The 47,940-nt window shown below is 71.9% G+C and carries 42 protein-coding genes (1 of these 42 only partly in view); 24 read left to right on the top strand and 18 right to left on the bottom strand.

What is annotated here, in order from left to right:
• The 4 genes from ACWEGE_RS36680 to ACWEGE_RS36695 form a co-directional block, all read right to left on the bottom strand.
• Window positions 1–744, bottom strand: the 5' portion of a protein-coding gene (locus ACWEGE_RS36680) for a PucR family transcriptional regulator (protein ID WP_449665078.1). The gene continues 453 nt to the left of window position 1, outside the view; only the first 744 of its 1,197 coding nucleotides appear in the window; its start codon is at window positions 742–744; the stop codon falls past the left edge of the window.
• Between the two features lie 26 nt (window positions 745–770).
• A complete protein-coding gene (locus ACWEGE_RS36685; protein WP_449665079.1) occupies window positions 771–2,126 on the bottom strand; it encodes a helix-turn-helix domain-containing protein in 1,356 nt (451 codons plus the stop codon).
• Window positions 2,127–2,342: 216 nt separating this feature from the next.
• On the bottom strand, window positions 2,343–3,254 hold the full coding sequence (locus ACWEGE_RS36690) for an alpha/beta fold hydrolase (protein WP_449665080.1): 912 nt from the start codon (window positions 3,252–3,254) through the stop codon (window positions 2,343–2,345).
• Between the two features lie 875 nt (window positions 3,255–4,129).
• Window positions 4,130–5,329, bottom strand: coding sequence for a PucR family transcriptional regulator (locus ACWEGE_RS36695; RefSeq protein WP_449665081.1), 1,200 nt, complete (start codon window positions 5,327–5,329; stop codon window positions 4,130–4,132).
• 180 nt (window positions 5,330–5,509) lie between these two features.
• Here ACWEGE_RS36695 and ACWEGE_RS36700 point away from each other — a divergent pair, with 180 nt between their 5' ends.
• Entirely contained in the window at window positions 5,510–6,706 is a 1,197-nt protein-coding gene (locus ACWEGE_RS36700; protein WP_449665082.1) for a helix-turn-helix domain-containing protein, read from the top strand.
• 284 nt (window positions 6,707–6,990) lie between these two features.
• On the top strand, window positions 6,991–7,701 hold the full coding sequence (locus ACWEGE_RS36705) for a GNAT family N-acetyltransferase (RefSeq protein WP_449665083.1): 711 nt from the start codon (window positions 6,991–6,993) through the stop codon (window positions 7,699–7,701).
• On the opposite strand, the gene ACWEGE_RS36710 is transcribed toward ACWEGE_RS36705, so the two are convergent.
• Window positions 7,591–8,121 carry a GtrA family protein gene (locus ACWEGE_RS36710; RefSeq protein ID WP_449665084.1) on the bottom strand — a complete coding sequence of 177 codons (531 nt, stop codon included), beginning with the start codon at window positions 8,119–8,121 and terminating at the stop codon, window positions 7,591–7,593. The two genes, ACWEGE_RS36705 and ACWEGE_RS36710, sit on opposite strands and share 111 nt — an antisense overlap.
• A gap of 39 nt (window positions 8,122–8,160) precedes the next feature.
• Between ACWEGE_RS36710 and ACWEGE_RS36715 the strand changes: the two genes are divergently transcribed.
• On the top strand, window positions 8,161–8,781 hold the full coding sequence (locus tag ACWEGE_RS36715; protein WP_449665085.1) for a hypothetical protein: 621 nt from the start codon (window positions 8,161–8,163) through the stop codon (window positions 8,779–8,781).
• Here ACWEGE_RS36715 and ACWEGE_RS36720 read toward each other — a convergent pair whose 3' ends face one another.
• Window positions 8,782–9,960: a lipase family protein gene (locus tag ACWEGE_RS36720; RefSeq protein ID WP_449665086.1), complete on the bottom strand. Its 1,179-nt coding sequence runs from the start codon at window positions 9,958–9,960 to the stop codon at window positions 8,782–8,784. It abuts the gene before it with no gap.
• Window positions 9,957–10,520 (bottom strand): hypothetical protein, encoded by a 564-nt coding sequence (locus ACWEGE_RS36725; protein WP_449665087.1) that lies wholly within the window; start codon window positions 10,518–10,520, stop codon window positions 9,957–9,959. Before ACWEGE_RS36725 ends, ACWEGE_RS36720 begins: the two co-directional genes overlap by 4 nt.
• Window positions 10,521–10,838: 318 nt before the next feature.
• On the opposite strand from ACWEGE_RS36725, the gene ACWEGE_RS36730 reads away from it, so the two are divergent.
• The 3 genes from ACWEGE_RS36730 (at window position 10,839) to ACWEGE_RS36740 (ending at window position 14,573) form a co-directional block, all read left to right on the top strand.
• Window positions 10,839–12,068, top strand: coding sequence for a DUF6801 domain-containing protein (locus ACWEGE_RS36730; protein WP_449665088.1), 1,230 nt, complete (start codon window positions 10,839–10,841; stop codon window positions 12,066–12,068).
• A gap of 86 nt (window positions 12,069–12,154) precedes the next feature.
• Window positions 12,155–13,201, top strand: a complete 1,047-nt coding sequence (locus ACWEGE_RS36735; protein ID WP_449665089.1) for a DUF6801 domain-containing protein — start codon at window positions 12,155–12,157, stop codon at window positions 13,199–13,201.
• Window positions 13,202–13,235: 34 nt separating this feature from the next.
• The gene (locus tag ACWEGE_RS36740) at window positions 13,236–14,573 is read left to right on the top strand and encodes a DUF2252 family protein (RefSeq protein ID WP_449665090.1); all 1,338 of its coding nucleotides are present in this window, start codon (window positions 13,236–13,238) and stop codon (window positions 14,571–14,573) included.
• A 4-nt stretch (window positions 14,574–14,577) separates the two neighbouring features.
• Here ACWEGE_RS36740 and ACWEGE_RS36745 read toward each other — a convergent pair whose 3' ends face one another.
• Complete coding sequence (locus tag ACWEGE_RS36745) at window positions 14,578–14,934, bottom strand: hypothetical protein (protein ID WP_449665091.1); 357 nt, start codon at window positions 14,932–14,934, stop codon at window positions 14,578–14,580.
• Window positions 14,935–15,131: 197 nt separating this feature from the next.
• On the opposite strand from ACWEGE_RS36745, the gene ACWEGE_RS36750 reads away from it, so the two are divergent.
• Genes ACWEGE_RS36750 through ACWEGE_RS36770 form a run of 5 tightly spaced genes read left to right on the top strand, consistent with a single transcriptional unit; the run spans window position 15,132 to window position 19,175 of the window.
• Window positions 15,132–16,349, top strand: coding sequence for a PP2C family protein-serine/threonine phosphatase (locus tag ACWEGE_RS36750; protein WP_449665092.1), 1,218 nt, complete (start codon window positions 15,132–15,134; stop codon window positions 16,347–16,349).
• Window positions 16,339–17,946, top strand: a complete 1,608-nt coding sequence (locus tag ACWEGE_RS36755; RefSeq protein ID WP_449665093.1) for a sensor histidine kinase — start codon at window positions 16,339–16,341, stop codon at window positions 17,944–17,946. The genes ACWEGE_RS36750 and ACWEGE_RS36755 overlap by 11 nt, the downstream gene beginning before the upstream one ends.
• The gene (locus ACWEGE_RS36760; protein ID WP_449665094.1) at window positions 17,943–18,383 is read left to right on the top strand and encodes a response regulator; all 441 of its coding nucleotides are present in this window, start codon (window positions 17,943–17,945) and stop codon (window positions 18,381–18,383) included. The genes ACWEGE_RS36755 and ACWEGE_RS36760 overlap by 4 nt, the downstream gene beginning before the upstream one ends.
• A gap of 34 nt (window positions 18,384–18,417) precedes the next feature.
• Window positions 18,418–18,774: an STAS domain-containing protein gene (locus ACWEGE_RS36765; protein ID WP_449665095.1), complete on the top strand. Its 357-nt coding sequence runs from the start codon at window positions 18,418–18,420 to the stop codon at window positions 18,772–18,774.
• Window positions 18,771–19,175, top strand: coding sequence for an ATP-binding protein (locus ACWEGE_RS36770; RefSeq protein ID WP_449665096.1), 405 nt, complete (start codon window positions 18,771–18,773; stop codon window positions 19,173–19,175). Before ACWEGE_RS36765 ends, ACWEGE_RS36770 begins: the two co-directional genes overlap by 4 nt.
• Window positions 19,176–19,213: 38 nt before the next feature.
• Here the strand turns inward: ACWEGE_RS36770 and ACWEGE_RS36775 are convergent, their stop codons facing one another.
• The 5 genes from ACWEGE_RS36775 to ACWEGE_RS36795 form a co-directional block, all read right to left on the bottom strand.
• Complete coding sequence (locus ACWEGE_RS36775) at window positions 19,214–20,833, bottom strand: phospholipase C (RefSeq protein ID WP_449665097.1); 1,620 nt, start codon at window positions 20,831–20,833, stop codon at window positions 19,214–19,216.
• A gap of 23 nt (window positions 20,834–20,856) precedes the next feature.
• Window positions 20,857–22,053, bottom strand: a complete 1,197-nt coding sequence (locus ACWEGE_RS36780; protein ID WP_449665098.1) for a Dyp-type peroxidase — start codon at window positions 22,051–22,053, stop codon at window positions 20,857–20,859.
• Window positions 22,050–23,207: an EfeM/EfeO family lipoprotein gene (locus ACWEGE_RS36785; protein WP_449665119.1), complete on the bottom strand. Its 1,158-nt coding sequence runs from the start codon at window positions 23,205–23,207 to the stop codon at window positions 22,050–22,052. Before ACWEGE_RS36785 ends, ACWEGE_RS36780 begins: the two co-directional genes overlap by 4 nt.
• Before the next feature lie 211 nt (window positions 23,208–23,418).
• A complete protein-coding gene (locus ACWEGE_RS36790) occupies window positions 23,419–24,195 on the bottom strand; it encodes an ArsR/SmtB family transcription factor (RefSeq protein ID WP_449665099.1) in 777 nt (258 codons plus the stop codon).
• 77 nt (window positions 24,196–24,272) lie between these two features.
• On the bottom strand, window positions 24,273–24,518 hold the full coding sequence (locus ACWEGE_RS36795; protein WP_449665100.1) for a hypothetical protein: 246 nt from the start codon (window positions 24,516–24,518) through the stop codon (window positions 24,273–24,275).
• Here ACWEGE_RS36795 and ACWEGE_RS36800 point away from each other — a divergent pair.
• The 3 genes from ACWEGE_RS36800 (at window position 24,508) to ACWEGE_RS36810 (ending at window position 27,962) form a co-directional block, all read left to right on the top strand.
• A complete protein-coding gene (locus ACWEGE_RS36800; RefSeq protein WP_449665101.1) occupies window positions 24,508–24,897 on the top strand; it encodes a hypothetical protein in 390 nt (129 codons plus the stop codon). The two genes, ACWEGE_RS36795 and ACWEGE_RS36800, sit on opposite strands and share 11 nt — an antisense overlap.
• Window positions 24,898–25,242: 345 nt before the next feature.
• The gene (locus ACWEGE_RS36805) at window positions 25,243–26,028 is read left to right on the top strand and encodes a hypothetical protein (RefSeq protein ID WP_449665102.1); all 786 of its coding nucleotides are present in this window, start codon (window positions 25,243–25,245) and stop codon (window positions 26,026–26,028) included.
• Window positions 26,025–27,962 (top strand): serine/threonine-protein kinase, encoded by a 1,938-nt coding sequence (locus tag ACWEGE_RS36810; protein WP_449665103.1) that lies wholly within the window; start codon window positions 26,025–26,027, stop codon window positions 27,960–27,962. The genes ACWEGE_RS36805 and ACWEGE_RS36810 overlap by 4 nt, the downstream gene beginning before the upstream one ends.
• Here ACWEGE_RS36810 and ACWEGE_RS36815 read toward each other — a convergent pair.
• Window positions 27,940–28,362, bottom strand: coding sequence for a hypothetical protein (locus ACWEGE_RS36815; RefSeq protein WP_449665104.1), 423 nt, complete (start codon window positions 28,360–28,362; stop codon window positions 27,940–27,942). The two genes, ACWEGE_RS36810 and ACWEGE_RS36815, sit on opposite strands and share 23 nt — an antisense overlap.
• 271 nt (window positions 28,363–28,633) lie before the next feature.
• On the opposite strand from ACWEGE_RS36815, the gene ACWEGE_RS36820 reads away from it, so the two are divergent.
• From ACWEGE_RS36820 to ACWEGE_RS36835, 4 genes are all read left to right on the top strand, one after another.
• Window positions 28,634–29,179 carry an AAA family ATPase gene (locus tag ACWEGE_RS36820; protein ID WP_449665105.1) on the top strand — a complete coding sequence of 182 codons (546 nt, stop codon included), beginning with the start codon at window positions 28,634–28,636 and terminating at the stop codon, window positions 29,177–29,179.
• A gap of 679 nt (window positions 29,180–29,858) precedes the next feature.
• Window positions 29,859–31,622, top strand: a complete 1,764-nt coding sequence (locus tag ACWEGE_RS36825) for a chitinase (protein WP_449665106.1) — start codon at window positions 29,859–29,861, stop codon at window positions 31,620–31,622.
• 44 nt (window positions 31,623–31,666) lie between these two features.
• Complete coding sequence (locus ACWEGE_RS36830; protein ID WP_449665107.1) at window positions 31,667–32,422, top strand: IclR family transcriptional regulator; 756 nt, start codon at window positions 31,667–31,669, stop codon at window positions 32,420–32,422.
• A 72-nt stretch (window positions 32,423–32,494) separates the two neighbouring features.
• The gene (locus tag ACWEGE_RS36835; RefSeq protein ID WP_449665108.1) at window positions 32,495–33,649 is read left to right on the top strand and encodes a 4-hydroxybenzoate 3-monooxygenase; all 1,155 of its coding nucleotides are present in this window, start codon (window positions 32,495–32,497) and stop codon (window positions 33,647–33,649) included.
• A 4-nt stretch (window positions 33,650–33,653) separates the two neighbouring features.
• Here the strand turns inward: ACWEGE_RS36835 and ACWEGE_RS36840 are convergent, their stop codons facing one another.
• On the bottom strand, window positions 33,654–35,417 hold the full coding sequence (locus ACWEGE_RS36840) for a sensor histidine kinase (protein WP_449665109.1): 1,764 nt from the start codon (window positions 35,415–35,417) through the stop codon (window positions 33,654–33,656).
• Window positions 35,407–36,102, bottom strand: a complete 696-nt coding sequence (locus tag ACWEGE_RS36845; protein WP_449665110.1) for a response regulator transcription factor — start codon at window positions 36,100–36,102, stop codon at window positions 35,407–35,409. Before ACWEGE_RS36845 ends, ACWEGE_RS36840 begins: the two co-directional genes overlap by 11 nt.
• 155 nt (window positions 36,103–36,257) lie before the next feature.
• On the opposite strand from ACWEGE_RS36845, the gene ACWEGE_RS36850 reads away from it, so the two are divergent.
• Window positions 36,258–39,395, top strand: coding sequence for a GH92 family glycosyl hydrolase (locus tag ACWEGE_RS36850; RefSeq protein ID WP_449665111.1), 3,138 nt, complete (start codon window positions 36,258–36,260; stop codon window positions 39,393–39,395).
• 118 nt (window positions 39,396–39,513) lie between these two features.
• Here the strand turns inward: ACWEGE_RS36850 and ACWEGE_RS36855 are convergent, their stop codons facing one another.
• Window positions 39,514–42,102: a glycoside hydrolase family 3 protein gene (locus ACWEGE_RS36855; RefSeq protein WP_449665112.1), complete on the bottom strand. Its 2,589-nt coding sequence runs from the start codon at window positions 42,100–42,102 to the stop codon at window positions 39,514–39,516.
• 262 nt (window positions 42,103–42,364) lie between these two features.
• Window positions 42,365–42,841, bottom strand: a complete 477-nt coding sequence (locus tag ACWEGE_RS36860; RefSeq protein WP_449665120.1) for an Lrp/AsnC family transcriptional regulator — start codon at window positions 42,839–42,841, stop codon at window positions 42,365–42,367.
• Window positions 42,842–42,975: 134 nt separating this feature from the next.
• On the opposite strand from ACWEGE_RS36860, the gene pdhA reads away from it, so the two are divergent.
• Genes pdhA through ACWEGE_RS36885 form a run of 5 tightly spaced genes read left to right on the top strand, consistent with a single transcriptional unit; the run spans window position 42,976 to window position 47,799 of the window.
• Complete coding sequence (gene pdhA / locus ACWEGE_RS36865) at window positions 42,976–44,052, top strand: pyruvate dehydrogenase (acetyl-transferring) E1 component subunit alpha (protein WP_449665113.1); 1,077 nt, start codon at window positions 42,976–42,978, stop codon at window positions 44,050–44,052.
• Window positions 44,052–45,047 (top strand): alpha-ketoacid dehydrogenase subunit beta, encoded by a 996-nt coding sequence (locus ACWEGE_RS36870; RefSeq protein ID WP_449665114.1) that lies wholly within the window; start codon window positions 44,052–44,054, stop codon window positions 45,045–45,047. Before pdhA ends, ACWEGE_RS36870 begins: the two co-directional genes overlap by 1 nt.
• On the top strand, window positions 45,040–46,215 hold the full coding sequence (locus ACWEGE_RS36875) for a dihydrolipoamide acetyltransferase family protein (RefSeq protein WP_449665115.1): 1,176 nt from the start codon (window positions 45,040–45,042) through the stop codon (window positions 46,213–46,215). The genes ACWEGE_RS36870 and ACWEGE_RS36875 overlap by 8 nt, the downstream gene beginning before the upstream one ends.
• A 55-nt stretch (window positions 46,216–46,270) precedes the next feature.
• Window positions 46,271–46,819 (top strand): hypothetical protein, encoded by a 549-nt coding sequence (locus tag ACWEGE_RS36880; protein WP_449665116.1) that lies wholly within the window; start codon window positions 46,271–46,273, stop codon window positions 46,817–46,819.
• Window positions 46,795–47,799: a hypothetical protein gene (locus tag ACWEGE_RS36885; protein ID WP_449665117.1), complete on the top strand. Its 1,005-nt coding sequence runs from the start codon at window positions 46,795–46,797 to the stop codon at window positions 47,797–47,799. Before ACWEGE_RS36880 ends, ACWEGE_RS36885 begins: the two co-directional genes overlap by 25 nt.
• The last annotated feature ends 141 nt before the right edge of the window (window positions 47,800–47,940 follow it).

The raw sequence follows: 47,940 nt of genomic DNA on the forward strand, positions 1-47,940 counted from the left end.
GTCCGCCGGGGCGGGCAGCAGCAGCCGCGGGGTGCCGTCCTCGAGGTCCTCCAGCGCGTCCAGCCCCGTGACGTCGGCCGGGCCGTCGAGCGCCACCGCGACGAGCCGGTGCGGCAACGGCCACTCCGCCGCCGTCGCGGCTTCCTGCACCGTCCGTGACGGCGACGGCGGGTCCGCCAGCAGCAGGTCCAGCAGCCGGCGCCGGCGTCGTTCGAGCGCGCCCGCCGCTCGCGCCTGGGCCGCCGCGTGCCCTTCGATCGACAGCGCGGACAGCTCGTCGATGTAGGCGAAGATGGCCTCGGCCAGCAGGCACAGCGTCGCCGACGGCACGCCGGCCCGCGTCCCCACCTCGGCCATCCGCCGCCAGGTCACCCGCGCGCCCACCCGGTACGCGGCCTGCAGGACGTCGAGGTTGCGGCCCTGCGCGAGCTCGTGCACGCCGAGCCCGACGAACACCTTGCGCCGCTCCTCCGGCAGCGGCCCGGACGCCGCGATGCGGTCGATGAACTGCAGGATCGCCGCCTGGACGCCGGTCCGCAGCGCCTTCCCGAACGCGCCGTCGAGCGGCCGTGCGTAGTCGGGGATGGTCCGCTGGATCTCGCGCAGCACCTCGTCGGCGACGTCCAGCAGCCGCGGCCGGAACACCGCGGCCAGCTCGCGGGGGAGCATGGCCCACAGCTGCCCCGGCCGTCCGTCGCCGCTCAGCATCGGCCCGAAGGCCGTCTCGACGGGCGATCCCGTCATTGACCCACCTCGTCGTCGAAGGGGATTCAGGAACCGAGAAGTGCCTCCGCCCGCAGCGCGATCTCCATGTCGAGCCGGTCGTCGGCGTTGTTGAGCCGGTCGCCGAACAAATCGATGAGCTGGTGCATCCGGTACCGGACGGTCTGCGGGTGCACCTTCAGCTTCTTCGCGATTTCGGGGGCGCTGCCGCGGGACTGCAGCCAGATCAGTAACGTCTCGCCGAGCCGTGCCCGCTGCTTCGGCGTGAGGTCCTTGAACGGCTGCAGGCTGCGCGCGCACAGCTCGCGGACGAGGAACTCGTCGGCGAGCAGCCACAGCGTGGACAGGTGGTCGGTGCAGCGCGTCACCGGCGCGTCCGGCAGCACGCCGCGCTGGAGCAGCTTCAGCGTGCGGCGGGCCCAGAGCAGCGAGCGCGGCGCGTCGGTGAGCCGCACGGCCGGTCCGATCACCGCGCGCCAGCCCGGCAGCCGCCCGGCGAGGTTGGCCAGGTGCTTCTCCGGGTCGCCGGTGACCAGGCACGGCTCGCTGCCCTCGAGGTCGACGAGGACGTCGGAGTGCAGGTCCGGCGCCGCGAGACTGTGCTGGTCGGCGCGGGGTTCGAGGGCGACGACGGTGACTTCGGCGGGCAGCGGCCACTGCGCCGTGGCGGCCTGCGCGGTGATGGTCTGCGGCGCGGACGGCGGGTCGGCGAGCAGCAGCTCCAGCAGCCGTCTGCGGCGGCGGGCGCGGGTGCCGGCCGCGCGTGTCTGCGCTGCCGTGTAGCCCTCGATCGAGAGCGCGGAGATCTCGTCGACGTAGGCGAAGATGGCCTCGGCGCTGGTGCACAGCGTGTCCGCGGAGACGCCGGTGGCCTGCCCGAACTCGCTGATGTGCCGCCACGCGACCCGCCCGCCGACCCGGTACGCCGTCTGCAGGCAGTCGAGGCTGCGGCCCTCGTTGAACTCGATCTTGCCGAGGTTGCGGAACACGGTCGTCCACGTCTCGAGCGGCACGGCACCGGGGGTGCCGACACTGTCGAGGCACTGGATGATCGACTGCCGGACACCCTGCGTGATGATGTGCCCGAACGCGCCTTCCAGCGGCTGGCGGTACTCGGGCACCGCCCGCTGGACCTCCTGCAGGATGGCCCTGGCGAGCGGGTCGACCCGCGGCTTGAAGCGGATCGCCAGCTCGCGGGGCAGGGACGCCCACAGCCCGATCGCGCCGGAAGCCCGGCCGGGCCGGGGATCCACCGGGGTGCGCGGGGCGGGCGGGTAGGCGGGCCGGGGCCGGTCGGCCGACACGGACTGCTGCCGGTAGGCCGGTCCGGGAGTGCGCTCGCCCGGGTTCGGCCGTCCGGCCCGCAGGACGGGTACGGGAACTCCAGTGTCCACGTCGGTCATGTGTTTTATCCTTGCTGGCAACAAAATCGGCCTCGTCGGCGGAGGCGCCGATCCGGTTTTTGTGGCTCAGGCAACATAATTTCGGGCGAACGGCACTGTCAACGGGTTGTCCGCTGACTTTGCGGTAACCCGTCCGGACTACACCCGAACGGGTGGAAGGTCGCGAGAGGACGTGACACTTCCGGCGCGCTCGGGTGGTGTGCGCGTGACAACTTTTCAGCGGGCGAGATCGTCGGTTGTCAGCCGCGTGACGATGTCGTCGAGGTTCAGCCGCGCCGGCGCGGTGTTCGAGAGGAACTCGTTCAGCAGCGCGTAGAACCGGTCCGGGGCCGCCACGTGCGGAAAGTGTTTCACGTTTTCCAGAACGGTCAAGTGGCTGCCCGGCAGCAGTGCGGCCGTCCGCTCTCCGTGCGCCACCGGGATGAGCGGGTCGCGCGCGCCCCAGACCAGCAGTACCGGTACCGCTTCGGCCAGGTAGAGCTTGTCGACGGCGCTCGCGCGCTGGCCGCGCAGGTCGATGAGGCTGCGGGCGATGCACAGGAACGCCCGGCGCCGCGCGGGATCGGCCAGCGAGGCGAAATGCCTGACCAGTTCCCGTGTTTCAGTTTTCAACGACCCACCGAGCCGGCGGCCGACCCGGGCCGCGGCGCGCGCGATCGCGAGCGTCACCCGGTTGACGGCGAGGGCCAAGGCGGCCGGCGCGCCCGGCAGCGCGGCCGCCCGCAGCACCGGGCTCACCTCCGGCCCGAGACCGGCGCTGGCCACCAGCACGAGGCGGTCGCACATTTCCGGGAACTGGTAGGCGAACTGCAGCGCGATGCCCCCGCCGAGCGAGTGCCCGACGACGGTCGCGTGCCGCACACCGGACACCGCGAGGACGTCCCGCACGGTGCTCGCCATCGCGCCGAGGCCGTAGTCGGCACGGGGAGCCTCGGATTCGCCGTGGCCGGGCAGGTCGAGCGCCAGCACGCGACGGCCTTCGCAGCGCGCCAGCACCGGCGCCCAGGTTTCGGCGCTGCCGGCGATCCCGTGCAGCAGCACGACCGCTTCGTCGCCGACGCTCGTGGGCGGCAGGTGCTCGTGCAGCCGGATGCGGCGGCCGTGCAGGGTGAGGGTCTTGACGGTCATCGGCGCCCTTTCTCGCGAAGGGGAAATTAGGGCATCCGGCTGCCGCCGTGGATGTGGTGAACGCCACCGGTGGAGAATCACGGACCGGCGTGACAAAACCGATTGCGAAAAGGCGGCGGCGCGTGCGGGTTTTCGCGGCGTCACCGGGAATGCGTATCGACATTCCTGCGGTATCCGGTAATCCTCGGAGGCATGGTCGCAATGACGCACCGGACGCGCTGATGTCCTGCCGCGCGAGTTTCCATTTCGTTCACCAGGGGCTGCCGCGGAGGTGGCCGGGCCGCCGCCCGTGGCGCCGGGTGCTGCCACTGCCGGTGCGCACGCTGGACCGGCTGGTGAGCACGGCGGGGCACGGGCCTCACCGCTGCGGCTCTCCCGGCGCGTTGAAGGCCCCCGCCGCTTGGGGGACCCCCGGTTTCAACGTTACTCGCGGCCACTGACAATTCCGGTCCCGCGGCCGGGCAGGGCCCCGGGTTGTCCACAACGCGCGCCACGCGCCCGAGTTGTCCCCAGGCGCCCCACGGCGGCCTTGGTTGCGTCTGGCGCACCGAGGGCGGCCTTGGTTGCGTCCGGCGGACCGAAGGCCGCCTTGGTTGTAGCTGCCGCACCGAAGGCCGCCTCGGGTGTGCCTCCCGCACCGAGGCCACCTTGGTTGCGTCTGGCGTACCGAAGGCTGCCTTGGGTGTGCCTCCCGCACCGAAGGTCACCCTGGTTGCGGCTGCCGCACCCGAAGGTCACCCTGGTTGCGGCTGCCGCACCGAAGGCCCCCTCGGGTGTGCCTCCCGCACCGAAGGTCACCCTGCTTGCGTTGAACGAGCACTGCGGCGCAAAGCGCCTCCGTCGCGGAGACGTGGAGCACCAAAGGCGCTCGAGGCTCACCCCTCCGGCGGCCGGTGCGCGCGCATCAGCCGCTGCGCCCGCAACGCCAGCTGCATGCCCAGCCGGTCGTCGGCGTCCTTCAACCGGTCCCCGAACAGCTCCTCCAGCTGGCGCAAGCGATTGCGGACCGTCTGCGGGTGCACCCCCAGCCGCTGCGCGATCTCCGGCGCGCCCCCGCGCGTCTCCAGCCAGGCCAGCAGCGTCTCGCTCAGCCTGTCCCGCTGCTTCTCGCTCAGCGACGCGAACGGGTCCAGGCTCTGCCGGGCCAGCTCGGCCGCCAGGAAGTCCTCCGCGAGCAGCCAGAGCGTCGCCAGGTGGTCGCGGCACCAGATGAGCGGGCCCGGCACGTCCGGGCCGGACAGCAGCAACGCCCGCCGTGCCGTGCGCAGCGCCGCCGGGGCGTCGGCCAGGGGGACCGTCGGGGAGACCGCCGCGCGCCAGCCGTCGAGCTTGGCCGCCAGCGGGGCCAGGTCGGTGTCCGGGTCGCGGGTCAGCAGGTACGGCTCGGGGCCGTCGAGGTCGGCCAGGACGCCGTCGCCGAGCAGGTCGGCGGGGAAGTCCGCCGCGTCGGGGCCGCGTTCGAGGGCCACCATCGCCGCCGTCTCCGGCAGGGGCCAGCCCGCCCCGCCCGCCAGGCCCGCGATGCTGCTCGCCGCACCCTCCGGGGCGCCGGCGATCAGCTCCAGCAGCCGCCTCCGCCGGACCGGGACGGCGCCCTCGGCCTCGGCCTGCGCCTGCTGGTAGCCCTCGATCGCGGTGGCGCACAGCTCGTCGACGTAGGCGAAGATGGCCTCCGCGGCGACCGAGATGACGGCGGGGTCGACGCCCGCCGCGACCACCGCCGGGTGCATCGCGCGCCAGGCCACCCTGGCCCCGATCGTGGCGCTGTCCTGCAGCGCGTCGAGGTTGCGGCCCTCGGCGAACTCGATCCGGCCGCGGCCGCGGTAGAACTCGATCCAGTGCTCGTGGGCCAGCGCGGGCTCGCCCATCGAGTCGACGCAGTGCTGCACCGCGTACTCGACGCTCTTCACCAGGACCTTGCCGAACACGCCCTTGAGCGGCTGGCCGTAGGCCGGCACCGTGCGCTGCACCTCCTGGATCATCGAGGCCGCCGCGTGCCCGACGTGCGGGCGCAGACCCGCGCCGAGCGCACGCGGCAGCGAAGCCAGCAAGCGAAAGCTGCGGTACTCGACCACCCATCCCCCTTCGAGTGCGTGTCCGGCGAGCGTATCCGACACGGGTGTCACTGAAAAATCAACGACCGGTTCCCGGAAAGGGTGACGCAGACTCGTCCTTTTGACACGGACGGGTGTGCGTTCTACGCTCCGTGTCAGCATTTCCGCGGAGCCAATTCCCAGTGGAGGACTGAATTCCCCATGCGTGGTTCCGCTCCCTCGGACAGTTCCGTCTGGTCCCGGCTGCCGCACGAGCTCGGTGACGCGGTGCGCCCGCGGATCCCGGAGATGGCCCGGGCCTGCGTCGACGCGATCGCCGCCGAGATTCCGGAATATTCTGGGAGATTCACCGACGGCCCCGGCCGCACGAAGGCGATCGAGCAGGTGCGGCGCGGGATCGAGCGGGACGTCGACCGCGTCGGGACGCCCGCGCTGTGGCAGGCCGACCGGCTGGCCGAGTTCCGCGGCCACGGGCGCGAAGCGTTCCACAGTGGCCTCAGCCGCGAAGCCGTGCAGGCGGCCGTGCGCGTGTCGAGCCGGGTCGCCTGGCGGTGGATCGCCGACATCGCGCGGGAGGCAGGCCTGTCCGGCGACGTCCTGTACGGCGCCGCCGAGGGGATGTTCGCCGACGTCGAGACGTCTATGGCGGCCGTCGCGGAGGGGTACAGCGCCGCGGAGGCGGCGGTGTCCGGCACCGGCGAACGGCACCGCCGCCTGCTGCGCGCGGTCCTCGGCGGCCGGACGCCGGCTGAAGTGGACGGTCTGATCGCGGCGTCGGGACTGCCCGTGCCCGAACGCGTGGCGGCGGTGGCCTTCCGTGCGCTGCCGGGCGCCCCGGAGCTGCCGCCCGGGCTGCTGCCGGAGCACGTCCCGGCCGACCCGGCCGGCGACCCGCCGGCGGCGCTGACCCCGGCCCCGGACGTGGACCTGATCGGCTTGACGGTCCTGCCCCCGGGCTGGACGGCGGCGGTCGGGCCGCTCGTTCCGCCGGCCGACGCGCCGGAGTCGTTCCGGGTCGCCCGCCGCGCGGTCGACCTGGCCGCCCGGGGGTTGCTGGACGCGCCGGGGCCGGTGATCTGGTGCCGCGACCACGTGACGACGTTGCTCCTGCTCGCGGACGAGTTCCTGGTCGGCCAGCTGGCCACGACGACGCTGGCGCCGCTGGCGGGGCTGTCCGGGCGGCGGCGGGAGCAGCTGGCGGAGACGCTGCTGGCGCTGGTCCGGACCAGGGGGAGCGCGCCGGAGCTGGGACGGCTGCTCGACCTGCACCCGCAGACGATCCGGGCCCGGTTGAAGAAGCTGGGCGAGCTGTTCGGCGAGAAGCTCGACGACCCGGCCGAGCGGCTGCGGCTGGAGCTGGCCCTGCTGGCGGAACGAGCGCTGCCGGACCGCGGCTGAGGGGGCGGCCCACGCAGCCGGCCGGTCGACTCGCGTGCCTGAATGGACGACACGCGTGTCTGGATGGTCGACTCGCGTGTCTGGATGGACGACACGCGTGTCTGGATGGTCGACTCGCGTGTCTGGATGGACGACACGCGTGCCTGGATGGACGACACGCGTGCCTGGGCGGACGACACGCGTGTCTGGAGGGTCGGGTCGTGTGGGTGGGGGTGACACGGGGAATGGGCTGGTTGGTGGATTGGCTCGTGGCGGCGGGCCGGTTGCGCTCTAGGCTGCCCGGTATGACCGGATCGCTCACCGAGCGGCTGCGGCAGGCCTCCGACAACGCCGTCGCCATGTGGAGCACGCTGGCCCGCGCCCGTGGGGACCACGTCGAAGACCACCCCGCCTTCACCGTGATCGACGGCCGCCGGTTCCGGATCATGCTGCGGACCGCCGCTCCCGGTGGTGACGCCGTTCGGGAACTGGCCGAACTCGCCCGGGCCCGCCGGGCCGAGGGGCGGACCGTCGTCGTCGAGGATCCGTTCCGGGTGGTCGACCTGAGCGCGCTCGGGATGGCCGCCGGGCAGCTGCCGGTGATGGCGCGCGAGCCCGGCCCGGTTCCCGCGCCGGACGGCGTCCAGCGGATCTGCACCCGCGCCGGGCTCGAAAGCGCCGAAGACCTCGTGGTGCACGGCTTTCCGCTCGAGGAGTACCAGCCCCTCCTCGCCGGCAGCGTCTTCCCGGCAGCGCTCCTCCACCAGGCCACCGCGTTCTTCCGCAAGGGCACCCAGGGCGCCTGCCTCACCATGGCCCACAGCGGCGTCGGCGGCGTCTACTGGGTGACCACGCTGCCCGAGCACCGCTCGAAGGGCGTCGGGCGCGCGCTGATGCACGCGGTGCTACGGCACTTCGACGACCTGCCCGTCACGCTGACCGCCTCGCGGTCCGGGCGGCCGCTCTACGAGAAGCTCGGCTTCGCCGCCCTCGGCGACGCCAACTGGTGGCGCTGACGGGAACACCCACCGCCGGTACCCGAACCAGCGGAACGCCGTGCCCGCCAGCATGCCCAGCACCATCCCGGCGACGAAGTCCGCGATTTCCTGCGTCAGGTAGCCCACGTGCGGCACCGACAGATGCAGCACGTACCGCGAGACCAGCGCCGGCACCAGGTTCGCCGCCACCGCACCCGCGTTGACGGCGAAGAACAGCGTCGCCTCGCGCACCCGCCCTAGGCCGCCCCGCCCCGCGAACGACCAGCGGCGGGACAGCAGGTAGGCGAACGCCGTGGCGGCGACCGTGGCGATCGCGAGGGCCGTCACCGGCTTCTCACGGAACACGGTGAGCTTCAGGCTGTAGTCGCCCAGTAGGGTGACCCCGTACGCGGCCAGGCCGACGACGGCGAAGCGGAGCAGCTCTCGCGGCTCAGGCATGGTTCCTCCAGGTGACGCCGGAACGGGTGGAGGTTTTCGATGGCACGCACGGGCGGTGAGGGCGAACTTCCCTCGGTCGCCGAGCTGGTGAACCTTTCGCAGACGAAGCCGCTGATGATCCGCGGCGAGCTCGACGCGAAACTCGCCGAAGAGGCAGCGGCCGCCGAACCCGAACCCGCCCACGATCCGCTGGCCATCCTCGACGCCGAGCTGGCGGCGGAGCCGGACGGCGAAGCCGAAGACGCACGTCCCCAGGAGGCCCCGCCCGCCGACGGGTCCCGCCGGGTGAAGCCGTTCCTCCTCGCCGCGGGCGCGGCCGTCGGGCTCGGGCTGGCCGCCGTCGTGCTGCTCCAGCCGCACCAGGTGGGCGGGACGGCCGTGCCGCCGCCCGGCGTGCCCGCCCCGGTCGTGCCGCCGGCGACCTCCAGCGAAGCCGTGGAGACCATGAGCGCCTCCGCCTCCGCGCCGCCGCTCACCGCCGAGGTCCGGCACACCACGGTCGAGACCACCAGCGCACCGGCCGGCGCGGGACGCAGGCCCGCCCAGGCCGAGCCGACGCCGACGCCGAGCTCGGTGTCGCCGGAGGAGCAGTGGCGCCAGTACGTCAGCTCGATGATCAGCTCGTGGCAGCAGCACCCGCACCCCGGCCGGAACCGCTGATCAGCAGCTCGCCGTCGCCGGTTTGCCGGCGATCCGGTCCTTCACGAAGGCCAGGACGTCGGCGTTGCCGGTGTAGACCAGCGTGATGTGGTCGGTGTCGTAGGTCTTCCACGTCTCCTGGACGCCGGCCGCGCAGTAGGTCTTGTGCAGGCTGTCGGCCTGCGCGAACTGCACCAGCTGGTCGCCGGTCGCGTGGTAGAGGAACACCGGTACCCGCGGTGGCGTCCCGCCGAGCTTGTTCTCGGTCAGCCGCGCCACCCACGCGGGCTTGATGTAGCCCGGGCCGGTCGTGTAGTCCGCGATCTTCTGGTTCGCGTACGTCGTGAGCAGCTCGAACGTGCACGCGCTGCGCTTCATCTCCGCCAGCTTCGCGCGCCCGTTGTCGCTGAGGAACGAGTCCAGCTGCAGCTCCGGGTACGCCTGGTCGAGGCCGAGCAGCGCGTAGGCGAACACGCCGAAGCCGAACTTGCCGTCGAGCTGCAGCGTCACCTGGACCAGGTCGGCGGGCACGCCGCCGGCCGCCACGCCGACGAGGTTCAGCTCCGGCGCGTACGACGGCTGCAGCTCGCCCGCCCACGCCGCGGCCCCGCCACCCTGGGAATACCCGCGGAACACGACCTTCGCCGACGCCGACAGCCCGGCCGCGCCGAGCCGCTGGGCCGCGCGGACCGCGTCGATCACCGCGGGGCCTTCGGACCGGCCCACGACGTAGGTCGTCGTCGGCGCCGGCTGGTACCCCTCGTAGTCCGGGACGGCGACGGCGTACCCCGCGTCCAGCAGGTCGTCGAGGCCGGGCTGCTCGTAGAAGGCGCCGATGCCGATCATCGCCGATGGCGTGCACGCGAAGGCCGGGCCGTGCGTGCCCGGCGCGAACGCGACGATCGGGGCCGTCGCGCGGTCGGCGGTCTTCGGCACCAGCACCGTGCCGGTGACGGCGTCGGGCTGCCCCAGCGCGTTCGTCGACAGGTACATGACCTGCCACGCGTCGACCGACGCCGCGCGCGGGCCGGCGTGCGACGGCCGCCAGCGGATGACGTCACCCGGCTTGCCCGCGGGCAGGGGCGACGGCGGCACGTAGAACGCGTCGTCGGGCGGGGCGGGCGCGGCGGCGGCCGCGGGCGCGAAGGCCGTGGCCAGGACCAGCGCCACCAGCGTGGCGAGCACGCGGCGGGCGGTCACGCGCCGGTCCCGTAGACGCGCTTGCAGGTCGCGGACTCGCTGAAGGCCAGTGCGAGCTCCGGGTTGGCCTTGAGGTCCTTGATCGGGCCCTCCGGATCGGCCAGCTTGCCCATCGTCGCGTCGGCGTCGGAAACGACCTGGCGCAGGCCGGCCTGGTCGGTCACCGTTGCCTGCTCCATCCGGGTCTTCGTCTCGGCCAGCTTGCTCTGCGTCTCGGTCAGGTTGCCAGTCGCTTTGTCCACAACGGACTGTCCACCCGGGACGGGCGGGACCCCGGCCGTGCGCAGGCCGCCCGCCATGTCCTCGAGCGCGGAACCGAGGCGGCCCAGGAAGTCCACCATCGCGGCCCTGGTCTTCACCGGGTCGGCGTCGTCGACGGCGGGCGGCTGCGAGAGCTTCGCCGAGCCCGCAGCCACGCCGGTGCACACCTTGTCGACCCAGGCGAGCGCCGCGGGGTCGGCGTGCCGGCCCGGGTCGGGCGGGGCGTCCGAAGCGCACGCGGCGCACGACAGAAGCGCGGCCGCCGACATCACGAGCACCGCGCTGTGCATTCTTTTCATGGGTTTCGAAGCTACGCGGCGCGCCAGCGCGCGGGCAAGAAGAGAATGGCGGGTTGGCACGTGCGTCAACATTCCGGCAGTCGGATTTGTCACGCGTGTCAGCGGTTCGGAGGCCGCGCTGTGCTGGGGAAACCTTCCCCGGCCTGCTAGGAAACCCGCCGGTCTGGCGTGCCGGTGTGACAATTTGCGGTGTCCGCGTGACCTTTTTACCGAAAGCCCTTGATCGGCGCTATTGGTGCTCGTTAGCTTACGGTCCGGTCGCGATTACTGGAAACGCGCCGCCGTTTCGTATCACCGTTGATACACGGAAGGACCATCGTGAGTCACCCAAGAGGCAAGAAGATGACGGTCGCGGCCGCCGCGGCCGCGGGTGCGGCCACGCTCGTCGCCACCGCGCTCGTCGCCGGGGCACAGGCCAGCGCCGCCGACCCGATTTCGCTGACGCTGAACTACCACTGCACCTTCCCGCTGGTGGGGTCCCAGTCGCTGAAGGTGGTGATCAACACCGACCTGCCGACCACGGTGAACACCGGGCAGCCGACCGGGGCGTTCGACATCAAGGCCGTGTCCACCATCAACGCGGACACCGTCAGCGGCCTGAGCCTGATCGGGGCCACCACCCTGGAAGGCACCGCCACCGCGAGCGCGACCGTCGCCGCGCCGAGCCTCAACCTGCCGGTCAGCGTGCCGATCACGCTGGACAAGACGAACATCCCGGCGTCCGGTGAGATGAACATCAACGCGGCGGGCAAGACGCCGTCGCTGACGTTCACCCAGGCCGGCCAGGCGAAGATCACCGTGGGCGACCTGAACCTCAAGGTCACCCCGCGCAAGGCCGACGGCTCGGTCACCGGCATCACGCCGGACGGCACGATCGACGCGCCCTGCACGCAGGACAGCGGCCAGAACAACACCCTCGCCACGATCACCATCAACGGCGGTGGCGGGACGACCACCCCGCCCACCACGACCCCGCCGGTCACCACGCCGCCGACGACCACGCCGCCGGTGACGACCCCGCCCACCACCACACCGCCGGGCGGGGGCATCAAGTACTCCTTCGGCATCACCGGGCAGACCGCGCTGAAGTCGCTCGGCAGCACCGCGCCGATCACCGGCTCGTTCGACGCCGACGTCAACCTGTCGGCCAAGACGTTCACCGGCAACCTGCTGCTGAACCCGACGCACACCGACTTCAAGCTGTTCGGCTTCCTCCAGGGCAGCTCGGACGTCAAGGTCGTGCAGAACGGCCCGCAGACCGGTGAGCTGGTGGGCACCGGCTTCAAGGCGCACATCAAGTTCGACACGTTCCTCACCACGGTCAACCTGTTCGGCATCCCGATCAGCACCGACCCGAAGTGCGGCACGGTCAGCCCCTCGACCAGCGAGATGACCACCGGACCCGACTTCGACCTGCTCAAGGGCGGCAAGCTGTCGGGCACCTACTCGCTGTCCGCGCTGCAGAACTGCGGTTCGTTCAACGACATCATCAGCGCCTTCGCCAAGAGCGACGGCAACTCGCTGAACCTGACGCTCGCCAAGAAGTGACCTGATCTGCCGGCCCCCGCTGCGCGCCGACTGCGCCGCTGCGGGGGCCGGTGCCACACCCGGAACCTTCGAGAAAGGGAGCGCCCGTGCGGATCGCCCGGTCGTTGCTCGCCGCCTGCGTGCTCGCCCTCGCCGTCGCCACGCCCGCGGCGGCGTCGACGCCGATCGACAAGGACCTGAGCTTCACCTGCCCGTTCCCGTTGATCGGGCTGCAGAAGCTGGCTGTCGAGGTCAAGGCGGCGTTCGAGGTGCCTGCCGCGCCCGGCGGCACCTTCACGACGACGGACCTCGCGGTGGCGGTGACCGTGCCGGACAAGTCCACCCGCGGTCTGGCCCTGGTCGGCGCGGCGAGCATCGAAGGGACGGCGTCCGCAGGGGTGACGCTGACCAACGGCCCGCTGACGCTGCCCTTGACGTTGCCGCTGACCGTGGCGAAGACACCGGTGCCGTCGTCGGGGCCGTTAACCACCAACGCGTCCGGCTCGGTGCCGCCGGTGCAGCTGCCGAACGCGGGCAGGACGGCGCTGACGATCGGCGGCTTCAGCGCGCGGCTCACGCCGAAGAAGGCCGACGGCTCGTTCACCGGGCTGGGCTCGTTCACCTCGGACTGCACGCTCGACCCCGGCCAGGACCCGGTGCTGCTGAGCTTCGACCTGGGGTCTTCGCACGAATACCGCGTCACCGGCTCGACGACGCTGAAGGCGCTCGGGGCGACCGCGCCGCTCACCGGGTCCTTCGCGGTCCCGGCGTTCAGCCCGGCGTTCGACGCGACACGGGCGGAGTTCAAGGTGTTCGGGTTCGTGCCCGGGACCGCCGACCTGCAGTTCAGCCCGGACGGCCCGCAGACCGGCGAGATCACCGGTGACGGCTTCGTCGCGCACGCGAAGCTGGCGCTGGCGTTGCCCCGGGTGACGTTGTTCGGACTGCCGGTGGCGGACGCCGGGTGCCGGGCGAGCGCTTCGATCCCGGTCGACCTGAAGACGGGTGCCGGGTTCGCGCTCGCGTCGGGCGGGCCGGTGAGCGGGCAGTACGCCATCCCGCCGCTGACCGGCTGCGGCACGTTCACCACGTACCTCAGCTCGCTGGTCCAAAATGACAGCAACACGTTCGCCGTCACGTTGACTGCGCGCTGACCGCCGCTCACCTCCGGCCGGTATAGGTGGAGGAATGCGCCGAACCACTGTGGGGACCCTGGTCGTTGTCACGCTGCTCGCCACCGCCGCACCCGGGGAGGCGGCCGGACTGGGCCGGGACCCGGTGGCGGTGATCTACGACCGGGACCACGCGCTGCACGTCCTCAACGCCGGCGCGACCGACGACGAGCTGACCCTGCGGACGCAGGCGCTGGCGTCGAGCGCGTGGACGTTCTTCCGCGGGACTTCGCCGCTCTATTACCGCGACCTGGGCGAACTGCCGCCCTCGCAGTACGCGGCCGCGGGCGGCGACGTCTGGCTCACCGGCGACGCGCACCTGGAGAACACCGGCGCCGACCGCGGCGCCGACGGCGAAGAGCAGTTCGCCATCACCGACACCGACGACGCCTGGCGCGGGTCGTGGACGTGGGAGCTGCGCCGCGAAGCCGTCTCGATCGTGCTCGCGGGCCGGGCCGGCGGCCGCAGCGCCGGCCAGATCGCCACCGACGTCGACACCTTCGTCGCCGAGTACGCGCAGTGGATCGCGAAGTTCCACGGGACCGGCGACGAAGCGAGCTGGCGGCTGACCTCGGGCAACACCTCCGACCTGGTCGGGGACCTGATCGACGAGGCCGCGGACGACAAGCGGGCCGACCTGCTCGCGAAGTGGACCACCGGCGGCCACTTCAAGAGCGATCCGCAGCTGCAGACGGTGTCCGCGGCGACGCGCACCCAGCTCGTCGACGCGGTCGCGGCGTACCGGACCACCGCGGGCAAGCCGCTCAAGGCCTCCGAAGCGGTCGTGAAGGACGTCCGGCGGCGGACCGGCGCGGGCACCGGCAGCCTCGGCCGCTTCCGCTGGTACGTGCTCGTCGAGGGCGACACGACCTCGGCGTCGGACGACCGGATCCTCGAGCTCAAGCAGGAGGTCGACCCGGCGCCGAAGCAGCTGGCGCCGAACGCCACGGCGCCGACCGGCGGGCAGCGTCCGGCACTGGCCCTGCGCTGGCTGGCGAACGAGTCGGACCCGCTCGCCGGCTGGGCGAGCGTCGGGAGCACGCCGGTGCTGGTGAAGGAGAAGTCCCCGTTCGCCGAGGACCTGAAGATCGGCGACCTGACGACGTCGGCGATCTGGGACGACACCGTCCGGGACGTCGGCCGCCTGCTGGCCGCCGCGCACGCCCGCGCCGACCAGGACATCCCCGGCACCGGCCTCACCTACTCGGCGGACGCGGCGATCGACGGCGCGATCACGTCGGTCGCCGGCCTGCAGGCCGAGACGCGGGCCTTCGCGACGGGCTACGCCGACCAGGTCACCCGCGACTGGCAGGCGTACGTCGCCGCGAAGAACAGCGGCCGGCCGCTGTTCTAGTACCTCAGCGGGGCCGGAACATCCGGGTGAACCCGGCTCCCGAAAGGACCAACGCGGCCAGGAACAACCCGCCGTGCAGGAAGTCGCGCGCCAGGACGTCCCCGGCGAGCTGCGCCACCAGGTCCACCACGCCGAGCCCGCCGATGACCGCCAGCGCCGGGCGGGCGCCTTTCAGACCGCGGTGGGCCGCGTGGACGAGCAGCGCGAAGAGCCCGGCGCAGACGGCGAACACGAACACGGCCACCGGCAGCGGGACGGCTCCGGTGATTTCGGTGTGGCGGCCGGTCAGGCGGCCGGCGAGCGTCCCGATGAACCAGCACGCCGTCGCACCCCACCAGGCGAGTGCCGCGGACTGGGCCATCCGCGCAGCGTATGCGCGATATGCCCGGTTCGGCCCCGGTCGGCGGCCGAACCGTTATCGACCCGGTGTCACACCGGGGTGCTATAAAACGCTACCCCGGTGGGACCGGTTTCGCGGCCGTAGGCGGCCGCGGCCGGTGCCGCTAGGGTTGATCGTCTGGATGTGCTGGCTCAAGAGCAGCCGAACGGGAGACGCCGGTGACCGCCGCGCTCGACTCATCGTGGGATCCCCGCACGCGCCTGCGGGTACTCCTGATCGAAGACGACGACGGCGACGCGCTGCTGGTCGAGGAGATGCTGGCGGACACCACCGTGCCGTACGTGCTCGAACGCGTCGAGACGCTCTCCGCCGCGCTCAGCGGCCCGCTCACCGCCGACTGCGTCGTGCTCGACCTGCAGCTGCCCGACGCCATGGGCCTGTCCGGGCTGACCAAGCTCGGGCAGCACGCGCCGGGTGTCGCGGTGGTCGTCCTGACCGGGCAGCACGACCAGGCCACCGGGGTCGCCGCGGTCGCCGCGGGCGCGCAGGACTACCTCGTCAAGGACCAGGTCGACGGCCCGCTGCTGGTGAAGGCCCTGCGCTTCGCCCGCGAGCGCAAGCGCGCCGAGCAGGTCGAGCAGCAGTTCCTCCAGCAGCAGCTGCTCGCGCGGGAGAACGCGCGCCTCGAACGCGGCCTGCTGCCCAGCCCGCTGCTGCGCGACCGCCACCTCGACCTGGCCGCCCGCTACCGGCCCGGCCGCAACGGTTCCCTGCTCGGCGGCGACTTCTACGACGCGATCGAGCTCGACGACGGCACGGTCCACATGATGATCGGCGACGTCTGCGGCCACGGCCCGGACGAGGCCGCGCTCGGTGTCGCGCTGCGGATCGCGTGGCGCTCGCTGGTGATGGCCGGCCTGCCGATGCCCGACGTGCTGAGCATGGTCGAGCGGGTGCTGGTGCACGAGCGGATCGAGCCGCTGTTCGCCACCGTCTGCATGGTCGTCGTCGCGCCGGACCGAAGATCGCTGAGGCTGTCGCTGGCCGGGCACCTGCCGCCGCTGCTGCTCACCCCCGGCGACGGGCACCTGCTCTCCGGCGAGCGCCTCGGCGTCCCGCTCGGCGTCGTCGAGGGGGCCAAGTGGGACGCGCTGGACGTGCCGCTGGAGCCGGGGTGGTCGCTGCTGCTGTACACCGACGGCGTGTTCGAGGGCCGCGTCGGCGCCGGGTCCGAACGGCTGGGCCACGAACGGATGGCCGCACTGGTGCTCGACATCCAGCGTGGCACCGGGATGCGCGGCCACGCCCTGCTCGACGAGCTGATCGCCCGCGCCGAACGGCTCAACTCCGGCCCGCTCGACGACGACGTCGCGCTCGCCCTGCTCAGCCACGACCCGGAAGCCCACGAACCGGAAGCCGAGGCCGATGAGCGTTGACGCACGCGGCTGGCCCATCCGCCGCCGCCTGGCGCTGCTGGCCGCCGTCGAAACCGTGCTGCTGGTCGCCGCGCTGATCGCGGCCGGCTTCGCGCTGCACAGCCTCACCGAGGCGCGCACCCGCCTGCTCGACGTGATCGGGCCGCAGCGACTGGCCGCCATCCAGCTGTCCACCGCGCTGCTGAACCAGGAGAGCGGGGTCCGCGGCTACCAGCTCGGCCGTCAGCCGGCGTTCCTGGTGCCCTACACCGACGGGATGCGGGCGCAGGCCGACGCGGTCTCGCAGCTGCGGCAGCTCGGCGCGACGCCGGGCACGCAGATCGGCGACGACCTCGACGCCGTGGTGCGGGCGGCCACCGCCTGGCAGGACGCGGCCGCGCCCACCATCGCCGCCGACGCGCCGCCGGTCACCGTGGACCAGGTCGAGCGCGGCCGGACGCTGTTCATCGACGTGCGCCAGGCGCTCGACGCGCAGCTCGACCACCTGGCCGCGATCCGCGACACCGGCCGCGCCGAGCTGGACGCGGCAGCGAGCTTCCTGAACGCGATGTTCGTGGTCGTCGCCGTGCTCGTCCTGGTGTTGTTCGCGATGCTGTTCCTCGGCCTCCGGCAGGTCGTCACCCGGCCGATCCTGCGGCTGGCCGGCGCGGTCCGCCGGGTCGCCGACGCCGACATCCACAGTCCCGTGCACGGGACCGGGCCACGCGAGATCGCCCAGCTCGGCGCCGACGTCGAGGCGATGCGGCAGCGCATCCTCGACGAGGTCGCCGAGCTGGAGCAGGCGCACGCCTTGCTGGACCGGCGCACGCGGGAGGCCGAGCGGTCCAACGCCATGCTCGACCGGCGCACGCGGGAGCTGGAGCGGTCCAACGCCGACCTGGAGCAGTTCGCCTACGTCGCTTCGCACGACCTGCAGGAGCCGCTGCGGAAGGTGGCCAGCTTCTGCCAGCTGCTCCAGCGGCGGTACCAGGGCCTGCTCGACGAGCGCGGCGAGCAGTACATCGAGTACGCCGTCGACGGCGCGAAGCGGATGCAGGTCCTGATCAACGACCTGCTGGCCTTCTCCCGGGTCGGCCGGAAGCCGGGCGAGCACGTCGTGGCCGACGCCGGCGCGCTGGTGGACGAGGCGATCGCGAACCTGGAGGTCGCCCTCTCGCTGAGCGGCGGCAAGGTCTCCCGCGGCGACCTGCCCGAGGTGCGCGTCGAGCCGGCGCTGATGACGGCGGTGTTCCAGAACCTCATCGGCAACGCGCTGAAGTTCAAGGGCGAAGCGCCGCCGGAGGTCAGGGTCACCGCCGAGCGCGACGGCGACGAGTGGGTGTTCTCCGTGGTGGACAACGGGATCGGCATCGACGCGGAGTACGCCGAGCGGGTGTTCGCGCTGTTCCAGCGGCTGCACACGCGCTCCGCGTACCCGGGCACCGGGATCGGCCTGGCCCTGTGCCGCCGGATCGTCGAGTACCACGGCGGCCGGATCTGGCTCGACACCGAGGCCGCGGACACCACGTTCCGCTTCACCCTGCCGGCCCGCGAGGCTCCGGCTCTCCAGGAAGTGGCTCTCCAGGACGTGACCCGCGAGGAGGAGGGGACCGCATGACGCAGGCGCCGACCCCGATCGACATCCTGCTCGTCGAAGACGACCCCGGTGACGTGCTGATGACCCGGGAAGCGTTCGCGCACCACAAGATCCGCAACCCGCTGCACGTCGCGGAGGACGGCGTCGAAGCGCTGCGGTTCCTGAAGCGCGAAGGGCCGTTCGGGGCGGCGCCGCGGCCGGGGCTGATCCTGCTCGACCTCAACCTGCCCCGCAAGGACGGCCGGGAACTGCTCGGCGAGATCAAGCAGGACCCGGGGCTGCGCACGATCCCGGTGGTCGTGCTGACCACGTCCGAGGCGGAGGAGGACATCCTGCACAGCTACGAGCTGCACGCCAACGCCTACGTCACCAAGCCGGTCGACTTCGAGAAGTTCGTCGAAGTGGTCCGGAAGATCGACGACTTCTGGGTCACGGTGGTGAAGCTCCCGCACCGGTAGCCGTTTGGCGGGGAGTCGGGCACGATGGGAGGCCGTGACCCCTTCGACGCCCGATCTGCCCGCCACCGAACTGGCGGTGACGCTCGACTGGCGGGGCCGGGCCGCGGTGCTGGCCGTGGCGGGGGAGATCGACCTGGTCAGCGCGCCGGAGTTCGGGGAAGTCGTCGACGTGGTGCTGGCCCGCGGGCCGGAGAAGCTGGTGGTCGACCTGCGCGAGGTGACGTTCTTCTGCTCGGCGGGGCTGCAGGTGCTCGCGGCGGCCCACCGCCGGGTCGCCGAGCGCGCGTTGCGCGTGGTGAGCGATTCCCCGGTGACGTCGGGCCCGCTGAAGACGACCGGGCTCGACACGTGGATCGGCGTCCACCCGACCGTCGACGAAGCACTCGCATGAAGCCGGCACCGTTCCGCTGCCACGGCGTCCCGGCGGCGCCCGGTGCCCTCCGCGGCCTGCGGCACGACCTGATGGCGTGGGTGCTGGCCGCGGGCGTCGACGAGAGCCTGGCCGGCGACATCGTGCTGGCCAGCTACGAGGCGCTGGCGAACGTGGCCGACCACGCCTACGACGACGCGGAGCCGGGCGTGGTCGACGTCGAAGCGGCGGTGCACGCCGGCCGGCTCGAGGTGGTGATCACCGACCACGGCCAGTGGCGGACCCCGGTGCCGGACACCCGCCCGGTTTCCCTGCGCGGCCGCGGTTTGCTGCTGCTGAGGGCGAGCGCCGACCGCGCGGACATCACGGCCGGGGACTCCGGCACGGTCGTGACGCTCACCTGGGACCTCGACGCGCGCTGAAGGCCACCACCGCGCCCGGTGGTGGCCTCCAGCGGCCGTTACTTGACCACGGCTCCGGTCTTCGGGTCGAGGGTGACCTTCTTGGCCTGCGGCCACCAGAAGCTGAACATCCCGTTGAGCGAGCCGGCCCGGGTGTCGAACGAAGAGTCGCCGATCCGGCCGGTGAACCAGTTGTCCTCGATGAACTTCAGCACCGACGTCTGGTCGGTCAGCGTGTGGTCGACGTGGTTGACCTTGCTGAACGGCGAAACCACCAGCAGCGGCAGGCGCGGGCCGTAGCCGCAGCGGTCGGCGTACGTGCCCACCGTCGTCGCCTTGGCCGTGCAGATGGACTGGTCCTGCGAAGCGTCGTGCGAGCCGTTGAGGATCGGGGACTTCTGGTGGTCGTACCAGCCGTCCGAGTCGTCGTAGGCCAGCACGATCGCCGTCGACTTCCAGTCCGGGGACTGCTGGATCCGGTTGATCTCGCTGACCACGAACTGCTGCTCGTCCAGCGGGTCCGAGTAGCCGGCGTGGCCGTCCTGGTACTCCGGCGCCTTCAGGAAGCTCACCGCGGGCATCGAGCCGGCCTGCAGCGAGTCGTTGAAGTCCGCGATGTCGTACTGGTGGTTCGCGCGGTCGGTCTGGCCGATCGCCTGCACCGAGGACGGCGGGAGGTGCTTCGGGTTCGCCGTCGACGGGTAGTACTGGAACGGCTCGTGGTGCGGGCTGTAGTCGACGACCGCGTTGCCGCCGACGTTCTGGTGGGTCTGGCCGCAGACCGCGTAGCCGTTGGCCGTGCCGGTCGGGCGGAAACCGCCCTGGAACCAGCCCCAGGTGACGTGGCGCTGGTTGAGCAGGTCACCGATGTTGCGGCCGTGCATGGTGGCCAGGTTGTCCTTGCTCGTGTGGTTCTTGCCCGAGCAGTCGTCCCACGCCGGGTCCGGGTCGTTGATCATCGTGCCGATGCCGTTGGCATCCGGTGACTGCACGGCGTAGGCGTCGCTGACCGGCTCGTGCGTCACCGGGTCGACCGCCTGGACGCCGTGGGTGTTGCCCGAGATCAGGTCGATCGCGCCGGGGCTGGACGGGCCGAACACCGTGTTGAACGAGTTGTCGTTCAGCGCGTAGTGCTGGGCGTAGTTCCACATGCCGGTGACGGTGTTGCCGTCGTAGTAGTCCATGACCAGGCCGGGCTCGCCGAACAGGATCGGCTGGCCGGTGCACTTGTCGGTCTCGGTCTTCTCGACGAACTTGTCCATCTTGCCGCCGTTGAAGGCGGCCTGCTCGGCGCCGTAGTTGTGGTTCTGGTCGCAGGTCATCGCCTGCTCGTGCGTGAGCCGCTTCGGGTTGTACGCGTTCGGGTTGTCGGTCAGCAGCTTGTGGTCGAGGCCGTTGACCTTCGGGGTGCCGTGCGCGGCGGTGAACGGGGTGCCGTCGGTGTTGGCCGCGTCCGGGTAGGTGCCGAAGTAGTGGTCGAACGAGATGTTCTCGCCGAAGATGACGACGACGTGCTTGATCGGCGTCGACGTCGGGATCCAGTGGGCGGGGAACAGGTTCAGCGGCTGGGCGTCCGCGGTGGTCGCCGCGGAGCCGGTGACGACGGCCAGCGTGGCCACCGAGGCGAGGGCCCCGGCGCCGAGCAGGCCGCGCCGTCGCCGTCGGATCCTTTTGTCCACAGTGGATTCCTTTCGTGGTGGGGTTAGGTGAGCAGGGAACGCCCGAAGTGGTCGTCCGGTCCGGTGACGCCCGGCAGCGCGAAGAAGTAGCCGCCGCCGAACGGGGAGATGTAGTCGGTCAGCGGTTCGTCGGCCAGCCGCGTCTGGACGGCCTCGAACTGGCGCTCCAGGTCCTGCTGGTAGCAGACGAACAGCAGGCCCATGTCGAGGTTGCCGTTGCTGTCGACGCCGCGGTCGTAGTTCACCGCGCGGCGCAGGATCCGGCTCGGGTCGGTCTCCGGCGTGCGCGGGTTCGCCTTCCGGATGTGGCTGGTCAGCGGGATGACGGTGCCGACGGGGTCGTCGGCGTACCGGGGGACGTCGGTCTCCTGCGTGCCGTCGAGCGGGGCGCCGGTGTCGCGGCGGCGGCCGAACATGTTCTCCTGTTCGGCCAGCGAAACCCGGTCCCAGAACTCCACGAGCATCCGGATCAGCCGGATCACCTGGTAGCTGCCGCCCGCGGTCCAGGCGGGCTCCCCGTCCGTCCACACCAGACTGTCCACTTCGGAGCCGGTGGGGTTGGCGGTGCCGTCCTTGAAGCCCATCAGGTTGCGGGGCGTGCCCTCCGGGCGCGGCGGGGAGGTGAAGCCGTTGAGCTTCCAGCGCAGCTGCATGCCGCCGCGGGTGGCGCGGGCGATGTCCCGCAGCGCGTGCAGGACGGTGTCGGTGTCGTTCGCGGACAGGATGAGGCTGAGGTCGCCGTGGCACTGGGCCGGGTCGAGGGCGTCGTTCGGGAACGTCGCCATCGGCTTCAGCTTGGCGGGCTTGAGCTCGGCGAGCCCGTACCGGTCGTCGAAGAGGCTCGCGCCGACGCCGAGGACGACGCCGAGGTCGCTGCCCGGCACGACCGGCCCGAGCACGCCGGAGTCGGCGGGCGGCGCGGTGATCCCGAGCGCGGCGGGCGCCCCGCCGGCGGTGAGGAACCGGGCCCGCTCGGTGACCGCGCGGAAGAGGTCGGCGAGCTCGGCCTTGGACTCGGCGACGACGTCGAAGGAGGCGACGACGGTCTGGGCCGGCGGCTTGCGGAGGATGGCGGCCTGGTGGGGACCGTGGAAGGGCACGGGCGAGGTGCCGTCGGTGACGGTCGCGGAGGAAGCCCCGAGCCCGGCCCCGGCGGCCACGGTGAGGCCGGCGCCCATCGCGGCCCGGCGCAGGAAGGAGCGGCGGGGCAGACCGGTCACGAGGTCCTCCTCGGCTCGGCGATCGCCGCGATCGGGGCCAGCAGTTCGGTCAGCTCGCTGACGTCCGCGTTGAGCTTCTGCCGCTGGTCGTGGCTCAGCTCGGCCGGGCGGAGCCACGAACCGTCCGGGCGGTGCGCCGCGTCCAAAGCGGACTGCGTGCGGTTCAGCCGGCTATCCACCTTGGACAGCTCCGGGTAGCGCGGGGTCAGCAGCGGCCGCAGCACGTCCAGGACCGCGCGGGTGCCGTCGAGGTTCGCGCGGGCCGTGGCGAGGTTCGTGCCGCTGCCGTAGTCGGTGCGGCCGGTCAGTTCGAACTGCAGCGTGTTCTCCATGATCTCGTGCGCGCGCAGCCCGAGGTCGTTCCCGTCGACCTGGCTGTCGGCGAAGGACGTCTGCAGGGCGCGGGCGTCGGTGTCGAGCCGGTCGGCGACGACGGCGAGCCCGCCGAGGTCCTCGCCGTGCCAAAGGCCCTGCTCCAGGCGGTGGAAGCCGGTGAAACCCGGGTCGGCCGGGCCGTTCGGCAGGCCGTCGGCCGTGCCGTTGAGCACGCCGTCGGAGTCGCCGAACGCGTCGTAGGCCGCGCCCAGCCGCTCGTAGGTCAGGTGGGCCGTCAGCCACGCCGCCTGGCTCGCCGCCCGGTCGCCACCGTGGACGGTGTTCTTCAGCGCGCCCGTGTTCGCGACCAGCTCGCCGAGGCCCGTCCGGACGTGCTGCTGGTAGGCCTTGAGCGGCCCGAGCAGGTCGTCGCGCGTCACCGGCGTGACGCCCGGCCCGGTCCGCTCGGCGCCGCCGGTGATCCGCACGGCGGGCCCGACGATCGCACCCGCGTCCTCGGGCAGGCAGCGGAACGCGTAACTGCCGTTGCCCAGGTTCACCTGCAACGGCCGGGTCGTCGCCGCGCCGAGGCCCTCGACCTCGCCGTAGATCACGCCGGTCGCCGGGTCGATCAGGTCGACCTCGGCCGTCACCGAACCGGTGTTGTGCAGGCGGAAGGTCTGCGGGCCCGGCTTCGGATCCGTCCAGCCGGTGCCGCACGCCGAGCGCGAGACCTCGATCTCGGGGTCGACGGCGGCCGCGCTGTCCGGCCAGAACGCCACGACGGCGCCCGCCGCGGCGGCCACGACCACGGCCCCCACGATCCAGCGGGTTCGCACTGACCCCGGCACGCACACTCTCCCGTCACTCGATCGGACCATCACCGGTCACGGATTATGCGAGCCTAACGCCCGGAAAACCGCATCGGATCCGATCGAAAGAGGGAAGTTCACCCGGACTTCAGCCTGCCGAACACAAAAGAGGGAGAATCCAGACGTATCTGGTGCGCCGGATCTGTCTTGTTCGGGGCGTTCGACCGGTTTGGCCAGGTCACGGCAGGGGCGCACCGGTCTCGAGCAGTGTCTTCAGGCTGGACAGCAGCGCGGGCCAGCCCTGGCTGCACATCTCCAGTGTCGTGCTGCCGGGGTCGAAACCGTCGTGGAGCACGGTCAGCTTCACCATTTCCCCGTGCGGCTCGATGGTGAAGGTGACTTTGCTCCGGCTTTCCCGCTGCAGTTTTTCCAGCGTTTCCGCGTCGACGCCGTTCGCGTTCGCCCAATCGGCGGTGAAAGTGTGCCAGGTGTACGACAGCCGTCGGGGGGGTTCCGATTCCAGCACGACCTGCCCGGGGTCGCCGGTTTTCGCGCCGCGCTCGGCCCACGTCATCGGCGAACCCGGTTTCCAGTCGGTTTCGAAGGAAACACCCCAGTACTGGCTCGTGAAGGTCGGTTCGGTAAGCGCTTGCCAGAGTTTCTCCGGTGTCGTGTTGATGTAGGTGGTGTACGCGAAATCGTTCATCGGTGCGGCCTCCAGTGCTCGTTTGAGATCGGCCAGCGCGCCGGCCCGCCGCCGGTCGTAGCGGGTCATCCAGCGCTCGGCGATCGCGTTGATCGGGCCCGCGTCGAGGTGGTGCAGCTTCTCCCGGCCGCGCCAGGTGGTGGTGATCAGCCCGGCCGCCTCGAGCACGGCCAGGTGCTTGCTCACCGACTGGCGGGCCATGTCCAGCCCCGCGCACAGCTCGCGCAGGGTCTGGCCGTTGCGCTCGTTGAGCACGTCCAGCAGCTGACGGCGGCTGGGGTCGGCCAGCGCCTTGAAGACCTCGTCCATCGCGCCTTCCCGTCGATATGCAGCCTCTCGGCTGCCTTTGACGATAGGCAGCCGGAAGGTTGCATGTCAACCGGGGATCACCGGAAGCGGAGCACCGTGATGCTCGCGAGGACGAAGAACACCAGGACGACCAGCGTGCCGGTCTGCCCGCCGGAGGAACGGGTCACGACCTGCTCGACGGCGCCGGTCAGCCGCACGCCGCACTCGGCGATCACGGTGTGCCGCCCGGCCTCGATGCGGGTGAACTCGACCGGCGCGGTGAAGGCGCCGGAGCCGTCGGTGTAGGCGGTGCCGACCTCGGTGCCGTCCGATGTGAGGGTCACCATCCGGCTCGGCTGGCAGCCCTTGCCGGACGCCGAGAGCGCCTCGCCGGGCTTGACGCTCGGCCGGTCGAGCACCAGTTCGCCGGGCTTCGGCGCGGTGGCCGACGTCGTCGGGCTGCCGGGCGTGTCCGGCGGGGTGGTCGTCGTGGACGGCGGTGGCGTGCTCGTGGGCGTGGTGGGCGTGGTGGGCGTGGTGGTCTTCGGGGTGGCCGGGGTCGTGGTGGTGCCCGGCCGGGTCGGCCGCGTGGTCACCGGCGGGGGCGGCGTGGTCGTCACCGGCGGCGGGGGTGTGGTGGTGGGCGTGGTGGTGGTCCCGGTGACCACGAAGGTGCCGCTGGCGGACTCGGGCTGGCTCGTGCAGGTCGCCGTGACGGTGTAGGAACCCGGCTTCGCCGAGTCGGGCACGGCGGTGGCGAACTGCCCGCTGGAGGCCGGGGCCACTTTCGAGCCGAGCGCCGTGCCCGCCCAGGAGAAATTGATGATCCGGCAGGTCGGGAAACCGTTCCAGGAAATGGTGAACGGGCTTCCTGCCGGTCCGCTCGACGGTTTCAAACCAACCGACGGTGGAACTTGTGCGTTACCCGTGCCTGCCGCGAGCAGGAGCAACGTTCCGGCCACGGCGCCGAAAAACAGCCGAACCACGAATCGCATTGGGACGTCCCTCCCCGGTGTGTGCTCGCTGTAGCATTCCAGGCCAGTCGGTAAAGCAAGTAGGGGATGCCCAATGGGACGTGTCATCGCGGCGGGGGTTGCGTTGGGTTTGTGCTTGCTGCTGGGTGCGCCGCCCGCGTCGGCGGACGCCGGCTCACTGCGGCTGCAGGTGTCGATCGACAAGCGGCCGATCGAGGACGCCACCGTCCCGATCGATCCGGCGAAGCAGGTCGAGCTCCAGGTCGTCGCGACCAACACCGGCGCCGCGCCGGTCAAGGTGCGCAGCGTGCGGCTCTCGGGCGTCGCGCTCGCGCTGACGTTCTTCGCCTACGACACGACGGCGCCCTTCGAGGTGCCGGCCCGCGGCTCGGTGTCCCGGACGTTCGTCCTCGACCTCGGTGACCTGGCCGGGCAGGCGACCGGGCTGCTGCCGTCGTCGGTCGAGCTGCTCGACGCCGGGCGCGGCACGCTCGGTGAGGCGACCACGGTCGCCGACGTCCGCGGCTCCTTCTGGTCGGTCTACGGCGTCTTCGGCCTGGCGATGCTCGTGCTGACGATCCTCGCCTGGGCCACCGCGCTGCTGGCGCTGGCCCGGCACAAGCTGGCGCCCAACCGCTGGCGCCGGGGTGTCCGGTTCCTGCCCGCCGGGTTCGGCACCGGCCTGGTCGCGGTGATCAGCCTGTCGGTGCTGCGCCTGGTCCCGCCCGAGCCGGCGGTCGAGATCCCGGTGGTGCTCGGCGCGGCGGCGATCGCGTTCGTGCTCGGCTACCTGACCCCGCACCCGGCCCCGCCTGCGGTGACCGAGAGTGACAAGACGGTGCAGCTGCCGGTCCCGTCCACGCAGGACTTCACCCGATGAGCGCACCGGCCGAGCTGGTCGCCGCCCTGCCGCAGTACGACATCGGGGAGTCGATCGGCGAGGGCGGCATGGGGGTCGTGTTCGCCGGCGTGCACCGGACGCTGGGCCGCAGCGTCGCGATCAAGCAGCTGCCGTGGGACGTGCTCAACCACGCGGCGAGCAGCGAGCTCTTCGACCGCGAGGCGCGGGTGCTGGCCAGCCTCGACCACCCGCACATCGTGCCGGTGTACGACTACGTGCGCACCGGCCGCGAGCACCTCCTGGTGATGGAACGGCTGGACGGCGGCACGGTGCACAGCCGCTTCCACGGCGGCGGCGTCAGCGGCGAGCAGGCGTGCGCGATCGGGCTGGCGATGCTGGCCGGGCTGCACGCGGCGCACCGGGCGGGGGTGCTGCACCTCGACGTCAAGCCGCGGAACCTGCTGTTCAGCACGCAGGGCGTGGTGAAGGTGGCGGACTTCGGCATCGCCAGGGTGATCAGCGAAGGGGCCACGCTGGTCACGCACGGTGGCGAGATCCTGGGAACACCGGCGTACATCGCTCCTGAGCAGGCCATGGGCAACGCCCTGAGCCCGGCGGCCGACGTCTACGCGGCCGGGACGGTGCTGTACGAGCTGCTGTCGGGCAAGCTGCCGTTCGACAACACCCGCGGCGCGATCAGCATGATGCGCCAGCACATGTTCACCGACCCCCAGCCGATTTCCGGGGTGCCGGCGCCGATCGCGGTGGTGGTGATGCGCAGCCTGGCCCGCGAGCTGGACGCGCGCTACCGCGAGGCGGAGTCGTTCGCGGCGGACCTCGCGGCGGCAGCGACGGCGGCGTACGGGACGGGGTGGCTGGAGCGGTCCGGGGTGCCGGTGCTGCACCTGACGCCCCGGGTGATCGCGGGGTTGAACTCGGCGACCGCACCGGCGCCCCCCGCGGAGGCGAAGACGCGCCCGGTGGTGCGGCCGGGTGCCACGCTGGTCGGCGCACCCGATGAGGTGGCGGGCTCGGGGCGGGCCGGCGCCGGCGCGGCTGGTGCCGGGTGGCCGGGTGGTGCCGGACCGGGCTTGGCGGGGCCGGGTGTCGAGGGCGGCGGGTGGCCGGGTGGTGCCGGACCGGGCGTGGCCGGGCCGGGTGTCGAGGGCGGCGGGTGGCCGGGTGGTGCCGGACCGGGCATGGCCGGGCCGGGTGCCGAGGGCAGCGGGTGGCCGGGCGGTGCGACCGGTGCCGGGGCCGATGGCTCCGGCGCTTCCCAAGCCGTCGTGGTCTGGCTGCGGCTGGCCGCCGCGGCGGCCGCGATCGTGCTCGTCGTGCTCGCGCTGCTCAACCCCGCCCGGCTGCCGCACGAGGCGTCGGGGGTGCTGAACCTCGGGGGCGCTCCTGTCTCGGCTCCCGTCGAGGTGGACCTCAGCAAGCCGCTCGTGCTCACCGGGCCCGGGAACCCCGGGCGGGTGGCGCTGGACCTGTCCGCCGCCGGGATTCCGCTCGGGTCCGCGTCCGCCGAGGCCAAGCCCGGCGGCAACGGCTTCACCGCCGAGCTCACCCTGCCGGCGATCGCGCGGTGGATCGTCGGGGGCGCCGTCACCGCCGATGTCCGGACCGGTTCGTCCACGCAGGTGTTCACGCTGCTCACCAGCCAGCACCCGCTGGCCAGCGCCATGGGCGCGGGCAGCCTCATCCTGGCGTTGTTCGCGCTCGCCTACCTCGAATCGGGGCTGCGGACGATCCGCAACGGCCACCGCTGGCGGGGCGCGGCCGTCGGCGGCCCCGTGCTGGGCCTGCTGTTCGGCGCCGCGGTGTGGCTGTGCGTGTCGGTGCTGCGCGTGCACGAGCCGTCGCCGGGGTTCGGGGCCGGGTGCGCGGTGGCGGGCGCGGTCGCGGCCGGGCTGGTCGTCGCGGCCGCGCGGCGCCGGGCGTCCACAGTGGTCAGTCGACCATCCGGACGGTGACGTGCGGGCTGTAGCTCTTGCGCCGGCTCCACCCCTGTTCGGCGCAGAGGCTCAGCTGGATGGCGCGGTCGGCGGGCGCCCAGTAGCCGGTGCGGACGAAGTAGCCCTCCATCGTGTTCAACGCGCCGAGGCTCTTGCGCGCCGAGCACATCTCCCAGCCCCACTGTCGCCCGGTCTTTTCGACGCCGTTGCGGCGCACGGAGATCCGCGGGTTCCCGACCGCGCGGATGTCCTCGTCGCCCTCGGTGACGTAGACGACGCCGTCGATCTTGTAGAACCGGTTGTTGTCCAGCAGGGACACCTGCCCGGAGAGGGTGATCCCGACCCGGGCGCCTTCGCCGCCCGTGAGCGTCCAATCGAGACAGAATTCCTGGACCGGGAGTTCCAGCGACTGGGTCATGACGAGTTTCCCCTGTTCTCACTGAGCGTCCCTTCCAGAAGATAGGGATTTTCCGGACGCCGGGAAGGGGTTGGGACGATCTTCACCCGAAGCGGTCCCGGTGTCGGATGCCTTGTCGCGCATGGGTTTTCAGGCGATGGAGTGACGCGGGCACGCCGGGTGACCACCGGGGGTCCGGCCGGGTGGTCTTCGGTGCACGGGTGGTTGTCGGTCACCCTGCGTGAGCGCAAGGTAAAGGAACCATTACCTTTGCTCGGACGTTGGCGTGGGCATGACTGTCATCGAGCTGGGCCGGCGTGATCTGCTCGTCGTGGCGGGGCTGCCGGGGGCGGGCAAGACGACGATGCTCCGGCACGCCGCCGCCGGTCTGCCGGTGCTGGACTCCGACCAGGTGCGGGAGCGGCTCGGTGCGGTGGTTCCGGGGGTGCCGTACCGGTGGTACCGGCCGGTGGTCCACGCGTGGCACCGGCTGCGGATCGTCCGGCGGGCGTTCGGCGAGGACGGGCCGGTCGTGGTCCACGAGCCGTCGACGCGGGCTTCGACCCGGGTGCTGCTCGCGCTGGTCGGGTTCGTGAGCGGGCGGGCGGTGCGGTTGTTGTTCTTGGACGTGCCGGCGGAGGTTGCGCTGGCGGGGCAGGTGAGCCGGGGGCGGGTGGTGCGGGCCCGGTCCTTTGCGCGGCACGTGCGGCGGGTGGGGAAGTGGCGGGAGGAGTTGCTGGGGGAGCGGGTGCCGTGGGGGTGGCGGAGTGTTCAGGTGATTGATCGGGAGCGGGGGGATCGGACTCGGTTGGTGGCTTCGGTGCTGGTGGGGTGTTGATTCACCTACCCGGACGCTCGGCTGCCTCATCGGCCCGGACGCTCGGATGCTCACCGGCCCGGACGCTCGGCTGTTGCTTCACCGGCCCGAACGCTCGATTGTTCAACGGCCGTCACGCCGCGTCAAGGCGGGAAAGCGTGCCTTGACCCGGCGTGACGGCCGCTGAGGCGGCTGCGTATCGGGTCGGCAGGGGGGTGTGGTCGGGGAAGGGGGACTTGTGCTCCTGCCGCGACTTCTTCCGCGGCCTGGTGACTCCGCTCCCCGTGCCTTCGCCGCTTCCGGGCCCCGTTGTCCTGTGCACGCGGCCCTCGCGCCCGCGACTCCGCCGCTCCGCGGCACCCGCCCCCCGCCTCCGGTGACCCGCATCGGCCCGCCGCTCCGTTGGCCCGCGTCGGCCCGCCGCCTCCGGCGAGCCTCGCCGGCCCGCCGCCTCCGGCGAGCCGCACCGGCCCGCCGCCTCCGGCGAGCCGCACCGGCCCGCCGCCTCCGGTGACCCGCACCGGCCCGCCGCCTCCGGTGACCCGCGCCGGCCCGCCGCCTCCGGCGAGCCGCGCCGGCCCGCCGGCTCCAAAGTCACTTCGGCCGTCGCCCGCTCGCTACCGCGATAACCCTCCTTTTGGTCTGGACAACTCGCACATTGGTCCAGACAATCGAGGTCTCTCCCTGACTGGAGGACCCGATGAGGCGTTCCCGACTGTCTGCCACCCTCGCCGCCGTGCTTTTTGTGCTGTCGGGGCTTCTCGCCGTCCCCGCCGCCGCTGCCAACCTTCTTCTCAACCCCGGCTTCGAAGCCGGCTCTCTCTCCGGCTGGACCTGTGCCAACGCCGCCGTTGTCGGCACTCCCGTGCACTCCGGCAGCTATGCCCTCGCCGGTACTCCCGTTGGTGCCGATTACGCCCAGTGCTCGCAGAGCGTGCCCGTTCAGCCCAACACCACCTACACCGTCTCCGCTTGGGTGCGGGGGAACCCCGTCTACCTCGGCATCACCGGTGGTCCGTCGACCTGGTCGGGCAACGTGAGCTACAACCAGCTGCAGCTCACCTTCACCACCGGTAACCAGACCTCCGCCCAGCTCTACCTCCACGGCTGGTACGGCGCCGGTACCTACTACGCCGACGACGTCGTCCTCGATGGGCCCGGTGGGAACACCCCCGGTACCCCCACCTCTCCCGGCGCTCCGCAAGTCACCGCCGTCACCGGCAGCTCCGTCGCCCTGAGCTGGGGCGCGAGTGCCGGGAACGTCACCGGGTACCGGGTCTACGAAGGCAACTCCGTCGTTGCCACTGTCACCGGAACGAGTGCCACCGTCAGTGGGCTTGCCTCCTGCACCACCCACAGTTACTCCGTTGCCGCCTACAACTCGGCCGGGGAGTCGGCCAAGACGGGGACCGTCAGCGCCACCACCACCGGCTGTGTCGACACCGGGCTGCCCAAGCACGCCCTCGTCGGGTACCTGCACGCCAGCTTCGCCAACGGCTCCGGCTACGTGCGGATGGCCGATGTGCCGGCCGCCTGGGACATCATTGATCTTGCCTTCGGGGAACCCACTTCCGTGACCTCCGGCGACATCCGGTTCACCCGGTGCCCGGTGAGCGAATGCCCGAACGTCGAGAGCGACGCCGACTTCGTCGCCGCCATCAAGGCCAAGCAAGCGCAGGGCAAGAAGGTCCTCATCTCCATCGGCGGGCAGAACGGCCAGGTGCAGCTGACGACCACCGCCGCCCGGGACAAGTTCGTCAGCTCCGTCTCCGCCATCATCGACAAGTACGGCCTCAACGGGCTCGACGTCGACTTCGAAGGCCACTCGCTCTCGCTCAACGCCGGGGACACCGACTTCCGGAACCCGACCACGCCCGTCATCGTCAACCTGATCTCCGCGCTCAAGACGCTCAAGGCCAAGTACGGCTCGGGCTTCGTGCTGACGATGGCGCCGGAGACCTTCTTCGTGCAGGTCGGCTACCAGTTCTACGGCGGCTCCGGCGCCGGTGACGCGCGGACCGGCGCCTACCTCCCCGTCATCCACGCGCTGCGGGACTCGCTCACCGTGCTGCACGTCCAGGACTACAACTCCGGCCCGGTCATGGGGCTCGACAACTCCTACCACAACATGGGCGGCGCCGAGTTCCACATCGCCATGACCGACATGCTCAAGGCCGGCTTCACCGTGGCGAACACCGGGCAGTTCTTCCCCGGCCTGCGCCCCGACCAGATCGCCGTCGGGCTGCCCGCCGCCGTCAGTGCCGGCAACGGCTACACCTCGCCCGCCGACGTGCAGACCGCGGTGAACTGCCTGGTCAAGGGCAGTGGCTGCGGCTCGTACACGCTGCGCGGCGGCACGTCACCCGCCCTGCGGGGGCTGATGACGTGGTCGATCAACTGGGACAAGTACTACAACTGGGAGTTCCAGAACAGCCACGAGCCGTTCCTGAACGCCCTTCCCTGACGTCGGCGGTGTGCCCCGCCGCGCGGGTGGGGCACACTGCTGACGTGGCGAAACCGGCGCAGGGCGAGTCCGTGCTCCGCCGTGTCGTGCGCATCTTCGAGACCTTCGGGCCGGACACGCCGGCCTTGCGCGTCACCGACATCGCGCGGCGGGCGGACCTGCCCGTCGCCACCGCGTCGCGGCTGGTCGAGGAGCTGGTCGGGCACGGCTGGCTGCGGCGCGACCCCGACCGGCGGGTCCGCGTCGGCGTCCGGCTCTGGGAGCTCGCGTCCCGCGCCTCGCCGACGCTCGGGCTGCGGGAAGCCGCGATGCCGTTCATGGAGGACCTGCACGCCGTCGTCGGGCACCACACGCAGCTCGCCGTGCTGGAGGACCGGGAGGTGCTGTTCGTCGAGCGGCTCTCGGCGCCCGGTGCGGTCGTCAACGTGACGCGGGTGGCCGGGCGGCTGCCGCTGCACGCCTCCTCGTCCGGGCTCGTGCTGCTCGCCCACGCCCCCGCCGAGCTGCAGGAACAGGTGCTGGCCTGCCCGCTGGAAGCCTTCCGGCGGACGACGCTGACCGACGCGGCGCGGCTGCGGCGGTTCCTCGCCGACGTCCGGCGCACCGGCTACGCGTTCTGCGCCGGCTTCATCGACGAGGAAACCACGGGCATCGCCGTCCCGCTGCGGGGACCGGGCGGTGACGTCGTCGCCGCGCTGTCGGTGATCGTGCCCAACGACCGGAACGCGCGGACGCAGATCCCGGCCCTGCGGGCCGCGGCGCGCGGGATTTCGCGGGCGATGGGGAATTCCTCTCACTGAATGAGAATGCCGTAGTGGCGGGCGGGGCCGCCGATCCATGCTCGGGCTCTCCGCGGGAAAGGACGTTCTCCAGTGCGCACCCAGGTCGTCATCGTCGGCGCCGGCCCGGCCGGGCTGCTGCTGTCCCACCTGCTCGGGCTCGAAGGCATCGACTCGGTGCTGATCGAGCGGCAGACCGCCGAGTACGTCCAGGCGCGCATCCGCGCCGGCATCCTCGAGGCGGGCACGGTCGAACTGCTGCGGGAGGCCGGCCTCGGCGACCGGCTCGACGTCGAGGGCATGGAGCACCGGGGCATCTACCTCCAGTGGCCGGAAAACCGGCACCACATCGACTTCGCCGGCCTCATCGGCCGGTCCGTGACGGTCTACGGGCAGACCGAGGTGACCAAGGACCTGATGGCGGCGCGGGAGAAGGCGGGACGGCCGGCGTACTACTCGGCCACCGACGTCACGCTGCACGACGTCACCGGACGGCCGTCGGTGTCCTTCGTGGACTCCGACGGGGTGGCGCGGACGGTCGACGCGGACGCCGTCGTCGGCTGCGACGGCTTCCACGGGCCGAGCCGCGGGTCGATCCCCGCCCCGCAGGTCCGGGAGCGGGCCTACCCGTTCGCGTGGCTGGGGGTGCTGGCCGACGTCGCGCCGTCGACGGACGAGCTGATCTACGCCTGGCACCCGGACGGGTTCGCGATGCACAGCATGCGTTCGCCGCGGGTGAGCCGGTTCTACCTGCAGGTGACGCCGGACGAGGACATCGCGCGGTGGAGCGACGACCGGATCTGGACGGCGCTGTCCGAGCGGCTCGGCGTCCCGGGGTGGACGCTGGAGACGGGGACGATCACCGAGAAGAGCGTCCTCCCGATGCGCAGCTTCGTGACCACCCCGATGCGGCACGGGAACCTCTACCTGGCCGGCGACGCGGCCCACATCGTGCCGCCGACGGGGGCGAAGGGGTTGAACCTGGCGGTGGCGGACGTCGCGCTGCTGGCCCGGGCGCTGACGGCGTCGTTCCGCGGCGACGACCGGCTCGTGGACGCCTACTCGGAGACGGCGCTGCGCCGGGTCTGGCGCTGCACGCACTTCTCGTGGTGGATGACGTCCATGCTGCACCGCCACGGCGACGACTTCGACGCCCAGCTCCAGCTGTCCCAGCTCCACCGCACGGTGACGTCGGCGGCCGCGAAGACCGAGCTGGCCGAGAACTACGCCGGACTCCCGCTGTCGTGAGTGTCTAACCCGCCTTACCGCTCACGACCCGCGGCAGCCGGACGGTGAACGTCGACCCGGTGTCCACTTCGGACTCCGCCGTGACCGTCCCGTCGTGGGCCTGCACCAGGTGGCGCACGATGGCGAGGCCGAGCCCGCTGCCGCCGGTCTGGCGGCTGCGGGACTTCTCGGCCCGCCAGAACCGGTCGAACACGTGCGGCAGGTCCTCGGCGGCGATGCCGGTCCCGGTGTCCGCCACGGCGAGCGTCACCTCGTCCACAGTGGACGATACGCGGATCGTCACCCGGCCGCCGGATGGCGTGTGCCGGATCGCGTTCGTCACCAGGTTGCCCACGACCTGGCGGAGCCGGACCGGGTCGGCCGCCAGCGTGCAGTCGCCGGTGGCGGACACGGTGAGGGTGACCCCGGCCGCGGCGGCGCGGTCGGCGTGCGCGGCGGCGACGTGGCCGGCCAGCTCCGCCGCGTCTAGGGGCTCGGGGTGCAGGCGCAGCTGCCCGGCGTCGGCCGCCGCGAGGTCCTGCAGGTCGTCGACGATGTGCTGCAGCAGCACGGTTTCTTCGAGCAGCGACGCGGACAGGGCCCGGTCGAACGGCAGGTGCCCGTCTTCGGCGGCCTCCAGCCGCCCGCGGATGACGTTGAGCGGGTTGCGCAGCTCGTGGGCGATGTCGCTGACCATCGCCTTGCGCTGCTCCTCGATGCGTTCGCGGCGCGCCGTGAGGTCGTTGAACGCGGCGGCGAGGTAGCCGATCTCGTCGCGGGACCGCACCGGGGCCGGCCGGTCCTGCTGCGCGGCCTCGGTCAGCGCGCGCAGCGGGCGGGACAGCCGCCGCGCGACGAGCGCGGTGAGCGCGACGGCCAGCACCAGCACGCCGCCGGTCACCGCGAGGATCCGGGTGAGGTTCTCCTTCGACAGCGTGAACGTCGGCAGCGGCGACCCGCCCGGGCCGAGCGTGAACAGCAGCGCCGGCGGCGCGACGTACGGCGTGAGCTGATCGCGCCGGGCCGAGTCGAGGCAGCCCTGGGTGGGCCGCTGGTCGGGGACGTCGCGAGCCTGCAGGTCGAGGTCCAGTTTCACCTCTCCGCCGCCCTGGTTCTGCAGGCAGCGGTTGACGGCCTCGTTCAGGCTCGTGAGCGCGGCCTGCTCGGTCGGGGTGGGGAAGGCCAGCTCGAACAGCCCGCACTTGGCCGCGTAGTAGCGGGCGGACAGCGGGTCGAGCCCGGCCAGCTGCGGCCGCCCGCTCGGTGAGTCCTGCACCTGGCCGGGGAGGCCGAGCGAGGCGAGGCAGGCGGTGGCCTTCCTGGCCAGCGCGCTCAGTTCCTCGCGTTCGGACGGCGGCAGCTTGAACGGGCCGACCGCGCGCGGGTCGATGCCGCTCGTCCCGGCCTGGGGCAGCAGCACCGGGTCGACGTGCAGCGGGTCGACCGACGCGGTCGCCTTGACCGGCAGGGTGACCGGCGCGCCACCGGAGTCGCCGAGGACGTGCCGGTCGAGGGTGGTCAGCACGACCCGGCGGCCGGTCTGCTCCGACAGCGCGCGCAGCCGGGGCCCGACCTGGTCCCAGGTGTGGTTCACCGCGGCGAAGCCGAGCAGCTCGGTGTAGATCGTCGCGTCGCCGGAGAGCGCCTGGCCCTGCTCCTGCTGGATCGCGCGGGTGGTCGTCTGCACGGCGAGCCACGCGGTCGCCGCGATGGAGGCGAGCGCGATGAGCAGCGAGACGGCGGTGAGCCGGACGACGAGACTGCGCCGCCTCGGGAAGCTACGTGTCATCTTCCGCCGTCAGCTTGTAGCCCACGCCGAAGACGGTCCGCAGGTAGACCGGCTTCTGCGGGTCCGGTTCGAGCTTCTTGCGCAGGTTGAGCACGTGGACGTCGATGATCCGGGTGCTGACGAACCGGTCGTCGCCGCGGGTCAGTTCGAGCAGCTGGCGGCGGGTGAACACCCGGCCGGGCTGCCGGATCATCACCTCCAGGAGCTGGAACTCGCCGGGTGTGGTGTCCACCGGGCGGCCGCCGACCGACACCTCGTGCCGCACCGGGTCGAGCCGCAGCCCGCCGGCGCGCAACGCGGTGTCGGGTGGCCCGCCGCGCCCGGCGGTCCGCCGCAGCAGCGTCCGGACCCGGGCCATCAGCTCGCGCGGGCTGTACGGCTTGGTCAGGTAGTCGTCCGCGCCGAGGTCGAGGCCGAGCAGCAGGTCGTCCTCGGTGGCCCGCGCGGTGAGCATGAGCACCGCGACGTCGGACTCCCGCCGCAGGATCCGGCAGACGTCGAGGCCGTCGACCTTCGGCATCATCACGTCGAGGACCAGCAGGTCGGGCCGGTCGCGCCGGGCCTCGTCGAGCGCCGCCCGGCCGTCCGGGGCCAGCACCACGGTGTGGCCTTCGCTTTCGAGGTAGAGCCGGAGGACCTCGGCCTGCTTCTCGTCGTCCTCGGCGACCAGTACACGTGCGCACACGGCGTCGAGGGTAGGCGTCTTGACACCGCGGCCACCGCATCCTGACCGGATCTTCATACGTTGCGGGCACGAGCCAGGTCTTTGTCAAAGTGTTGACCGCGGCCGCGGTGGCGGCGAAGGTCGGACCAGCGGGAGCTTCGACGAGGAGGACACCGGTGCGGGCGAGACTCATGGCGGCGATGGTCGCGACGGCGGTGTTCGGGGCGCCCGCGGTCGCTTCGGCGGCTCCGACAACGATGTCACCGCTTGTCGGGGACCCGGCGGCGTACGTGGACCCGCTGATCGGGACCGGCCGGGGTGGCAGCTCGGTCGGCGAGATCAACAACTTCCCCGGGCCGGCGGCGCCGTTCGGGATGATGCAGTTCTCACCGGACACGCAGGGCGCGTACGCCGGCTACCAGTACCACTCCGACCGGATCCGGGGCTTCAGCCTCGACCACGCCTCGGTTGGCTGCAACGCCTTCGGCGACGTGCCGATCCTGCCGGTCACCGGCGACATCGGCAGCGCGCCCTGGGACCGCACCGAGCGCTTCGCCCACGACGGCGAGCAGGCCGAGCCGGGTTACTACGCTGTGACGCTCGCCGACTCGAACGTCCGGGCCGAGCTGACCGCGACGACCCGCACCGGGCTAGCCACCTTCGCCTACCCGGCGGGCTCGACGCCACAGGTGCTGGTCAAGGGCGGGGCGAGCCTGGCGGGGAACTCGGCGGCCACGCTGCGCATCACCGGGGACCGCGAGGTCAGCGGTTCGGCCACCACCGGCAACTTCTGCGGCAAGGGCAACAAGTACACCGTCCACTACGCCATCACGTTCGACCAGCCCTTCACCGCGCACGGCACCTGGGACGGCTCGTCGGTCAAGCCGGGCTCCGACAATGTCGACTCGCCGCGGGCGGGTGCGTACCTGACGTTCGGTTCGCCGACCGTGCACGCCAAGGTGTCGATGTCCTACGTGGGCGTCGACGGTGCGAAGGCCAACATGGCCGCCGAGGTGCCGGGCTGGGACTTCGGCGCGGTCCGGAAGTCCACTCGCGACAGGTGGACGCAGGCGCTGGGCAAGATCCGCGTCGCGGGCAAGGACACCGCGCAGCTCAAGACGTTCTACACCGCGCTCTACCACTCGCTGATGCACCCGAACACCTTCGACGACGCCGACGGGCGATACATCGGCTTCGACGACCAGGTCCGGACGCTGCCGAAGGGGCGGCACCAGTACGCGAACTTCTCCGACTGGGACACCTACCGCTCGCTCGCGCCGCTGCACGCCATGCTGTTCCCGAAGGAAGCAAGCGACATGGCGCAGTCGCTGACCAACGACGCCGTGCAGGGCGGCTGGTGGCCGCGCTGGCCGATGGCGAACGGCTACACCGGCCAGATGACCGGTGACAGCTCGGTCGCGCTCATCTCGAACCTGTACGCCTTCGGCGCCCGCGACTTCGACGTCAAGACCGCGCTGCAGTACCTGGTCAAGGGAGCCACCTCGGTCGACCACACGCCGGGTGCGTACCAGGAGCGGCGGGGAATCGAAGACTACGTCGCCCGCGGGTACCTGCCGAACAACGACGCCGCCCGCGGCGACCACGCCCGCGTCGGGGCCTCGATCACCCTGGAATGGGCGATCGACGACTTCGCCATCGCGCAGTTCGCGCAGGGCATCGGCGACCGCGACGTCGCCCGCGAGTTCACGAAACGCGGCCAGAACTGGCAGCACATCTTCAACCCGCTGACCGGCTACCTGCAGCCGCGCGGGCAGGACGGCCGGTTCCCGGACGGCCCGGCCTACGTCCCGCCGCCGCCCGGGCAGTTCGGCCAGGACGGCTTCGACGAGGGCAACGCCGCCCAGTACACCTGGCTGGTCCCGCAGGACCCGGCCGGCCTGGTGACGGCGATGGGCGGCCCGGCCGCGGTTTCGCAGCGGCTGGACACCTTCTTCCAGAAGCTGAACGTCGGCCCGAACGAGCCGTACATGTGGGCGGGCAACGAGCCCGACTTCGGCGTTCCGTGGCTGTACAACCACGTCGGGCAGCCGTGGAAGACGCAGCAGGTCGTCCGCGAAATCGCGACGACGCTGTTCAGCGCCACCCCGGACGGCGAGCCGGGCAACGACGACCTCGGCGCGCAGTCGTCGTGGTACGTCTGGGCCGCGCTCGGCATCTACCCGGCCACGCCGGGGACGCCGGACCTGGTGGTGCACAGCCCGCTGTTCGAGCGCGCGGTGCTGTCGCTGCCGAACGGGCGGACGATCGACATCCACGCGCCCGCCGCCCCGGCGACGTACGTCCACGACCTGGCGCTGAACGGCCGGCACTGGGACCGGACGTCCCTGCCCGCGAACACCGCGCGCGACGGCGCCCGGCTCGACTTCTCGCTCGCGTCCACTCCGGACAAGCGGTGGGCGGCCGGCTCGACCCCACCGTCCTACCGCGACGCTGAGCAGCCGTTCCTGGCGTCGGTGGCCAACCAGGTCGTCGTCGAGCCGGGGAGCACCGGCGAGGTCACGGTCGGCGGGCAGCGGCTCGGCGGTCACGACCGCGTGCTGGACGTCGGCACGCGGGCGCCGTCCGGGATCACGGTGACCGGGCCACGGCAGCTCCGGCTCGACGACCGCACCGGCAGCGGCACCGCGAAGCTGACGGTGGCGGTGGCCGCCGGGACGCCCGAGGGCTACTACGCGGTGCCGGTGACCGTCCGCGGTGGCGGTACGACGGTGACGTCCTCGGTGATCGTGCTGGCCGCGCCGAAGAACGGCCTCGCGGCGGCGTACTCGGACGTCGGCATCTCCGACGACGGTGACGCCGGCTCGGCCGACATCGACGGCGCCGGGAACAGTCTGTCCCGGCAGGCGCTGGCCGCGGCCGGGCTCATCGGCGGCCAGCCCGCCTCGGCGGTGGGCACGACGTTCACGTGGCCCGCGGCGCCGGCGGGCCGGCCGGACAACGTCGTCCCGGCCGGGCAGACGATCCGGGTGTCCGGGACGCGGCTGACGTTCGTCGGGACGGCATCGAACGGCGACCACCGCGCCTCGGCGACGGTCACCTTCACCGACGGCACGACGGGCCAGGCGGACCTGTCGTTCGGCGACTGGGTCTTCCCGGGTGGCGGCACGGACCCGGTGTTCGGCAACACGCTCGTCGCGCGCACGGACCACCGCAACCAGCCCGGGGGCCCGGGCGGCGGGGCGTCGGTGTACGCGACCGCGCCGTTCGACGCCCCGGCCGGGAAGCGAATCGCGTCCGTGACCCTCCCGGCGGAGGCGGACCTGCACGTGTTCGCGATCGGCTCGGCCGGGTGAGCGGCCCACGCAGGTCTTGATCGGGCTCGGCGTCCGGCGGGCCCGGTCCTGCCGGGTGGCTGCGGTCTCCGACGAAACGAACCGGGCCGGGAGCGGATCGCTCCCGGCCCGATCGCCGTCAGGTCAAGCTCGAACAAGGTCTCGCATCGGGATCCTTCGCCCCCTGTGGCACCCAGCGCACGTTCGCGAACGAAGCCTGGAACGTGCCGTCGGTGTACACCAGGAACGGCGTGTTGATGTGCTCGAAGTCCAGCCCGTTGTCGAAGCAGGACACCGGGATCTTCACCGTCGTCTTCGGGCCGCCCGCCAGGTCGGTGAACAGCTTCGTCGCGTTCACCTCGCTGAAGCACGGGTAGACGCAGTGCATGCTGATCACCGTCCGGTTGGCCGGTGCCTGCTGGACGATCGTGTCGAACTCCAGGGCCGCGTTGGCGTTCAGGTAGCCCCGCAGGTCGTTCGTGCCCGCCGTGTTCTGCATGTAGAGCTGGGCCGCGCCGGCGCCCGTCCAGGTCGCCTTCAGGCCGTCACCCTGGACGTTGACGTCCGTGGGGACCGTGTTGATCTCGGTGTGCGCCGCCGTGCCGTCCGGGCCGATCACCGTGCCGCCCCAGTTCTCCGCCGAGCCGATCTGGCTGGTGTACGGCGGCACGTCGGTGCGGTCGTAGATCGACAAGTCCTCGGTCGCGGTCCCGCCGCCGCCGGTCGCCCCGCAGGACGCCGGGCCGGACGTCTCGTCCAGCGGACCGACCGTGGCGCGCTGGCCGCTCTTCAGGCCGTAGCCGAGCTTGAACAGCGGGTCGTAGTCCGGTGACCACGGGTTGAGCGGCGACTGGCACGCGCTCTTCGGCCACGAGTACGACAGCGTGCCCTGGTAGCCGGTGCCGTCCTTGCCCTTGACCAGCATGTCCGCGACGCCGCCGCCCTCGGTGCCCGGCAGCCACGCGGCCACGAACGCGTCGGAGCGGTTGATCTCCTTGTTCATGTACAGCGGGCGGCCGCCGACGTACACCGTGACGACCGGGGTGCCCTTGCCGCTGACCTTGTCCAGCACGGCCAGGTCCTCGGGGTAGAGCCGCGCCGCTTCGAGCGACTTGCGGGTCAGGTCGCCGACACCTTCCGCGTACGGCGTCTCGCCGATGACCGCGATGACCGCGTCGAAGCCCTTCGGGTCGACGTTGCCGGTGGCGTCGAAGGTGACGTTGGCGTCGCCCAGGTCCTGCTTGATGCCGGTCAGGATCGACGTGGCGTTGGGGAAGTCGGCGTTGGTGTTGCCGGTGCCCTGCCAGCTGAGCGTCCAGCCGCCGGTCTGGTTCGCGATGTTGTCGGCGCTCTTGCCGACGACCAGGACCTTCGACGACGGCTTCAGCGGCAGCACGTTGCCGTTGTTCTTCAGCAGCGTCTGCGACTCGCGGACGGCGTCACGCGCCAGCCAGTTGTCCTTCAGCGCCTCGTCGGAGTTGGCGTAGGAGCGGTCGGACGGCTTCTGCGACTCGAACAGGCCGTCGCGCAGCTTGACGCGCAGGATGCGGGTGACGGCGTCGTCGATCCGGGACATCGGGATCTGGCCGCTCTGCACCTGGGCGACGGTGTTGGTGATGAACGCCTTCCAGTCGTTCGGCACCATCACGATGTCGATGCCGGCGTTGATCGCCTGCGGGCACGACGAGTTCGTGCAGCCGGTGACCTGGCCGATGCCGTTCCAGTCGGACACGACCAGGCCGTCGAAGCCGATCTTGCCCTTGAGGATCTGGTTCAGCGCCTTGTCGCTGCCGTGCAGCTTGCCCTCGTTGATGCCGAGGTCGGCGTTGGTCCAGCTGTTGAACGACACCATCACGGTCTGCGAGCCGGCGGCGAGCGCGCCGTAGTAGCCCTGGCCGTGGATGTTGATCATGTCCGCTTCGGACGAGGGGTTGACGCCCTGGTCCTGGCCCTTGAGGGTGCCGCCGTCGCCGATGAAGTGCTTGGCGGTGGCGATCACGCCGTTGTAGCCGATGCGCTTGGTCGCGCCGTCCTGGAGGCCGTTGATGGCTTCGAAGCCGTAGGAGCGCGTGATGCGCGGGTCCTCGGAGAAGCCTTCGTAGGTGCGGCCCCAGCGGTCGTCCTGGACGACGGCGAGGGTGGGCGAGAAGGCCCAGTCCTGGCCGGTGGCGCGGATCTGCCGGGCGGTGGCGCCGGCGACGTCGCGGACCAGGCACGGGTCGTGCGCGGCGCCGAGGCCGATGTTGTGCGGGAAGACGGTGGCGCCGTAGACGTTGTTGTTGCCGTGCACGGCGTCGATGCCCCAGATGACCGGGATCTTCGTGCGGCTGGTCTTGGAGGCGTTCCAGAAGGAGTCGGCGAGGTTCAGCCAGTCCTGCTGGGTGGCGTACTTCTTCCCGCCTGGCCACGAGCCGCCGCCGTTGAGGACCGAGCCGATGGCGTACTGGCGGACCTCGTCGGGGGTGATCGCGGCGATCTCGGGCTGCGTCATCTGCCCGACCTTTTCCTCCAGGGTCATGCCCTTGAGGATTTCGGCGATCCGCTGCTCGTCGCCGGCCTTGCCCTTCAGCCTGCTGTCGACCTTCGGCCAGTCCGCGAGGGTCGGCAGGCTCTTCTCGATCCGGGCGCAGCCGTCCTTGTCCTTGGCGGGCTGGCCGATGACGGGCTGCGGCGTTTCCGCTTGCGCGGGGATGGCCTGTGCTGCGGCACCCAGCAAGCTGAGGCTCATCAGCGTGACGAGCGAACTTCGGCGCGCACGTGACCACGCGCGGGATCTTCTGGCCATGGTCTGGTCCATTCTGCGATGAACGGCGGACCGGCCGATCCTCACCGGGTGAAGGGGACGGCGTCAATAGGTTTCGAGCTAGTTATTTCTCGACATAAAATAAGAGTCGTCCGGCGAGCGGGTGACGCGCACTTCTGTCTAGCTCGTCCCGCTGAGCTGGGCAAGGGTGCTTGCGGGCAAGAGTCTTGCCCTTCGGGACGCGGCCTCAGCTCGGCACCGAACCCGGCAGCTCCTCGAAGATCAGCCACGTCCGCGTCGACCGCACGCCCTCCAACGCCTGCAGCCGCTCCAGCACCACGTCACGCAGGGTCTGGTTGTCCGGCGTCCGGACCAGCAGGAGGATGTCGAAGTCGCCGCCGACCAGGGCCACGTGGTCGACGTACGGGATCTCGTGCAGGTCCGTCGCCATCGTGCGCCAGGACGTCTGCTCCACCGTCACCATGATGTACGCCGACGTGCCCAGGCCGGCCCGCCGGGGATCGATCCGGGCGCCGAAGCCCGTGATCACGCCCTCCGCCAGCAAGCGCTCCAGCCGCGCGTACGCGTTCGTCCGTGAGATGTGCAGGCGCTCCGCCAAGGCGCGCACCGCCAGGCGGCCGTCCGCCGACAGCTCCGCCAGCATCGCCCGGTCGAGGTCGTCCAGGGCCGGGACCGTTCGTCCCGGTAGACCCCCGTGCGCCAGGACACCTGTGGACGTTTGGCCCGGCCGAACCGTCGTTGGAGACCGTTTGTCGCTCATTTCCGCCAACCCTTGAACACAACACCGCCGCGAACCACCATTTCAGCATCATATGTCTGGGAGAGGTGGTGCGCGCCATGGCTGCGGAAACCCTGCTGCCGTCCGCTGCCCCGGTGCGGTTCGTCACCGAGGACGGGAGCCGTGCCGGACAGGACGGCGGGTACGGCGAACCCTCGGCCGAACGGCTCAAGGAGGCCTACCGGCTGATGGTCCTGGGCCGCCGGTTCGACGTGCAGGCGACCGCGCTCACCAAGCAGGGCCGCCTCGCCGTCTACCCCTCCAGCGCCGGCCAGGAGGCGTGCCAGGTCGCCGCCGCGCTCGCCCTGGAAGCCCGGGACTGGCTCTTCCCGACCTACCGCGACTCCGTCGCCCTCGTGGCCCGGGGCCTGAAGCCCGGCGAAGTGCTGACGCTCCTTCGCGGCGACGCGCACTGCGGCTACAACCCGGTCGAGACGCGCGTTGCCCCTCAGTGCACTCCGCTCGCGACGCAGACCCTGCACGCCGCCGGGCTGGCGCACGCCATGCAGCGACGCGGCGAAGACGCCGTCGCGCTCGCCCTCATCGGCGACGGCGCCACCAGCGAGGGCGACTTCCACGAAGCGCTGAACTTCGCGGCCGTCTTCAAGGCGCCCGTCGTGTTCTTCGTGCAGAACAACCGCTTCGCCATCTCGGTGCCCTTCGAGAAGCAGAGCGCCGCGGAAGCGCTGGCGTACAAGGGCATCGGCTACGGCATGCGCTCCGAGCAGGTCGACGGCAACGACGCCGTGGCCGTCCTGGCCGTCCTCGACGACGCGGTGAAGCACGCCCGCGAGGGCAAGGGTCCGGTGCTCGTCGAGGCCCACACCTACCGCATCGACGCCCACACCAACGCCGACGACGCCACCCGCTACCGCGACGCCGCCGAAGTCGCGAAGTGGCGCGAAGCCGACCCGCTCAAGCGGCTCGAAACCCACCTGAAGAACGAAAACCTGCTGCAGGACACCGAAATCGAGCGGTTCGCGGCCGACGCCGAGGTGTTCGCCCGGTCCGTTCGCGACACCCTGAACGCCGAGCCCGAGCTCGATCCGCTGTCGCTGTTCGACCACGTCTACGCGCAGCCGACCCGCCAGCTCGAAGCCCAGCGCGCCACCCTCGAAGCCGAACTGGAGGCCTGATGACGACCACCATGGCGCAGGCGCTCAACGCGGCCCTGCGGGACGCCCTCAAGGACGACGACCGCGTCCTCGTGTTCGGCGAGGACGTCGGCACCCTCGGCGGCGTCTTCCGGGTCACCGACGGCATCACCGCCGACTTCGGCGAGGACCGCTGCTTCGACACCCCGCTCGCCGAATCCGGGATCGTCGGGTTCGCCGTCGGGATGGCGATGGGCGGGTTCCGGCCGGTCGTGGAGATGCAGTTCGACGCCTTCGCCTACCCGGCGTTCGAGCAGATCACCTCGCACGTGGCGAAGCTGCGCAACCGCACGCGCGGCGCGTTGTCGCTGCCGATGGTCATCCGCGTGCCCTACGCCGGCGGCATCGGCGGCGTCGAGCACCACTGCGACTCCAGCGAGGCCTACTACACGCACACGCCGGGCCTGCGCGTCGTCACCCCGGGCACCGCGCAGGACGCCTACGACCTGCTGCGTGACGCCATCGAGTCGCCGGACCCGGTGATCTTCCTCGAGCCGAAGTGCCGGTACTGGGCCGGCGAAGAGGTCACCTTCACCCGCTCCGGCCCCGGCATGGACCAGGCCGTCGTCCGGCGGCACGGCAAGGACGTCACCCTCATCGCGTACGGCCCGATGGTCGCCACCGCGCTGGAAACCGCGGACGCGGCGAAGGCCGAAGGCTGGGACGTCGAGGTCGTCGACCTGCGTTCGCTGGCGCCGTTCGACGACGAGACCGTCACGGCTTCGGTGCGCCGCACCGGGCGGGCCGTGGTGGTGCACGAGGCCGCCGGCTTCGGCGGGTACGGCGCGGAGGTCGTCGCGCGCGTCACCGAGCAGTGCTTCCACCAGCTCCACGCGCCCGTCCTGCGGGTCACCGGGCTCGACATCCCGTACCCGGCGCCGAAGCTCGAGCGGCACATGCTGCCCGACGTCGACCGGATCCTCGACACGATCGCGCGCCTGCAGTGGGCCGACACGCCGGTGGTGGCCGGTGCCTGACTTCCTGCTGCCGGACCTCGGCGAAGGCCTGACCGAGGCGGCGATCGTGGACTGGCGGGTCAAGGTCGGCGACACCGTCGACGTCGACCAGGTCGTCGTCGAGGTGGAGACGGCGAAGGCGGCGGTCGAGGTGCCGGTGCCGTTCGCCGGCGTGGTGTCCGCGCTGCACGGCGAGCCGGGGCAGCTGCTGCCGGTCGGTGCGCCGCTGCTGAGCGTCGGCGGGTTCGCCGAGCCCGGTGTCACGACGTCTTCCGGCAGCGGGAACGTCCTCATCGGCTACGGCACCGCGCCGGCGACCCGGCGCAAGCGGGCCCGGCGTCCGGTGAGCGTTGCCGCGCCCACGCGGCCGAAGCAGCCCGGCGTGATCTCGCCGTTCGTCCGGAAACTGGCCGCGGACAACGGGGTCGACCTCGCGAAGCTCACCCCGAGCGGGCCGGACGGCATCATCCGCCGCGCCGACGTCGAAGCGGCGCTGAAGAAGACCGATGGCCGCAGGATCCCGCTGACCGGCGTGCGCAAGGCCGTCGCGGACAAGCTCACGACGTCCCGGCGCGAGATCCCCGAGGCCACCGTCTGGGTGGACGTCGACGCGACCGAGCTCGTCGCCGCGCGGGCCGCGCTGAACGCCAAGTCGGACCGGCCGGTCAGCCTGCTCGGGCTGATCGCGCGGTTCGCCGTGGCGGGGCTGAAGAAGTACCCGGAGCTGAACTCGCGCGTCGAGGGCGACGAGATCGTGCTGCTGGACGAGATCCACCTCGGGTTCGCCGCGCAGACCGACCGCGGCCTGGTGGTGCCGGTCGTGCGGAACGCCGGAGCGCTGTCCACGCGGGACCTGTCGGCGGCGATCGGCGACCGCGCCCGCACCGCGCGGGAGGGCAAGCTCGCGCCCGCGGACCTCACCGGCGGCACCTTCACCGTCAACAACTACGGCGTCTTCGGCGTCGACGGCTCGGCCGCGATCATCAACCACCCCGAGGCGGCCATCCTCGGCATCGGCCGGATCATCGACCGGCCGTGGGTGGTCGACGGGGCACTGGTGGCCCGGAAGATCTGCGAGCTGACGCTGGCGTTCGACCACCGCGTCTGCGACGGCGGCACGGCGGGCGGGTTCCTGCGGTTCGTCGCCGACTGCGTGGAGTCGCCGGTCACCGCCCTCGGGGACCTCTGACGACTCACCGGCCGCGTTGGCCGGTGGTGACGGTGGCGGCACTTAAAGTGGTTGCGTGACGACACCGGCCCAGCACGACCGCGACCTGGCGGAGGGGCGCGTCGCCCGGCTCAAGCAGGACCTGCGGGACGGGCTCGCGACCCCGCCCGGCGACGTCGACGCGATGGACGAGCTCGTCGCGACGGCACACCGGCTGCTCGACGCCGAGGTGGCGTTCGACGAGGCCCGGCGGCGGCTCGCCGACGCCGAGCTCGAGTCCCGGCACGCGGCGACGCAGCGCGCGGTCGTCTGGTTCGCGGTCGCGCCCGTGCTGGCGCCGCTGGTCGCCGCGGCGCTGGTGCTGTTCGAGGTGCTGTCCCCGGTGTGGCTGCTGTTGCTGGTGCCGTTGTTCGGCGCGGGGCTGCGGATCGGCTTCGCCCCGGTCCGCCGGACCGCGGCGGTGATCCGCGAGCGCACGCGGGCGGCGTGGGCGGGCAGCGGCACGGCGGTGGCGCTGGTGCTCGCGCTGATCCCGTGGTCAGGGGAGCTGGTCTGCACGGTCCTGGCGGCGCTGGGCGCCGCGGGCACGATCGCGCTGCTGTGGCGGGAAAGCCGGACGCCGTGAGCCACGGTTACGCGACCTACGGCGACGACCCCGAGTTCACGCAGGAGTACGAAGTCCCCCCGGACGGCGTCGATTCGACGCGCCGCGACCTCGAGGAGCTGTTCGCGGCGGTCGACGGGCTGCGCGCGGCCGACGACCGCTTGGAGCAGGACGTCGCCGACCTGACCGAGCGGCTCGAAACCGGTGGCCCGGCGGCCCAGGAGGACCGGCTCGACCTGCTCGGCAGGCGACTGGACCGGCTGCAGCAGCAGGTACAGGCCCTGGAGCGCGCGGTCCGCGTGTCCGACGGCGTCCCGCAGGTGAACCTCGACGACGTCGGCCCGGAGACGCGCGCGCTCGCGGCGGAGGCGGCGCGGTGGGACGACCTGCACAAGGAGCTGGTCACGAAGGAGCAGCGGGCCAGGTACGCGGACGAGATCGCGCACCTCGACTCGGTGCGATCGGCGCTGTCCCGGTGCGATGCCGACCTGCTCGAGGTGGTGCGCGTCCTGGCCTCGACGGACCGGGGAGCCAGGGCGCGTGGGGACGCGGAGTCGTCGTTGCGGGCGTTGTCGACGCGGCGCCGGACGTTGCTGGACGAGGAGATCCCGGCGGCCGCTGCGGCGGCGGAGCAGGCCCGGCTGGCTTTGCGCGAGGCGGACGCGGTCGAGGCGCGGGTGGTGCCGCAGCTGGAGCGGGCCGAGCGCGCGTGGCACGACCTGCAGGTGCGGCTGCGGACCCGGATCACGGACGCGCTGGGGTCGAACGCGCTGCTGCCGACGTGGTTCGGGCACGCGCTGGGGGTGGCGCCCCCGGCCGGCACGTCGGGTGACACGTGGATCCGGACGGCGGCGTCGGTGCTGGCGTACCGGGTGACGTTCGGGGTGGTCGATCCGGCCCTGCCGCTGGGGCCGCCGGCTCTGGAGGGCGCGGATACGACGGAGCGGCGGTGGACCTGGCGGGCCCGGCTGGAGTCGGATTTGGACGACCTCGCGTTGTAGGCGACCTCGGTCTGGTGGCCCGCCACCCCGAAGTTCGATTGTCACTACGGCCGGTGGTACCGCGTCAAGGCGGGAAAGCGTGCCTTGACCCGGCACCACCGGCCGTGTGGGGGCTTCGGATCGGGGTGGGGGAGGTCTGGG

The organism is Amycolatopsis sp. NPDC004747 (genome assembly GCF_053601335.1).

Bases quoted from the DNA above. Each gene is read 5' to 3' on its own strand.
- ACWEGE_RS36740 (WP_449665090.1), top strand. From the start codon at position 13,236: ATGCGCCGAACCACTGTGGGGACCCTGGTCGTTGTCACGCTGCTCGCC.
- ACWEGE_RS36755 (WP_449665093.1), top strand. From the start codon at position 16,339: ATGAGCGTTGACGCACGCGGCTGGCCCATCCGCCGCCGCCTGGCGCTG.
- ACWEGE_RS36815 (WP_449665104.1), bottom strand. From the start codon at position 28,362: ATGACCCAGTCGCTGGAACTCCCGGTCCAGGAATTCTGTCTCGATTGG.
- ACWEGE_RS36825 (WP_449665106.1), top strand. From the start codon at position 29,859: ATGAGGCGTTCCCGACTGTCTGCCACCCTCGCCGCCGTGCTTTTTGTG.
- ACWEGE_RS36840 (WP_449665109.1), bottom strand. From the start codon at position 35,417: ATGACACGTAGCTTCCCGAGGCGGCGCAGTCTCGTCGTCCGGCTCACC.
- ACWEGE_RS36705 (WP_449665083.1), top strand. From the start codon at position 6,991: ATGACCGGATCGCTCACCGAGCGGCTGCGGCAGGCCTCCGACAACGCC.
- ACWEGE_RS36745 (WP_449665091.1), bottom strand. From the start codon at position 14,934: ATGGCCCAGTCCGCGGCACTCGCCTGGTGGGGTGCGACGGCGTGCTGG.
- ACWEGE_RS36770 (WP_449665096.1), top strand. From the start codon at position 18,771: ATGAAGCCGGCACCGTTCCGCTGCCACGGCGTCCCGGCGGCGCCCGGT.
- pdhA (WP_449665113.1), top strand. From the start codon at position 42,976: ATGGCTGCGGAAACCCTGCTGCCGTCCGCTGCCCCGGTGCGGTTCGTC.
- ACWEGE_RS36805 (WP_449665102.1), top strand. From the start codon at position 25,243: ATGGGACGTGTCATCGCGGCGGGGGTTGCGTTGGGTTTGTGCTTGCTG.
- ACWEGE_RS36690 (WP_449665080.1), bottom strand. From the start codon at position 3,254: ATGACCGTCAAGACCCTCACCCTGCACGGCCGCCGCATCCGGCTGCAC.
- ACWEGE_RS36685 (WP_449665079.1), bottom strand. From the start codon at position 2,126: ATGACCGACGTGGACACTGGAGTTCCCGTACCCGTCCTGCGGGCCGGA.
- ACWEGE_RS36820 (WP_449665105.1), top strand. From the start codon at position 28,634: ATGACTGTCATCGAGCTGGGCCGGCGTGATCTGCTCGTCGTGGCGGGG.
- ACWEGE_RS36855 (WP_449665112.1), bottom strand. From the start codon at position 42,102: ATGAGCCTCAGCTTGCTGGGTGCCGCAGCACAGGCCATCCCCGCGCAA.
- ACWEGE_RS36870 (WP_449665114.1), top strand. From the start codon at position 44,052: ATGACGACCACCATGGCGCAGGCGCTCAACGCGGCCCTGCGGGACGCC.
- ACWEGE_RS36810 (WP_449665103.1), top strand. From the start codon at position 26,025: ATGAGCGCACCGGCCGAGCTGGTCGCCGCCCTGCCGCAGTACGACATC.
- ACWEGE_RS36790 (WP_449665099.1), bottom strand. From the start codon at position 24,195: ATGGACGAGGTCTTCAAGGCGCTGGCCGACCCCAGCCGCCGTCAGCTG.
- ACWEGE_RS36710 (WP_449665084.1), bottom strand. From the start codon at position 8,121: ATGCCTGAGCCGCGAGAGCTGCTCCGCTTCGCCGTCGTCGGCCTGGCC.
- ACWEGE_RS36725 (WP_449665087.1), bottom strand. From the start codon at position 10,520: ATGAAAAGAATGCACAGCGCGGTGCTCGTGATGTCGGCGGCCGCGCTT.
- ACWEGE_RS36700 (WP_449665082.1), top strand. From the start codon at position 5,510: ATGCGTGGTTCCGCTCCCTCGGACAGTTCCGTCTGGTCCCGGCTGCCG.
- ACWEGE_RS36760 (WP_449665094.1), top strand. From the start codon at position 17,943: ATGACGCAGGCGCCGACCCCGATCGACATCCTGCTCGTCGAAGACGAC.
- ACWEGE_RS36715 (WP_449665085.1), top strand. From the start codon at position 8,161: ATGGCACGCACGGGCGGTGAGGGCGAACTTCCCTCGGTCGCCGAGCTG.